Origin of the sequence: Bradyrhizobium tropiciagri (genome assembly GCF_001189845.1) — a bacterium.
Taxonomy (GTDB): domain Bacteria; phylum Pseudomonadota; class Alphaproteobacteria; order Rhizobiales; family Xanthobacteraceae; genus Bradyrhizobium; species Bradyrhizobium tropiciagri.
In genome coordinates, this window is the sequence record NZ_LFLZ01000039.1 from 1 (window position 1) to 54,462 (window position 54,462).

The following is a 54,462-nucleotide window of genomic DNA, read 5'->3' on the forward strand; positions in this document are numbered from 1 at the left end:
GAGCCGCCTCCGCATCAACGGTGATAGACGGACTCGCGGAGACTCCCCCTCACCCGGAACGCATCTGACGATGCGTTCCGGCCTCTCCCCTCACGCGGGGCGAGGCGAAGCAGAGCCCGAATTGGCCGGGAAGCGCGTCCCGCTAGGCGCTAACCGACAGCGACGACGAGGCCTTCGCCGAGATCGCCTGCGACTGGCGCTGGATCAGCTGCTCGATGAAATTGTAGGACGAGGTGGCGTTGTTGCCGGCGGAGGACGACTTCGTGCTGCTGGCTGAGGCCGTGGCCGGCGTCGTCATCGACACCTTGGAGCCGTCGGCATAGGTCGTGGTCGTCGTGGTCGAGCCGTCGCTGTTCGTCACCGAGGTCGAGGTCGCGCCATCAAGCGCCTGCATCAGAGGATCGGAGCTCGATCCGCCCGAGCCGCTGCCGGAGCCGGATCCATCGGTCGCGCCGCTCTCCATGTGGTGGTGATGATGGCCGCCGCCCTTGTGGCCCTGCAGCGCCTGCGACATCTCGCCGAGGCTGACGCTGCGTCGCCGTTCTTATCGAGCTTGGAGAACACGTCGTCGGCCTGCGCGATGTTGGTGCCGCCGGCGCCGAGCGCGTTCTCGAATTCCGTCTTGGTGATCTGGCCGTTGCCGTCGGCGTCGATCAGCGAGAACAGGTCCTTCAGCGCGTCCGACCGGCTGGTCGGCGTTGTGCTGGTTGAAGTCGTGCCGGTTGAAGCCGTGGTCTGGCTCTGCGCGTCGAGCAGCGCGCTCATGGTCTGCGGCGAAATCTGCGGGGTGCTGGTGCCCGATCCGGCGCTGGTGCTGCTGCTGCTCGACTGCGATGTCGTGGTCGAGAGGTCGAACAGCCCGGTGGTCTGATTTCCCTGCGTGGAGCTGCCGGTCTGCGTCGTCGATTTCGACGACATCAGCGAGCTCAAAAGATCGACGGCGGATGACGCAGCGCCAATGGCAAATAACATGGCAATACTCCAACAAGGCCGCGCCCGGCGGCTCAAACGCTTGCCAAGGCGCAGCAAGCGGCGTGCCATGGCAAAAACCCAATGAAACCAGGCCTTGGCGCATCGACACCGGTTCCGCGCACCCGGCAAGACCTGCCGCCGGCGGCAGAATTTTCCGGATTCCAGCCGCCGTCCGCTCGCATTGCCCGCCACGCGTCGGCATGTTAGGCGGGATCACCCGTCGCCCCCTGCTAGTCTTCCGGAACTGCTGACATGACTCAGTCATTCACCCCGCGTCCCCTCGTCATCGCTCCGTCGATCCTGGCGTCGGATTTCTCAAAGCTCGGCGAGGAGGTCCGCGCCGTCGACCAGGCCGGCGCCGACTGGATCCATCTCGACGTGATGGACGGGCACTTTGTGCCGAACATTTCCTACGGCCCCGACGTCATCAAGGCGATGCGGCCGCACACCAAGAAGATCTTCGACGCCCATCTGATGATCTCGCCCTGCCACCCCTATCTGGAGGCCTTCGCCAAGGCGGGCTGCGACCACATTACGGTGCATGCCGAGGCCGGCCCGCATTTGCATCGCTCGCTGCAGGCGATCCGCGCGCTCGGCAAGAAGGCCGGCGTCTCGATCAATCCGGCGACGCCGGCGAGCGCGATCGAATATGTGCTCGACCTGATCGACCTCGTGCTGGTGATGTCGGTCAATCCCGGCTTCGGCGGCCAGGCCTTCATCCGCTCGGCGATCGGCAAGATCTCTGACGTCAGGGCGATGGTCGCGGGCCGGCCGATCGACATCGAGGTCGACGGCGGCGTTGCGCCCGACGTCGCCGGCCAGCTCGCCGCCGCCGGCGCCAACGCCTTCGTCGCGGGCTCCGCGGTGTTCAAGGGCGGCACGCTCGAGGCCTACAAGACCAACATCGCCGCGATCCGCAATGCCGCGGCCGACGCGCGCGGCGAAGCGATCTGATTCTCCGGCGGAACTAGAATACTGAAGGCGGCGCGACCGCGGCATTGGCCGCCTGGTCCGCCGCCTCATCGTCGTCCGCTTGCGGCGCCAGCCGCGACGGCCGCACCACGGTCACCGTGCACGGCGCTTCCCCGGCGACCTGAGCGGACACGCTGCCGAGCAGCGCGCGCCGCATCGAATTCTGCCGCGCGCCGATGATGATGTGGTCGACCAGGTTGACCGCGGCGAATTCCAGAATGGCCGCGGCCGGATCGATCGCCTCCAGGACATGCACGGTCAGCCGCCCCTCCTCGAGCTGGAACGGCCGCGCCCAGTGCTGGAGCGCCACCAAGCGGTCGACATGCTTGTTCTGGCCCTGCTCGTCATGGCTGCGGTCGATCGCCAGGCGATTGAGCTTCAGCACGTTGACGCAGGCGAGCCGCGCCGATGGCGAGGTCGATAGCACCTGCTCGGCGATGACGCGGATGGTCGCGTTCAGCGCCTCGGTCCCCTCTCCGAGATCGAGTGCCACGGCAACGATCGGGCTCGATGCGAGCTGGGCCGCGACATTGGATTTCGGCTGCGGCGACACCGCACCGAGATTGAAGCGGCGGCGCCAGACCGTGCCGAGGGAATCGCGATCGAGCCGCTGCGCTCGCGCCGTCAGCTTGACCTGTTCGGGATGGCCGAGATCGAACGCGAGCTGCGCCGCGGTCGGATAGCGCGCGACCGGATCGATCTCGAGACACCGCAGCACGATCTCCTGCAGCCAGGGCGGATAGTCGGGCTTGAGCTTGCGCGGCGGATACGGGTCGCGCCACAGCCGCCGGCGCATCCCGCGCAGGGTCTCGGTCTCGCCGAACGGGCGCACCCCGGTGGTGAAGAAATAGAGCAGCACGCCGAGCGAAAACAGATCGCTGCGCGGATCGTCGCGCACGCCGTTGAGGCGCTCCGGCGCCATGTAGGGCGCGGTGCCGTAAGGCAGGCGAAACTCCTCCTGCAGCAGGTCGGGCAGATGCTGGTGATGCGAGAGGCCGAAATCGATCAGCACCGCCTCGCCGCGCTCGCGGAACATGATGCTGCTCGGCTTGATGTCGTGATGGATGACGTTCTGCCGGTGCAGGCTGGCGAGTGCGGCGGCGACCTTGCCGCCGATCACCCTCACCTCGTCATACGGCAGCGGCAGATTGTCGAGCCGCTTGTAGAGGGTTTGGCCCGGGATGCGCTCCATCACCACATAAGCCTGGCGCTCGAAATCGCCGGTGCCGAAACAGGCCGGCACGTGCGGCCCCGACAGCCGCGGCAGGATCATCTGCTCCATCTCGAAGCTGACGATCGCGGCCGGATCCTCGCCCTCCGAGGTGAGCGGCACCTTCATCAGCAGCGGTACGTCGATGCCCGGGTGGGTGACGCTCCACAGCGTCGCCATGCCACCGCGGTGCACGCGCTCGCCGATGGTGAAGCCATCGATCTCGGCGCCGGCCTGCATCGTCAGCGCCGCCACCGGCGTCACCTGCCGATCAGCAGGCGGTCGGCAAGCCAGAACGGCAGGCCGCCCGCCTTGATCCGCGCCGCCGCAGTCGCGACGTCGTAGGGCACGCGATGATAGGTGATCTCGCGGCTCACCGTGTCGAACATCGCAAACGATGCCGCGGGATCGCCGTCGCGCGGCTGGCCGACCGAGCCGAGCACCGCAAGCCAGCGCCGCCCGGTCAGCAACTGCACCGCGACGCCCGAGGTCGGGACGAAGCTCGTCATCTTCGCCGCTGATGACATCGAGTAGAGGCCGGGACGATGGATGTGGCCGCAGAAGGTGATCTGCAAATCGGTTGCCATCATGCTGCGCGCAGCATCCGACGTGTCGCGGACATAGCGCCACTTCGTCGGGTCCGATGCCTCGGAATGCACGTAGAGACGGTTGTCCTCCTCGCGCAGGATCGGCAGGCCCGCGAGGAAGGCCTTCTGTTCGGCGCTGAGCCGGCTCCGGGTCCAGTCGATGGCGGCCTGCGCATCGGCGTTCATGCTGTCGCTCGGGGACCCGATCGCATTGTCATGATTGCCGCGCACCGCGATTGCACCCTTCGCGACGAGGTCCATCACCGTGTCGACGGCCCATTCGGGATCGGCGCCATAGCCGACGATATCGCCGAGGCAGATCAGCCGCTCGGCGCCGCGCGTTCGCGCAGCCTCGAGGCAGGCGGCGAAGGCCTGCCGGTTGGCATGAATATCGGCAAAGAGTGCAAGCCGCATCGTGGTCCGCGCTGCTGATCCGTACCCGATATCAAGCACACGCGGCCCCGGGCTCGCAATCGGGCCGAAGGCATCAATCGATCAGGGGATGTTGGAAGAAAGACGGGCCTAGGGCTTGCACACCCGCACGCCCCGCAACAGCAGGGCGATCAGCGCGTCGATCCGCGACGGGCATTCCGGCTTGGCCCATTCCTCGGCATGCGCCGGGTGATGGTAGCGGACGGTCGCATCGAACACGGCGCGCGCGGTCGCCTTGACGTTGTCGATCTCGAACACACCCTGTGCGACACCGTCGGACAGGATTTTCGCGATCAGATCGACCTGCTTGTCCTTGTAGGCTTCCACCACCTCGCGCGCGTCCTGCGCCAGCGCGAGATAGGTCGCGAACATCTCCGGATCGTCGCAGACCTTCTTCTGCTTGATCGAGAAGGCGGTGCGCAGCCATTTCTCCAGCCGTTCCGGCGCCGGGCCCGAGCCGGCTGCGATCTTGCACAGCGGCTCGTTGGCGCGGTCGAGCCAGCGCTTGGCGACCGCGTCGCGCAGCGAGGCCTTGCTGGGGAAGTGACGGTAGACGCTGCCGTGGCTGACATCGAGCGCACGGGCAACGTCGACGACGGTGGCCTTGGAAAGCCCGAAGCGCCTCAAGACATCCTCAGTTGCCTCAAGGATCCGCTCGGGTGTCAAAACCACCGCCTCGTTCATGCGTTTACCGTCTGGTTATCGCTGTCCTGCCCGCGGGTGAACTTGGCGGCCTGGGCTGCCAAATGGCGGGCGACGCGAAGGTTGAGCCACTGTTGAATCTGGGCGGTCAATTGGAAGATTTCTATGGTCATGGAGGTAGTCCTTCGAGGTAATCAAATCAGGTTCGGCTCCGCCGGCCAAAACGCCGGAACAGCCACTGGGCGCCCTCCTCCCTTGGGCTGGTTAGTATATACACCATCTCGCTGACAGATTTCAATATCTGTCAGACAATATTTCGTGAATGATACCCGGACCGCCGGGGAGCCCGCCGGTCGGGTCCAGCTCTGCGGCCCTACACCGTTCCGTGAGCAGCGGGGCGATCCGCCGGGGCGTGCATATGTCTCGATACGGCCAGCCAAAGACCAGCCCATGAAAGGGTGCCAGGAGAGGTTTGCATGGACCGCCCAATCACCTTCAAGGAGATCGCCAAGATCACCGCCGGCGCGGTGGCCTCGCTCGTCATTGTCGGGTGGCTGATGGTTGTCGCGATCGCATTCCTGTCGGTGTGAGATCGCTTCGCAGCGCCGGAATCGAAAGGGGCCGCCTCACGCAGCGGCCCCTTTGCCGGGAAAATGGCTTCGGGATAAAATCTAGCCCCGGTTAGGAGTTACATTACACCGGGCTGACGGTTGGCGGGATTCCGGATCACTACTGTCCACTCCGCTGACCGATTATTGGCGATCCCTATTTTTATGCCATCTCTGGTCAGGACGTGTCGTCCTACTGCTGCTCGTCCTTGGGCGGCATCCGCGGCGGCGGCAGCGGCGTGAACACCGAGCCCTGCGCGCCCGCCGGCGGGACCACGAACGTCCCCGTGGTGGAATCGCCCCCGGTGGTCTCCACGATCGTCTTCGGCGTGATGTACTCCCGGACGAAGTCCATGATGGTGCCGTCGCCGCCGCCGAAATCCGCGGCCCGGCCGCCTTGCGGATGCCCGGCCTTGATCTCGTTGTCGGCGGTGTGGGTCTGCTCGGCCAAGGCGTCGCTGTAGGGAATGCGGAAGGCGCGCGGCACCGCGCTCGGCCGGTTGTCCTCGTCGAGTTCCTCGACCCAGAGATAGATCGAGCCGGGATCGCCCTCCAGCGAATGCGGCTCCACGATCCGCGTCGACAGCAGCTTGAAGTTGGCCGGCAGCTTCTCCGCTGAGGCCCAGCCGAGCAGGCCACGCATGCCGCCGAAGCTGACGAAGTAGAACGCGCTGGTCACGACGATGACGACCGCCTTCAGCGACCAGTGCAGCCGCGCATAGACCAGCACGATCAAAAGCAGCGCACCGACCGCCGCATAGGCGACCGCAAGCGTGAGGATGACGGATTGCAGACTAATCACGACGGAGCACCCTCACGCCGGATCTCGGAACGCCGGTGTTCGGATCGAGGTCGGCGCCGTTGCGCCAGCTGCTGCGGAAGGTCTCGAGCAGCGATTTCGGCCGCCGGTCGACGTTGATCACCTTGCCCTCGGCGTCGAGACGAAACCGGACCGCGGTCTTCTCGTCGCCGGTGTGATCGACGGTCAGCTTGTCGTCGAAGATCACCTGCGCCGTCGGATTGAGCTTCTGCACCTTGACGTTCGCCTGCACCGGCTCGCCGGTCGTCGCCTGGAAATGCGAGACGTTGACGGTGTATTCGCCGGCGACGACGCCACGCAAGGTGACGATCTCCTCGCGGATCGGGGATGCGATCTTCTTGCCGTTGACCACGATGAAGTCGTTGGCGCCGCCGCGATCGTCGCGGTCGAGCGTCAGGAAGCCGGCCTCGCGATGCCGGTACCAGGCGATGTTGCCGGCGGGGTCCTGCACGAACAGGTCGAGATCGTCGGGATGGTTGTCCGGCCAGTCCATCGTGATGATGAACTCCGCCTTGGATTCGATCTTGCCGTCCTTGGAGTCCGGCGACACCGCAAGCAGCGCGAGGAAGAACAGGAACGCGATCACCTGCAGCGCCTTGAACAGCATGACACCAAGGGGATCGAACGGTTCCTCGCGCGGATAGAGCCCGAACTCGTCCATCATGGCGGCGTACCAAGGCGACGTTCCAGCGCCGGCGTGACGTGCGTCTCGGTCAGCACGACCGCATCGGAGAACACCCGCTGGGTCGCGGAATCCAGCATGTAGTACTGGATCCGGACCAGGATCGATCCGATCAACCCGGCCAGCGTCGTGTACATCGCAACCGCCATGCCGTCGCTCATCAGGCCCATCGACGATTTCATCGCGACCTTGTCGGCGGCATCGAGCGAGGCGATCGGCGCCAGCATGATGATGAAGCCGATGATGGTGCCGAGCAGGCCGAGCTTCATCAGCGTGTCGGAGACGAAGGCACCAAAGCCGTTCGAGCCGCGCAGCCGGTCCGCCAGCGTCCGCAGCAGCAGGGTCTGGTCGATGCGGCCTTTGGCTTGCGCCTCGGCCTTCTGCACCAGGCTGCGGATGTGGTCGGTGACAAGCCCGCGGGGCAGGCTGCGCGCATCCGAGACGAGCGCTTTGGCGCCGTCAGGCGCAGCGAGGATCGCGCGGCAGGAACGCGCCACCTCGCCTTCCCGCGCTATTGCCCGCGTCCGCCAGAAGCAATGGATGCAGGTGGCGATGTAGAGAACGACGATAACGCTGGAAATGTACGTGCGGTCGGAACTGACCATCAGGCGGATCAGCCCGTAGCGCCACAGCAGGAACGCCGCGAAAACCGAAAGGCCGGTGAAGATCATCCAGAGCAGCAGGACGCTGCGCTCCGCCGCATCCGTACCGGCCGATGCGGCCGCGGCGCCGACCTTGGCATTCATGCTGCGCTCGCTCCCTTGCTGTTCCATGGGCCTCGCGAAGGCCTCACCTGCCGTTAGAGCAGAGCAGGCGGGCGGCGTCCAAAGACATCTGCCCAGATTTCGTCGGGCAAATTTCCCGACCTGCATGGCAACCCTCGCCCGCACTTGCCCGGAGCGAGGTTGCTGTTACGCTTCTCTCGTCTCGTTTGAGCATGATGCCGCTTTGCGCCTTTCCGGATCATGCTCCGGCCGTGGAGTGATCGCATGCGCCTCGTGCTTCAACTGGTCGCCCGCCTGCTCGTCATCGTCGCGCTGTGCCTTGGCGCCGCCACCGTCTGGGCCACGATCGATGCCTATCGCAGCGTCGATCGCGCGACGTCGGCGTCCGCCGAGCGGGTCTCGCAGGCACTCGAGGCGCTGTACTGGCGCGAATTGCTGCTGCGCAGCAACCGGATGCGCGAACAATTGCTGCCGGCCCCGGACTGGCGCACCATCGAAACCATGGGCCTGATCGCGCCGGGGATCTGCGTCCAGTTCGAGCCGGCCGGCGCCTTCGAGAAGCCGCTCTGCGGCCAGAGCAAGGGGATCGGCAAGGCGCCGCCGCGCTGGTTCGCGACCACCGTACAGGCGCTGCTCGGCGCGCACGCCACCGTCGAGCGGCCGATCAGCGCCCGCACTGCGACCGCGGGAACCGTCCGCGCCATCGCCGATCCGGACGCCGCGATCGCGCTCGCCTGGCAGCACATCCTGGACAACATCCACGTCGCGCTGCTGATGGCGCTCGCCATCGCGCTGCTCGCTTCGCTCGCCATCGCGCATACGCTGGCGCCCGCCCACTCGATCGTGTCGGCGCTGCGGCGCATGGCCGACGGCGAGTACCGTACACCGCTGCCGCGCGTGCGCTCGATGGAGCTTGCGATGATCGGGCGCGCCGTCGGCGATCTCGGCGATCGCCTCGCGCAGGCGGAGGAGGAGCGCACGATGCTGACGCGGCGCCTGCTCGAAATCCGCAGCGACGAACGCCGCGCGCTGGCCCGCGAGCTGCACGACGAGTTCGGCCAGAATCTCACCGCGATCCTGGCCTTCGCCAACACGATCGAGGCAAGCGCCGGCGACAAATACGCCGCCGGGACGGAAATCGCGCAGGATGCACGGATGATCTCGCAGGCGACGCGCCGCATCATCGCCTGCCTGCGCGACACGTTGAACCGGCTGCGCCATCCGCCGGCCGAGGAGCTCGGGCTCGAGGCAAGCCTGGTCGATCTCGTCGACAGCTGGCGGTCGCGCACCGCGCAGCCGATGATCCAGCTCGATTTGCAGGGCGACCTCGCCGACATCAGTGGCACGGTTGCCGTAACCGCCTATCGCGTGGCGCAGGAATGCCTGACCAATGCGCTGCGCCACAGCTCGGCGCGCGAGATCGTGCTGCGGATCGAACGGCGCAGTGGAACCGAGAACGCGCTGCTGGTGCGGGTCGAGGATGACGGCGGCGGCGATGCCGCCAAGGTGGCGCAGTCGGCGGGCTTCGGCCTCACCGGCGTCAGCGAGCGCGTCGCCGCACTTGGCGGTTCGCTGTCGATCGCGCGCGCCAGCCGCGGCCTCTCCGTCGCCGCCACGATCCCGCTCGCCGCCTGAGATGACGACCGCGAAGATGACCGCCGTGAAGACTCGGGGAATCTCGATCCTGCTGGTGGACGACCATCCCGTCGTCCGCCAGGGCTACCGGCGCGTGCTCGAGCATCAGGACGATTTCAGCGTGGTCGCCGAGGCCGACAACGCCGCCAACGCCTACCGCGCCTTCAAGGCGCACGGGCCCGACGTGGTGGTGATGGACATCTCGATGCCGGGCGCCAGCGGGCTGGAGGCGATCCGCAACATCCGCGCCCGCGATGCCGACGCCCGCATCCTGGTCTTCAGCATGCACAGCGAGGCCGCCCAAGTGAAGGCGGCGTTCGGCGCCGGCGCTCCGGCTTCGTCACCAAGGGCAGCGAGCCGGCCGAGCTGATCGCGGCGATCCGCTCGGTGGCCCGCGGCGAGCATGCGATGAGCGACGACGTCGCGCGGGTGCTCGCCCTGGAAAGCCTGGTGCCGACCAAATCGGCGCTCGACCAGCTCGGCGAGCGCGAGATCGAGATCCTCCGGCAGTTCGCGGCCGGCCACACCAAGGAGCAGATCGCCGCCAACCTCAACCTCAGCACCAAGACCGTGCAGAACTACCACTATCTGATCAAGGCCAAGACCGGCCTGCGGACCGACGCCCAGCTGGTCCGCCTCGCCGTCGAATGCGGCCTGGCGAACCTCTAACCACTCCCTCTCCCCGTTCTTACGGGGAGAGGGTTGGGGTGAGGGGCTATCTCCGCGAAGACGCTGACAGCCGAATTTCGCGAAGGCTCCCCCTCACCTGGAACGCATCTGGCGATGCGTTCCGGCCTCTCCCCGCAAGCGGGGCGAGGCGAAGCAAGGCCGGGCTACGGACCGCCGATTTCGGCCGGTTTTCCCCGCCAAATCCCCCGAATGGGTGGCTTCGCCGGGCCTGATTTGCTAAAGCGCGGCGTAAAAACAAATTGGCCGGAGCGCGCCTTGCACGCCCCGCCCCGCTCGATTCGGAGTTCTCGATGATCCCCCGCTATACCCGCCCGGAAATGGCCTCCATTTGGGAGCCGCAGACGCGTTTCAAGATCTGGTTCGAGATCGAGGCCCATGCCGCCGACGCGCTGGCCGAGCTCGGCGTGATCCCCAAGGAAGCCGCCAGGACCATCTGGGCCAAGGGCAAGGACGCCACCTTCGACGTGGCGCGGATCGACGAGATCGAGCGTGAGACCAAGCACGACGTCATTGCCTTCCTGACCCATCTCGCCGAGATCGTCGGCCCCGAGGCGCGCTTCGTGCACCAGGGCATGACCTCCTCCGACGTGCTCGACACCTGCCTCAACGTCCAGCTCAAGCGCGCCGCCGACCTCCTGATCGCCGATCTCGACCGGGTGCTGGCGGCGCTGAAGACCCGCGCCTTCGAGCACAAGATGACGCCGACCATCGGCCGCTCGCACGGCATCCATGCCGAGCCGGTCACCTTCGGCCTCAAGCTCGCCTATGCCCATGCCGAGTTCGCCCGCGCCCGCGCCCGCCTGGTCGCTGCGCGCGACGAGATTTCGACCTGCGCGATTTCGGGCGCGGTCGGCACCTTTGCGCAGATCGATCCGCGCGTCGAAGAGCACGTTGCGAAAGCGATGGGCCTGCGGCCGGAGCCGGTCTCGACCCAGGTGATCCCGCGCGACCGCCACGCGATGTATTTTGCCACGCTCGGCGTGATCGCCGCTTCGGTCGAACGGCTCGCGGTCGAGGTGCGCCATCTGCAGCGCACCGAGGTGCTGGAAGCCGAGGAGTTCTTCTCCGAGGGCCAGAAGGGCTCGTCGGCGATGCCGCACAAGCGCAACCCGGTGCTGTCGGAAAACCTCTCCGGCCTGTCGCGCATGGTGCGCGCCTATGTGACGCCGGCGCTGGAGAACGTCGCGCTGTGGCATGAGCGTGACATCTCTCACTCCTCGGCCGAACGCATGATGGGCCCCGATGCCACCGTCACGCTCGACTTCGCGCTGGTCCGGCTCGCCGGTCTGATCGAGAAGCTTCTGGTCTATCCGCAGAACATGCAGAAGAACCTCGACCGGCTCGGCGGCCTGGTGCATTCGCAGCGGGTGCTGATCGCGCTGACCCAGAAGGGCGCCAGCCGCGAGGACGCCTACAAATTCGTGCAGCGCAACGCGATGCCGGTGTGGCGCGGCGAAGGCGACTTTCAGACGCTGCTGAAGAACGACCCCGACGTGAAGAAGTACATGAGCGATGCCGAGATCGAGGAGAAGTTCGACCTCGGCTATCACCTCAAGCATGTCGACACGATCTTCAAGCGGGTGTTCGGGGAGGCCTGAGGGAGGCCGCCATTCCCGCGTGACATCGCGGCGGGTTACGCTACGCTGACCCGCCCTACGCAATCACAAGAAACGGACGGTCCCCATGCCCATCGTCAATCGCGTTGCCGCCCTCTCGGATGAAATGGCCGCCTGGCGCCATGACTTCCACGAGAACCCCGAACTGCTGTACGAGGTCCACCGCACCGCCGGGATCGTCGCCGACAGACTGCGCGAGTTCGGCTGCGACGAGGTGGTGACGGGGATCGGGCGCACCGGCGTGGTCGGCGTGATCCGCGGCCGCAAGAACGGCTCGGGCAAGACCATCGGGCTGCGCGCCGACATGGACGCGCTGCCGATCGTGGAGGCCGCCGACGTGCCCTACGCCTCGAAGGTCCCCGGCAAGATGCACGCCTGCGGCCATGACGGCCACACCGCGATGCTGCTGGGCGCCGCGAAATACCTCACCGAGACCCGCAACTTCGACGGCACCGCGGTGGTGATCTTCCAGCCCGCCGAAGAAGGCGGTGCCGGCGGCAAGGCGATGGTCGACGACGGGCTGATGACCCGGTGGGGTATCCAGGAGGTCTATGGGCTGCACAACATGCCCGGCCTGCCCGAGGGCTATTTCGCGACCACGCCCGGCCCGATGCTGGCCTCGTCGGACACCTTGAAGATCGTCGTGCGCGGCAAGGGCGGCCACGCCGGCGCCGCGCCGCACGAGGCGGTCGACAGCGTGCTGATCGGCGCCCAGATCATCAATGCGCTGCAGTCGATCGTGTCGCGCAACGTCGATCCGCTGAAATCGGCGGTCATCTCGATCACGATGTTCGAAGCCGGCAGCGCCTTCAACGTGATCCCGGAAACCGTCACGCTCGGCGGCACCGTGCGGACGCTCGATCCCGGCGTGCGCGACCTGGTCGAGCGCCGGATCGGCGAGGTCGCTTCCAACATCGCCAAGGCCTATGGCGGCTCGGCCGAGACGGATTATGGGCGCATGTATCCGGTGACGCTGAACCACGCGCGTCAGGCCGGCATCGCCGCCGAGATCGCCCGCGATGTGGTCGGCGCCGACCGCGTCAACGACAATCTGGTGCCTGTGATGGGCGCCGAGGATTTTGCGTTCATGCTGGAGGCGCGCCCCGGCGCGTTCGTCTTCCTCGGCATGGGCGAGGGCCCGATGTGCCACCACCCCGCCTACAAGTTCAACGACAACATCCTCGGCCACGGCGCATCCTACTGGGTACGCCTGGTCGAGAAGCAGATGCCGGCGGGCTAGCACCGCTTGCGCAGTTGATGAACGACGAATGGCCCGGCCGCGATCCATCGCGGCCGGGCCATTCGCATCACGGGCGCGGCTGCTGTTGCGCGGTGCAGTGAATGCCGCCGCCGCCGGCGGCGATGCCGTCGATGTTGAGCTGGATGATTTCCCGGTCCGCGAACAGCTCCCGCAGGATATCGCGCGCATTGCGGTCCGCAGCCGCGTCGCCGAACTCGGGCGCGATCACGGCGCCGTTGCAGACGTAGAAATTGATGTATCCGGCAGCGAAGTCCTTCGTGCCGTGCTTTGGACGCACCGTCGACGGGCCCTGCAGCACCACGACATCCAACCGCCGGCCCTTCGCATCGACAGCGCCGCGCAGGAGATCGAGGTGCCGCCTCGTCACCGCGTGATCGAACGACGACGGATCCGGTTCGAGGCCGGCCACGACGACGCCGGGACCGGCAAATCGTGCGTAGAAATCGGTATGTCCGTCGGTGATGTCCTTGCCGGCAACGCCGGGCAGCCAGATGATCTTGTCGAGCCCGAGCAGGCGCGACAATTCGGCTTCGCATGCGTCCCTCGACACACCCGGATTGCGATTGGAGTTGAGCACGCAGCTCTCGGTGATGATCGCAGTCCCCTCACCGTCGACTTCAATCCCGCCGCCTTCCAGCACCAGTCCGGCCTTGACGAACGTCGCGTTCGCGGCACGGGCCACGTGCTCTGCGACCCCGGCATCGAGCGCGTGGCGTTGCTTGTTGCCCCAGCCGTTGAAGTTGAAACCGACGGCGCCAAGTTGCCCCGAGCTGTCCCGCACGAACACCGGACCGGTATCGCGCATCCACACGTCGTCGATCGATCGAACGACGAGGCTGACCGAGGGGCCGCACAGCCGCGCGGCTATGTCGTGGTCCTCCTCGCGCACCAGCATGTTGACGCGTTCATAGGCTGCGATCGCCTTGGCGATGTTGGCGAGATTTTCCCTGGCCACGGGAAGCAGCTTGCCGCCCCAGATCGCCGCGCTGGCGCCGAACGCCATCCAGGTCGCGGCATGCGGCGCGCCCTCGTCCGGCATCCGCCAGTTCGCATTGTCTCGCGCAAGGTCGTCCACGAGGTCCCGGCCGCTTTGGCCCTCCCGGCTTCACCGCCAGACTAGCGCCGTCACCGGCGAGACGCCATGTGCGGCGCTAGCGAGCGGGGCCGGCCTCACCCGCCCCGATCATCCGCGCGGCGACGCGGTCGCGCTTGACGAAATGATGGAAGGCGACCGCGGCGAGATGCAGCACGATCAGCGCCAGCAGCACATAGGCGAAGAAGATGTGACGGCCTTCATAGGCGTCCGCCGCCGCCTTGTCCGGCGAGGTGATCTGGGGAACGTGGAACAGACCGAAGAAGCTCGAATAGTCCTGCGCGCGGGATCCGGAATGCGCCCAGCCCAGCATCGCGACCAGGATGGTGACCGCATAGAGCGCCCCGTGGTTGATCCGGGCGGCGATCCTTTGCCAGCTGGGCATGTCGGCCGGCAGCGCCGGCGTCGGATTGACCCCGCGCCAGACCAGCCTGAGCACCGTGAGCAGCAGCACCAGATAGCCGATGTCGGCATGGATCGACCGGTAGAAGAACTTGTCCGCGCGCGCCGGGATGTGGTTCATCCACCAGCCATAGGCCAGCATGCAGATGATGGTAATGCCGAGCCCCCAGTGGAGCGCCCGGGCGAGCGAGCCCCAGCTCACGGTGGTATTGCGGATCATGGTCGAACGGCCCCGTCAGGATTTCGTACGTCGCGGCAATAGCTTGCCGTGATACTTGCAGGGATCGGTCAAGGCCATATGAAATTCCCGCCTTGACTGCCTTTTGTCGGCCCCAAAGGCCGGGCAGGCAAAGACAACTGAATGGTAACCCTGCCTCGGATAGACTTTTCACCGTGTCCACTCCCCCGACCATCCTTGTGTTCGATTCCGGCCTCGGCGGCCTCACCGTGCTGCGCGAGATCGTCCGCGCCCGGCCCGACGCGCACTTTGTCTATGTCGCCGACGATGCGTTCTTCCCCTATGGGCACCACACCGAGGACGAGATCATCGCCCGCGTGGTGCCGCTGGTCGGCGAGCTGATCGGAGCGCACGCGCCCGACCTGGTCGTGATCGCCTGCAACACCGCATCCACCCTGGTCATGTCGCATCTGCGCGACGCCTATCCTTTGCCCTTCGTCGGCACGGTGCCGGCGATCAAGCCGGCCTGCGCCTCGTCGAAGACCCGGCGCGTCTCGGTGCTCGGCACCAGGGGCACCGTGAAGCGCGAATATACCCGCAAGCTGATTTCGGATTTCGCGCAAGGCTGCGAGGTGACGCTGGTCGGCTCCGGCGAGCTCGCCTCGCTGGCGGAGGCCGCCCTCAGCGGCCTGCAGGTGCGCGACGAGGACATCGCGGCCGAGCTCGCGCCCTGCTTCATCGGCGATGGCGCGAGCGACCCGGCCCGCACCGACACCATCGTGCTGGCCTGCACGCATTATCCGCTGCTGCTGGAACGCCTGAGGCGGCTTGCGCCGTGGCCGGTCGACTGGATCGATCCGCGCCGGCGATCGCCCGCCGCGTCGCCGACCTGCTCGGCCCGGTAGGCACCGAGACCGACGAGGCCGGCGCCGAGATGATCTTCACCTCGAAGCGCCCGCACACCCTGACCGCGGCGCTGACGCCGTTCTTCGGCGGCCGCGTCCCGGCCTGATCCTTTCCGCCGTCACGGCGCGCTGCTAGTTTGCCCTCGCCTCATCGAGGGAGCACTGCATTGACCTCAGCACCGCTGACGCCGCTCAATCGCCTGCGCAAGGCGTGGCGCGATAAGCGCCCGACCTTCGGCGCGATCGCGACCATTCCGAGCATCCAGACCGTGCAGATCATGGCTCAGTCGCTGGACTGGATCATCGTCGATCTCGAGCACGGGCCGATCGATCTCGGCTCCGCGCATGCGATGATCGTGGCGACGTCAGGGACGCCATGCGTGCCGATGGTGCGGATCGCGGCCAACGAACCGCACCTTGCCAAGCGCCGATGGACATCGGCGCGCTCGGCATCAATTTTCCGATGATCTGCAACCGCGGCGATGCCGAGAAGGCGGTGCGCAGCGTGCGCTATCCGCCGAACGGCGACCGGCTCTGGGGTCCGTTTCACGCGCCATTCCGCTGGGGCGTCTCGATGAACGACTACATGGCGACCGCCGACGACGACATGATCTGCATGATCACGATCGAGCATGTCGACGCGGTGAACCGCATCGACGAGATCATGGCAACGCCCGGCATCGACCTCGCGGTGATCGGCCCGGGCGATCTCGCCACCTCGATCAACAAGCGCGGGCTCCCCGACGATCCCGAGGTGGTCGCACTGATGCAGCGCGCCGAGGACGGCATCATGAAGAGCGGCGTGCCGATCGGCGGCGTCGCGCGCACCGCCGAGCAGGCCAACGCGATGATCGAGCGCGGCTACCTCGCGCTTGCGCTCGGCTTCGACTGGTCGCTGTTCCAGCGCGGCATCGCGGCTGCGTTTGCCGGGATCAAGCGGGAGACGTGACGCGCGCTCGCACCGGCGAGCAAGTTCCAGTCACGGAGGAACCGCAGCGCAACTCCCCGCGCTGCGATCAGCTGAATGCCGAGCGCTGCAATTTCCTGAACAGCTTGTCAGCCCTCTGTAAGCTCGGCCGCGGATAATTCCACGACGGCCAGCGCTATTGGATGAACGGACTAACCCCAATGTCGAAAGCACACATCACACAGCGCCTGCTTTTCGTCGTGATTCCGCGCTGCTAGGGTTTCGCGGGTTGGGAGGAAATTGCATGTTCAGGAAATTGCTGCTTGGTCTTACCGTAATTGCGTTTGCCGGCGCCGGCGCCGCCATTGTCGATGCTGGCGCTGCCTTGGCGCAGCAGAGCGGCATCAAGCGAACGCCGCTGCAGAAGGTCGATTTTCCGGCGGGCTACAACACGGTCACCGCGATTGCAGAGGTTCCGGCCGGGGGTGCGTCGGGGCGTCACAGCCATCCCGGTGCTGAAACCGGCTATGTGCTCGAAGGCGAGCTGGAGCTTGTGATCGACGGCAAGCCGCCGCTGAAGCTGAAGGCGGGCGATTCCTACCAGATTCCGGAAGGCGCGGTGCACGACGCCAGGACTTCAGGCGACAAGCCGCTCAAGGTGCTCGGCGTCTACGTGGTCAAGGCCGGCGAGCCCTTGGCGAAACCGGCGCCGTGAACCCGAACCGATTGGTCTCCGACCAATCGGTTCATGTTGGCTTCAGGTGCGGCGAGCGACAATTTGAGTTCGCCGGGCCTTTGATGTTTTGCCTGATTGCAGGGATATGAACCGGACAGATGCGCGGTAAGTTTCGTCGGATTTCATTGCCGCGCCGTCTCGTCGCCGATCTGATGCACGCATCATCAGGCGTGCCGTTCGTCTCCTTGACGCGCTCGCTGAACGTTCGTGCGGTGGTCGAGGCCCGCGCACGCACGGCGCAGGCACCGGGCTGGGCCGCCATCTTCGTCAAGGCATTCGCGCTGGTCGCCAAGACCGAGCCGACGCTGCGCACGCTGCACGTCAAATTGCCGTGGCCCTGCCTCTACGAACTGCCGCGCAGCGTCGGCATGGTGGCGATTGCGCGCGTTGAGAAGGGTGAGGAGTGCGTGCTGTTCGAGCGCGTCTGCGCGGCGGACGAGATGGCGCTCAGCGATGTCGATGCGCTGATCCGGCGCGCCAAGACCGCGCCGCTGCACGAGATCCCCTCGTTCCGCAAAACCCTCTGTGTGACGCGCCTGCCGCTTCCACTGCGCCGCCTGGCCTGGGCGATCGGGTTGAATTTCGGCCGGCAGCGCGCCAATTTCTGCGGCAGCTTCGGGGTGACCTCGGTGGCGGCCTACGGCCCCGGCGAGTTGCACGCGCTGAGCCCAGGGCCCTTCCTGCTGAGCTATGGCGTGATCAAGCCGGATCACACCGTCGATGTGGTGCTGCGCTGGGACCATCTGGTCTGCGACGCCGCCCTGATCGCCGAGACCCTGACCCGGCTCGAGCACGTGCTGGGCGGCGAAATCGCCGCGGAATTGGGCGCGATCCGGCCGCACGCGACGCCCGGCCGGTCCGGGCGGCCGGAAACCGGCTTTGAGGCCCGAAACCGGCCGATTTTGACGCCGATTCGGCCCAAAACACCTCCCGTTTTGTTTGACAGGACCGGACTTTCTCCTTAAGACCACCCTTGCTCGCGGGCCGGTTTCGGCCCGCGATGCGTTTCGCGACCCGTGGTTCTCCCCGAGCTTTCGAGGCGAACCTGTCGGTACTGGCCTTTTGGCCGGTACACAGGAGGGCGCGTCTCCTCAAACCCTAGACTCAAAAAATGCCGGTCGCTTGATGCGACGGCTATACAAAGAGGACGCGATGACAAAGCGCAGTGAGGCGAAGTACAAGATCGATCGCCGCATGGGCCAGAATATCTGGGGCCGCCCGAAGAGCCCCGTGAACCGCCGCGAATACGGCCCCGGCCAGCATGGTCAGCGCCGCAAGGGCAAGCTCTCCGACTTCGGCGTGCAGCTCCGCGCCAAGCAGAAGCTGAAGGGCTACTACGCCAACATTTCCGAGCGCCAGTTCCACGGCATCTATGTCGAAGCCAGCCGCCTGAAGGGCGACACCGGCGAGAACCTGATCGGCCTGCTCGAGCGCCGTCTCGACACCGTGGTGTATCGCGCCAAGTTCGTCTCCACGATGTTCGCCGCGCGCCAGTTCATCAACCACGGCCACGTCAAGGTGAACGGCCGCAAGGTCAACATCGGCAGCTACAAGCTGAAGGTCGGCGACGTCATCGAGGTCAAGGAATCCTCCAAGCAGCTCACCCCGGTCCTCGAGGCGAGCCAGCTCCCCGAGCGCGATGTGCCCGACTTCATCGAGGTCGATCACTCCAAGATGACCGCGAAGTACGCGCGCACCCCCGGCCTCTCCGACGTGCCGTTCCCGGTGCAGATGGAGCCGCATCTGATCGTCGAATTCTATTCGCGCTGATCAGTTCAGCATTGCGAGTTCGGAAAGGCCCCGGTTTTGCCCGGGGCCTTTTTGTTTGCTCGCAAGACGACTATCATGTGCAGGACTTGGCAGCGCAGAGGTTCTTGCCCATGACCCGGTTGCTCGAACAGGCGTTCGATACGGTTTCAAATTTACCCGACACGGAGCAGGACGAGCTCGCGCGTATCATGCTGCAACTTGCCGGAGTCGACCAGCCGCCGCTCCAACTCACGCCGGAAGAAGACACCGACCTGGCTGAAGCCGACGCCGAGATCGCACGTGGCGAGTTGGCAACGGACGGGGAAGTTCGCGCGATGTGGAGCAAGCACGGGCTGTGAACGTCCGCTACACGCGACGCGCCCTTGCTCAGATCGATCAAGCGCTCTCCTATATCGAAGCACGATCGCCTCAAGGCGCGGTCCACGTTCGAGACCGTATCCTGACCCTTGTCACGCTACTGCAAGAGCAGCCCCGCGCAGGGTGCACGACGAGCCGTCCAGGTGTCCGGCGGCTTTCAGTCACGCCATACCCCTACTTGATCGACTACCGCGTAACGCCGACCGAGATTATCATTATGCGGTTTCATCACGCGGCCTGGAGGCCTACGCTAGCGGCGAAATCGCCCCCAGCGCCCAGCGATGAGGAAAGCCATGCACTACACCCCCGCCCGCCCCGATCCGAAGGCGCCCGCCGTCCGCATCAATCTGCTGTCGGACACACAGACGAAGCCGACGCCGGCGATGCGCGAGGCGATGGCGAAGGCGGAGGTCGGCGACGAGCAGGTCGGCGACGATCCGACCACCAACGAGCTCTGCACCCGCGTCGCCGATCTGCTCGGCAAGGAAGCCGCCGTGCTCATGCCGTCGGGCACGATGTGCAACGTCGCGGCGACGCTCGCCTATTGCCGCCCCGGCGACGAGATCCTGGCGCATGCCACCGCGCATATCATCGCGCGCGAGGGCGGCGCCCATGCCGCGCTCGGCGGCTTCCAGATCACCCAGCTCCCGGGCGATGACGGCCAGTTCACGCCGGACACCTTCCGCGCCGCGCTGCATCCGCGCACGCGCTACCAGCCGCCGCAGGTGCTGGTCAGCGTCGAGCAGACCGCCAATATCGGCGGCGGCACGATCTGGAAGAAGGCCGCGCTCGACGAGGTCGTGCGCATCGCCAAGGACCATGGGCTGGTGACCCACATGGATGGTGCACGCCTGCTGAACGCGACCGTCGCCTCAGGCATCTCGCCGCGCGACATGACGGCGGGCTGGGATTCGGCCTGGATCGATTTCTCGAAGGGCCTCGGCGCGCCGATCGGCGGCGCCATCGCCGGCACCCGCGCCTTCATCGACGATGTCTGGCGCTGGAAGCAGCGGCTCGGCGGTTCGATGCGGCAGTCCGGCGTCTGTGCCGCCGCCTGCATCTATGCGCTCGATCACCATGTCGACCGCCTCGCCGACGACCACGCCAATGCGCGGGCGCTGGCGCGGGGGCTGTCGCAGATCAACGGCATCGCGGTGCAGACGCCCGAGACCAACCTCGTGTTCTTCAAGCCCGACGGCGCCGGCGTCCCGGGCGACAAGATGGTCGCCGAGCTGCGCAAGCGTGGCGTGACGCTGGCGATGATGGACGGCCGGATCAGGGCCTGCACGCATCTCGACGTGTCAGCGGCCATGATCGAGGAAACGGTCGGACACGTCAGGGACATCGTGCGCGCGGCGTAACTCCCGTAGCCGGATGGAGCTCCACGACATCCGGGCTGCCAAACTACGGCAGCCGCTTTCCGACGTAGTCAGTTCCTTCCTGGTGAAGCATCACTTGCATTGCCGCGTTCTGGTCGTCCGTGTCGAATGACAGCACAGCATCGACAATTTTGAAAAAGAACTCGTGATCGCTGGCGGCAAAGATTTGGCGCCGCTCCTGCCCTGTCGCCTCGCTGAACAGGCGATTGCCCTCCCTTGTGACGCGGATCGAAAATTCCGGCGAGAACCGATAGGTTCCGACCAGACGGTCCAGCGTCTGCGGGCTCACCGCGATGAACTTCCCGACCTTGGCCTGGCGATCCGGCCAGCCGTACTCGGCCGCGATGCTGCGCAGGATCTCGTCGACGAGGATCCGACCGCCCCAGCTGTTGGTCATGACAACGGCGCCGTCGCCGTTCTCGAAAATGACCATGGTGTCGATGAAGCCCTCGTTCACCCCGTTGTGCCAGAATTGCCGGTTGGGCGCCGAGCCGCGAACTAGCCAGCCCAGCCCGCGTCGTCCGATCCCGGGAGGTAGCCCGTCGGCACTGCCAAGAACCGGCGAGAGCATCTCGGCCGTCATCGATTGCGACAGAACCGGATTGCTCCACCCCGCCAACGAATCCAGCACGCCGAGCAAGAGACGGGCGAGATCGGTCGGCGTCGTCCATAATCCAGCGGCGGCCAGTTCGGGATAGACATGCGGGCCGCCAGGCACCGGCGCGCCGTCCGCCCGGTACGGTGTGGCGGCCATCGTCAAACGATCAGCAGGCAATGGCTGCGCGAAGCTGGAATGCGTCATCCCGAAAGGCTTGAGGACGACGTCGTCGAGCAGCACAGGAAACGGCCGCCCCGTCACGTCGACGAGCAGTTGCTGAACGATCGTGTAGCCGCCGCCGGAATAGTGGTCCTGCTTGCCGGGTTCGTGCTCGACCCGGACAGGCGCGCTGTTCGCAGGCCGCGCGCCGTCGAGAATCTGGAGAAGAGAGGGGACCGGCTGGCCGGCCTGATAGCCCGGGTAGAAGGGCACATTGGTCCCGGCCGTATGGCTCAGCAACCGCCGAACTGTCACCCGGGATAGGGAATACGGATAGTCCGGAATCTTCCAGCTCTTGAGCGAAGCGTTGACGTCCGCATCGAGATCGAGCTTGCCGGCCTGGGCCAGCGCCAGAGCGGCAATGGCGGTCACCGGCTTGCTGATCGAGGCCGCCTGGAACAGCGTTTCCGGCACCACGGGCGGACCGCCGATGGCGACCGAGCCAAAGCCGCGCGCCCATTCGATGGCGCCGCCATGAATCACCGCGATGCTGACACCGGGAACGTGCAGCTCGTTCATGCGGTCGGCAAGCGTCATTGGCGCATCGCCGTCGACGACAATCGCCGTCCTCAGGCCGTTCAGGACGTGGTCGATCCGCTGCATGACGTCCGCGTCACCGGGGCGGCGAGGTTCTTCGGCCAGAACAGGCCGGCACGCAGTCATGGCGGCAGCAGTCATGGCGGCAGAAGCGACTGCCACCAGGATGAGCTTGCGGAGAGTGAACGTCATCGCCGGCATGACCACCTCCCCGCGCCACCGCTAGCGCCCCATCGCCTTGTAGATCAGCGTCTTCAGCTCCTGCTGGATCCGGCCGCGCTGCGATGGCGTTTGCACCATGAAGATGCCGAACAGATCGTCGGCGGGATCGATGAAGAAGAACGTGCCGCCGACGCCGTCCCAGCGATACTCGCCCAGCGGCCAGTTGGTGTACTCCGGCACCGAGGTGCGGACCGCGAAGCCGAGGCCGAAGCCGGAGTTCGGACCGGGATAATAGTTCTTGTCGCGCACCACCCCGGTTTCCGGACCGATATGGTCCTTTGCCATCAGCGCGATGGTTTCCGGCTTCAGATAGCGCTTCCCCTCATAGAGGCCGCCGTTCAGCAGCATCTGCGAGAAGCGCGCATAGTCGCCGATAGTGCCGACCATGCCGCCGCCGCCGGATTCCCAGCGCAGCGGCTGGCGCGGGTCGCGGATGTCGGCGACCGGGCTGATGGTGCGATCCTTCGGCATCGGCTCGGCGATCAGCGGCCATTTCGACCGGTCGGCGACATAGAACGCGGTGTCGTTCATCCCGAGCGGGCCGAGCAGCCGCTCCTTCTCGACCTGAAACAGGGATTTCCCCGTGATCACCTCGATGATGCGGCCGAGTACGTCGGTGGAATGACCATAATCCCATTGCGTGCCGGGTTGTTCGGCGAGCGGCAGCGCCGTGAGCCGCGCCACGAATTCGGCATTGTCGGGGTCGTTGTTGAACAGGCCGGCATCGGCGTAGTCCTTGTTCACGATCCCGCCACCATAATAGCCGTAGGGCAATCCAGCGGTGTGGCGCATCAAGTCTTCGATGGTGATGGGACGCCTCAGCGGCTCCAGCGTCATCGCCGTCTTGCCCTCGTCGCCGCGCTTCTCCACGCCGACCTTCATGCCGGCAAAGGCCGGGATGTATTTCGACACGGGGTCGCTGAGCGCGAGCTTGCCTTCCTCAACCAGCATCATGGCGACGACGGTCGTGATCGGCTTCGACATCGAATAGAGGCGGAAGATGGTATCGGCGCTCATCGAGAACTCGGTGGCGACGTCGCGAACCCCGAAATTCTGGTAGTAGACTGGCTTGCCGTGCTGCTGCAGCAGCAGGATCGCGCCGGGAATCTTCCCGGTCGCGACCTCGTTCCTGACATAGTCGGAGACCTTGGCGAGGCCTTCAGCCGAGAAGCCGTGCGCGGCCGGCCCCGCGGAGCCTGCCTTCGCATCGGTTGCGACGAACGCGAGCACGAGTGCCGCGACGACTGCGCGGCAACCACGCATGTAAGAGCACGATCCGATCGGATTGAATCGGATCATGCTCTCATTCCTTCTTTTTGACGCGTTTTCTTCACGCGAACCGGTGCCCACTTCGCTCGAAAACGCTCTAGTTTTCCATTGCTTCATAGACGAGCTGCTTCAACGTCCGCTGGATGCGCTGGCGCTCGGTCGGCGTCTGCTCCAGCAGGACGAAGAAGAAATCTTGCTTGCGGTCGATGATATAGTAGCAGCCGCTGGCGCCGTCCCATTTCAGCTCGCCGAGATCGCCGGGCGGCGGCGGCTTCGCGGTGCCCGGATCGGTGCGCACCGCAATCCCCAGCCCGAAGCCGAAGCCGTCGCCGGGGAAGTAGAAAAAGTCACGCTCGACGCCAGAGCCCGGCCCGACGCGGTCGGTCGTCAGCTCCTTGAACGTCTCGGGCTTCATGATGGTCTTGCCGTCGAGGGTGCCGCCATTGAGCAGCATTTGCGCGAAGCGCGAATAATCCGCCATGGTCGAGACCATGCCGCCAGAGGCGGACTCCCATTTTTTGACCTTGGTCGGATCGTTGACCCGGCCGACCCGGAAATCGCTGTCGTTCGGCATCGGCTCGGCCATCAGCTTCTGCTTCTCGGGATCGGTGACGAAGAAGCCGGTGTCCTTCATCCCGAGCGGGCCGAGCAGCCTCTCCTGCTCGATGGTCGAGAGCTTCTCGCCGGTGGCCACCTCCATCACGCGCGCCAGGATGTCGGTGGAATGACCGTATTGCCAGAGCGCGCCGGGCTGGTTGTGCAGCGGCAGCTTGGCGATCCGCTCGGCGAATTCGGCGAGATCGAAATCTCCGCCGTAGATGTCGGCTGCCTTGTAGGCCTTGCGGACCAGGCTGTCGCCGTAGAAGCCGTAGGTGATACCCGATGTATGCGTCATCAGATCGAGGATCGTGATCGGCCGCTTGGGCGGCACCAGCTCGAGCGTCTTGGTGCCGTCCTCGGCCTTCTTCTCGACGCCGACCTTCACATTGGCAAAGGACGGAATGTACTTCGAGACGGGATCGTCGAGCTTGTATTTCCCCTCCTCCAGCAGCTGCATCGACGCCACGGCGGTGATCGACTTGGACATCGAAGCCAGCCGGAAGATGGTCTTGTCCGTGATCGGCACCTTGCTGACCACGTCCTGCACGCCGAACGCCTCGTGATAGACCGGCTTGCCGTGCTGCTGGATCAGGACGACGGCACCGGGAATCTTTCCGGTTGCGATCTCGTTCTTGAAGAACTCGCTGATCCTGGCGAGCTTGTCGGGGTTGAAATGCGCACCCGCCGGAATCTCATAGGTGCCCTCGGTGTGCGAGAACGCCGGCGCCGCAAGCACCACCGCGACCGCGGCTGCGGCGCACGTCAATCGAAATGAATACATTTGAACTATCCCTCCCCGGATATCACGGGGAAGTGTAGCGGCGGTATCATCAGGCACAAGGGCTACCGAAGGCGTCCAGGACCGCCTGATGGAGTTCGCCGCTTGGGGCCGAGAAGCAGCAGAAGATCACCTGCGTGACGCCTGGTGCGGATGGCAGGGCATCGACGACGGTTTTGACCGCGATCTTCGCGGCCCGGTCCGCCGGGAAGTGATAGACGCCGGTCGAGATGGCGGGAAATGCAACCGAAGCAAGGTTGTTGAGACCGCAAAGCTCGATCCCGCGGCGATAGCAAGACGCCAGATGGGCATCCTCACCCCGATTGCCGCCGTACCAGATCGGTCCAACGGCATGGATCACGTGCTTGGCGGGCAGCCGATATCCCTTGGTGATCTTGGCATCGCCCGTCTCGCAGCCGTTGAGCGTGCGACACTCATCAAGCAGTTCGGGACCGGCGGCGCGATGGATCGCGCCGTCGACACCGCCGCCACCGAGCAGCGATGAGTTGGCCGCGTTGACGATGGCGTCAACGCGCAGGGTCGTGATGTCAGTGACGATGACTTCGAGCCGCGCCTTGCCGGTCTGGCGCGCGGTCAACGTCAGGCAGCCACGTCGACCGGGATGCCCTTGTCGGCAAACAGCTGCTGCAATTCACCGGCCTGGAACATCTCGCGGATGATGTCGCAACCGCCGACGAACTCGCCCTTCACATAGAGCTGCGGAATCGTCGGCCAGTTCGAATAGACCTTGATGCCGTTGCGCAGTTCGGCCGATTCGAGAACGTTGAGGCCTTTGTAGCCGACACCGATGTGGTCGAGGATCTGCACGACCTGACCGGAAAACCCGCACTGCGGGAATTGCGGCGTGCCCTTCATGAACAGCACGACGTCGTTCGACTTCACTTCGTTGTCGATGAATTGCTCGATGCTCATTTTCGCTTCCTTGCGTAGGCGGCACTCTCAAGCCCTTGCGGGCCGGCCCGCCCTTCTAACCCGTGACTGGCTATATATGTAGCTCAAACCATTGTGCATCCAAAGCAAAATGGCGGAAATCTGGCATGCGGCGGGGGCCGGACGGCATCCCCAAAAGCGCCGGGATTATCTGACGGCCCCAATATCATCATGGGGGAGGCTTTTTTCCCGTAACGGAGCCCCTATCTAGGACGAACTGCCCGTCAGGAACCAGATTGCCGAAGCAACGTTCTCCCCTGGAATCGGAGACCCATGTGACGAAACCAGCCTCTGCCGCGGCCACCACGACCGCCGCCACCCCGTCACTTTCCTCCGAATCCGCCCCGCTCGCGCAGCGGCTGGCGGACGCCTATCGCACGGTCCGCGACGAGACCGAGCGACGGGCCGCGCCGCTGTCGGCGGAAGACCAGCTGATCCAGTCGATGCCGGATGCGAGCCCCGCCAAATGGCACCGCGCCCATACCACCTGGTTCTTCGAGCAGTTTCTGCTCGGCGAGCACGTCAAAGGCTACACGCCGTTCCATCCGGACTACGCCTATCTGTTCAATTCCTATTACGTCAGCGCTGGCCCCCGCCATGCCCGCCACCAGCGCGGCCACCTGACCCGCCCGACCGCCGACGAAGTCACCGCCTATCGCCGCCATGTCGACGCCGAGGTGGTGAAGTTCTTCCAGACCGCCACGCCTGAAAAGCTCGAGGCCCTGGTGCCGCTGGTCGAGGTCGGCCTCAATCACGAGCAGCAGCATCAGGAGCTGATGTACACCGACATTCTGCATGCCTTCGCACAGAACCCGATCCCGCCGGCCTACGATCCGGCGTGGCGCTTCCCGGCGTCGCAGCACGGGCCGCAGGAATGGGTGACGCTCAACGAAGGCATCCACACCGTCGGCCACGGCGACGACAGCTTCCATTTCGACAATGAGAAGCCCGCGCATCGCGCTTTGGTCGGCCCGGTCAAGCTCGCGAAGAATCTCGTCAGCAACGCCGACTGGCTCGCCTTCATCAAGGACGGCGGCTATTCCACCGCCACGCTGTGGCTGATGGATGGCTTCGGCACCGTGAGCAACGAGGGCTGGCAGGCGCCCGGCCATTGGCGCGAGGTCGACGGCGAATGGAAGATCATGACGCTGGGCGGTCTGCAACCGATCGACCCAAAGGCCCCGGTCTGCCATGTCAGCTATTACGAGGCCGACGCCTTCGCGCGCTGGGCCGGCAAGCATCTGCCGACCGAGATGGAATGGGAGGTCGCGGCGCGCGCAGGCCTGCTCAGCGACGCCTACGGCATCGTCTGGCAATGGACCCGCAGTGCCTATTCGCCCTACCCGGGCTACCGCGCGATCGAAGGCGCGCTCGGTGAGTACAACGGAAAATTCATGGTGAATCAGCTCGTGCTGCGCGGCTCGTCGCTGGCGACGCCGCAAGGTCACAGCCGTGTCACCTACCGCAACTTCTTCTATCCGCACCATCGCTGGCAATTCACGGGGTTACGCCTCGCCGACTACGCCTGATTGATTCCAGTTGACATCAAGTGCGCGCCGGTAAGCGCGTTCAGGAGAGTATCATGAATGTGCATGCCGCCGCTTTGGCAAAAGCGTATCCGTTCGACGAGGCGACTTCGGCGTTTGCCGGCGACGTGATCGGCGATCTCGCCCGTCACCCGAAACGGCTGTCGCCGAAATATTTCTACGACGCCACCGGCTCGGAGCTGTTCGAGCAGATCACGGTGCTGCCGGAATATTACCCGACGCGCACCGAACTTGGCATCCTGCGCGACCGCGGCGACGAGATCGCCGCGATCATCCCGGACGGCGCGGCGCTGGTCGAATTCGGCGCCGGCGCGACCACCAAGGTGCGGTTGCTGCTCGAGCATTGCGAATTCGCAGCCTATGTGCCGGTCGATATATCGGGCGATTTCCTCAAGGCCCAGGCCGATGGATTGCGGAAGGATTTCCCCGGTCTTGACATCTACCCGGTCGCGGCCGACTTCACCACGCCGTTCGCGCTGCCCGAGGCGGTCGCCGCGATGCCGAAGGTCGGATTCTTTCCGGGCTCGACGCTCGGCAATTTCGAGCCGAGCGAGGCCCTGGCCTTCCTGCGCAGCGCGCGCAAGATCCTCGGCCATGGCGCGCAGATGATTATCGGCGTCGACCTCGAGAAGGACGAGCGCGTGCTGTACGACGCCTATAACGACGCTGCCGGCGTCACCGCGCGCTTCAACATGAACGTGCTGGCGCGCATCAACCGCGAGCTCGGCGGCAATTTCGACCTGTCGGGCTTCACCCACCGCTCGATCTACAACCGCGACCGCCATCGCATCGAGATGCACCTGATCAGCCGCAAGGCGCAGACCGTGCGTATCCTCGGCAACACCTTCGCGTTCCGGCCGGGCGAGAGCATTCACACCGAGAACAGCTACAAATACTCGCTCGAGCGTTTCACCGCACTCGCCCGCAGCGCGGGCTGGACGGTGCGCAACAGCTGGACCGACGCCAACACGATGTTCTCGGTGCACGCGCTGGTCGCGGACTAGCGATATTATTAGATTGACGCGTTTTCTTCACGCGAACCGGTACCCACTTCGCTCGAAAACGCTTTGAACGCGAGGGACGGGGCAACGATCATGGGCCGGCGTGCGCTGCAGATCGCAACAGTGGTGCTCGCCCTAATCCCGATCCTGACCGGCATCATCACCATGCTCGGCGTGAGCGATCCGCTCTACGCCTCGTCGGGCGTGCCGGCGCTACCAGTGCTCGACAGCAATCTGCGCTTCTTCGGCGGGGTCTGGCTCGGGCTCGGCCTCGCATTGCTCTGGCTGGTGCCGCGCATCGAAAGCGAGAGCGTGCTGTTTCGCATGGTCTGGGGCGGCATCTTCCTCGGCGGCATCGGCAGGCTGCTGTCGATCGTGATGGTCGGCGCACCGCCGCTGCCCTTCGTGGGCTTCACCTTGCTCGAAGTGATCGGCGCGCCCTTGTTCGTCTATTGGCAGCACCGGGTGGCGACGGCCGACCGCAGCTAACGGCCTTCGCTATTCTTCCTCTTCCGTCGACCTTAGCGAGATCGACTCCCATGCCGCGACCACGATCATGATCGCGGTGGTGACGATCGAGAGCACCAGCGGCGACATCGCGCCGGCGAAATAGGCGGTGATAGCCAGCGCGACGATGCCGACGCCGTGGGAGAGCTGCAGGAAGCCACGGATCACGTATTTGAACAGGATGGTCCCGACCAGGAACAGCATGGGGCCGCCGACCGAGCTCACGATCGTCTTGAGGTCGGAATGGCCGGACGGGTGCTTCAGCACGAGCTCGTCGGCGACCGCGGTGAGGATGATGCCGCCGACGATCGGCATGTGCAGATAGGTGTAGGCGATCCGCGCCACGCGGCCGGATTCCTCCGCCTTCGAGATCATCTCGGAGCCGGCCTCGGCGCCCTTGTGGAAATAGATCCACCACATCGCGATGCTGCCGATCAGGGCCGAGATGAAGGCGGTGACATTCTCCGGCGTCCAGGTCAGCTCGGCGAAGGTCGCGCCATCGACCACGATGGCCTCGCCGAGCGCGATGATGATGAAGCCGGCGCAACGCTCGGCCATGTGCCCGCCCTCGACCGCCCACGCCTCGATCGAGGACGGACCAAGCCTGGGCGTCCAGAACCGCGCGGCGGGCGCGACATATTCGATGGTCAGCGCCGCGATCCAAAGCCACAGTCGCGTCTCGTGCTCGGCGAAGCCGCCGAGTATCCACAGCGCCGCCGAGCAGGACAACCAGGTCAGGATGCGGATCGCGTTGTGGCGGACCGCGGTCCGGTGCCGCGGCGTCGCCAGCAGCCAGAACGCGGTGCGGCCGACCTGCATCGCGGCATAGGTCCCGGCGAACCACAGCCCGCGCCCCTCGAAAGCGGTCGGGATCGAGGTCGATAGCAGCAGCCCGCCCAGCATCAGGACGAACAGCAGCAGGCGGACCGGCGTCAGCTCGGGATTGAGCCAGTTGGTGACCCAGGCGGTGTAGACCCACACCCACCACACCGCGAGAAACAGCACCGTGACCTGCACCGCGCCCAGCGCGGTGAAGTGGTGCAGCAGCGTGTGCGACAGCTGCGTGACGGCGAAGACGAAGACGAGGTCGAAGAACAGCTCGGCATTGGTGACGCGACTGTGCTGGTCCGGCACGATGACGCGAAACATCCTGCCGCGCGGATTGTCTGCCATCGCTCGAGGCCCCCGCCCGCCAGCCGGGGCCTAGCCTTCCGGCACCCCGGTCTGCAGGGCGAGCGCGTGCAGCACGCCGCCCATCTGGCCTTTCAGCGATTGGTAGACGATCTGGTGCTGCTGGACGCGGGACTTGCCGCGGAATGACTCGGAAACGACAGTGGCCGCGTAGTGGTCGCCGTCGCCTGCCAGGTCGCGGATCGTCACCTCGGCGTCCGGGATAGCTGCCTTGATCATCGATTCGATATCACGGGCGTCCATCGGCATCCCAGTCCACCTCCGTCAGGTCGTTCGAATCAGGGCCGATTCGGCCGGGATAAACCTAGTCCTTGAGGTCTTCTAGGTCATCCCGCCGCACACTATATTCCCATTCCCAGCGATTTAAACCTGCATCAATCGGTCACAAGCCATCACGCCGAAATGACCAGAAGAGGCGCAGAATCATGAAGCTCCCCGGCCCCGACCATCCGATTACGATCACGCCCAACGCCAAGCGCGTCCGCGTCACCGCCGACGGCGTCGTCATCGCCGAGACGACCCATGCGCTGACCCTGAAGGAAGCGAGCTATCCGGCGGTGCAATACGTCCCCCGGCAGGACGCCAACATGGCGCTGCTCGCCCGCACCGAGCGGACCACGCATTGCCCCTACAAGGGGGATGCGAGCTATTTCAGCATCAAGGCCAACGGCAAGACGCTGGACAACGCGATCTGGACCTATGAGGAGCCCTTCCCGGCGATGACCGAGATCGCCGGCCATCTCGCGTTCTATCCCGACAAGGTGAAGATCGAGGAAGTCGCCTAGGCCGTTTGGCCTGCCGCAACGCCGGGCCGCGCCCGGCGCTCCGGCGTGCGTCCACAGCCTGAGAACGTAAATGCCCGGGCGAGGCCCGGGCATGACGGCGGGAGTGTGCGGCCGGATCGCCGCTAGACCCTGAATATCGTAAGTCCGAGGATCAGGAGCACCAGGAAGATCACGACGAACACGTAGAACAGGAAGCGTGCGATATCGGCGGAGGCGGCTGAGATGCCGGTGAAGCCGAGCAAGCCCGCGATGATCGAGACAACAAGGAAGATCAACGCCCATTTCAGCAGTGTCATTGCTTGCTCCTCAAAGCCGCGTGCGCCCGGTGCGCCCGCCAGCCTTCCCGACAACGCCCGCTCAATATTGCAGTTCCAAATCGAAACAGACGCGCTGAGATGACCGACCTCGACACCACGGAATCGAGACAATTCGTACTTGCTGAATCGGGTTCCCAATTGCAACATCCGGGTGCAGACCCGGCTGGGGGCACCATGAAATCGATTGCTCACGCGGCTCCGGCCGTCGACGTCCAGGCAGCACCGAAGCTCCACAAGCGCAATGTCGCCCTCGATCGTGCGCGCACCTTCCTGACCCTGGTCGTGCTGCTGCACCACGCGGTGATCCCCTACACCCATTTCGGGCACACCGACCCGACATCGTGGATCGGCTTCGACTGCGTGGTGCTCGCCACCGACAGCTTCTTCATGGCGATGTTCTTCTTCCTCTCGGGACTGTTCGTGTGGCCCGGGCTCGGCAACAAGCCGTGGCTGATCTTCCTGCGCGACCGGCTGCTGCGGCTCGGCCTGCCCTTCGTGATCTGCGCGTTCACCGTGATTCCGATCGCCTATTACGCGATCGCGCTGCGTGCGACGCCGGAGCTGACCTTCTCCGAATTCTGGTGGAGGACCATGATCTACGGGCCCTGGCCGAGCGGCCCGATCTGGTTCGTCTGGGTCCTGATGACCTTGGACCTGACGGCAAGCGTGCTGTACCGGGTGTCGTCGCGCCTGCTCGAACCGATCAACCGCCTGTCGGTCAAGGGATTTGAACGTCCCTCGAAGTTCTGGCTGTTCCTCGTCGTCGTCAGTGCCGCCTTCTATTTGCCGATGCTGGTCCATTACGGCCAGAACTACTGGTTCGAGCTCGGACCGTTCTCGGTGCAGGCGAGCCGGGTACTGCTGTATGCGTGCTACTTCTTCATTGGCGCGGGGATCGGCTCGGCCAACTTTGAGAGCGGCCTGCTCAGCGCACACGGACGGCTGACGGAGCGGCGCTGGTTCTGGACCGGCATCACACTGATCCCCTACTGCCTGATGTGGGTGATGATCTACATCAAGCGGCAGATCATCGGTAACCCCGACCCGCTGCCGGGCTGGTACCTCGCGATCTACGGCAGCTTCTACGTGCTGTTCAGCGCCTCGATCCTGTTCGCGATCCTGGCCTACTTCCTGCAATCGAAGGCGGCGGGCCCGACGCTGCTCGACCGCATGCAGGGCGATGCCTACGGCATGTTCCTGGTGCACTATCCGATCGTGCTGTGGCTGCAATACTGGCTGTTCGACATGGAATTGCCGGCGATCGCCAAGGCCGCGATCGCGTTCTTCGGCACCGTGGCGCTGAGCTGGGCCGCCACCGCCGTGCTGCGCAAGATTCCGGGCTCGAAATACGTGCTTTGATCACGCTCCTCGCCGCCGCGCTTCGCAGCGCGCAAGTCGCGGGCGATCATGATGTAGAGGTCGGCAGCGCGGACAGCGTACCGATCACCACGTCGCTGCCGATGACGAAACGGCTCGCCGCAGCGTCGGCATGGAGCAGCGCCGCAAGCGGCAGCCTTGACGGCAATTCGCGACCGGCAAGTTGCGCACACCCTGCCATTGGTCACATGCCGCCGGGTGATTCTCAGGTATGCTGGCCGGACTGCTTGACCTAGGGAGTCCCAGAATGAACGACCCTCAAGTTGGATGGATCGCGGCAATCATCGTCGGCGGATTGGCCGGCTGGCTCGCCGAAATGATCATGAAGTCCGGAACCGGCATCTTCATGAACATCATCCTCGGCATCGTCGGCGCCGCGCTGGCGAACTGGCTGTTGGGTCTGATCGGCGTGTCGCTCGGCGGAGGCTGGATCGGCTATCTCGTCGCCGGTTTCATCGGCGCCTGCATCATCATCTTTGCGTGGCGCGCGGTCCGCGGCGCGACCTAGCGCGATCCAAAGGATCGGGCTCGCACAAAAAGAAATAGCGCGATGATGGGTTCATCGCGCCATTGAGATCTTTGCTACGCCCAGTAACGCCTGATCCGGCCGGATCAGCGGCCGCACCGCGCATGTAGTTCGGCAGCCAGTGCTCGAAGGCGCGGGACAGGCTTTCAACGGTCACCGGCGCCTCGCCGGCGACCGCAATGGCATCGCCGCCCGTGGTGCCAATACGTGCGCAGGGCACGCCTGCACCCTTCATCTTGGCCAGCACGAGACCGGCATCCGCCGCGGGCACGGTGACGATGTAGCGGGCCTGATCTTCGCCGTACCAATAGGCATGCGGCACGATCGAGGACGGCGCCGCCAGCAGCTGCGCGCCGATGCCGCTCGCGATCGCCATCTCGGCGAGAGCGATCAGGAGCCCGCCGTCGGAGACGTCGTGCACCGCGGTCGCGGTACCGGCGCGGATCATGCCGCGCACCACGTCGCCGTTGCGCTTCTCGGTGGCGAGATCGACCGGCGGCGGAGCACCCTCCTCGCGGCCGCAGACGTCGCGCAGATAGACCGACTGGCCGAGCCAGCCGTGGGTATCGCCCACCAAAAGGATCGCCTCACCCGCCGCCTTGAACGCCAGGGTCGCGGATTTGGTGAAGTCGTCGAGCACGCCGACGCCGCCGATCGAGGGCGTCGGCAGGATGCCGCGTCCGTTGGTCTCGTTGTAGAGCGAGACGTTGCCGGACACGACCGGAAAGTCCAGCGCGACGCAGGCTTCCGCAATACCCTTCAGGCAGCCGACGAACTGGCCCATGATCTCGGGCCGCTCGGGGTTGCCGAAATTGAGGTTGTCGGTGATCGCGAGCGGCCGGCCGCCGACTGCGGTGATGTTGCGCCAGGCTTCTGCCACCGCCTGCTTGCCGCCCTCGAACGGATCGGCCTCGCAATAGCGCGGCGTGACGTCGACGGTGAGCGCAAGCCCCTTCGGGCCGTCCTCGACGCGGACCACCGCCGCATCGCCGCCGGGGCGTTGCATGGTGTTGCCGAGGATGACGTGGTCGTACTGCTCCCACACCCAGCGCTTCGAGCACAGCTCGGGGGTGCCGATCAGCTTGGTCAGCGCCTCAGTGATGCCGAGCGGCGGCTTGACGTCCTGGCCGCGGATCACCGGCAGCGCGTTCGATGCGACGTGCGGACGGTCATAGACCGGCGCCTCGTCGCCGAGCTCCTTGATCGGCAGATCGGCCATCACGTCGCCGCCATGCTTGACGACGAAGCGCTTGGTCGGCGTGGTGTAGCCGACGATGGCGAAATCGAGCCCCCATTTGCGGAAGATCGCCTCGGCCTCCTGCTCCTTCTCGGGCTTGAGCACCATGAGCATGCGCTCCTGGCTTTCCGAGAGCATCATCTCGTAGGCGCTCATGCCGGTCTCGCGGGTCGGCACCGCGCTGAGGTCGAGCTCGACGCCGAGGTCGCCCTTGGCGCCCATCTCGACCGCCGAGCAGGTCAGGCCGGCCGCGCCCATGTCCTGGATCGCGATCACGCAGTCGGCTTCCATGATCTCGAGGCAGGCTTCCAGCAGCAGCTTCTCGGCGAAGGGGTCGCCGACCTGCACGGTCGGGCGCTTCTCCTCGGAGGCGTCGTCGAATTCGGCCGAGGCCATCGAGGCGCCATGGATGCCGTCGCGGCCGGTCTTGGAGCCGAGATAGACGATCGGCATGTTCACGCCGGAGGCCGCCGCGTAGAAGATCTTGTCGGCATCCGCGAGGCCCACGGCCATCGCGTTGACCAGGATGTTGCCGTCATAGCGGGTGTGGAAACGCACCTGGCCGCCGACCGTCGGCACGCCGAACGAATTGCCATAGCCGCCGACGCCCGCGACCACGCCGGACACCAGGTGCCGAGTCTTCGGGTGCTCCGGCGCGCCGAAGCTCAGCGCGTTCAGGCAGGCGATCGGGCGCGCGCCCATGGTGAAGACGTCGCGCAGGATGCCGCCGACGCCGGTAGTCGCGCCCTGGTAGGGCTCGATATAGCTCGGGTGGTTGTGGCTCTCCATCTTGAAGACCACGGCCTGGCCGTCGCCGATGTCGATCACGCCGGCATTCTCGCCGGGACCCTGGATCACCCAGGGCGCCTTGGTGGGCAGCCCGCGCAGATGGATGCGGGACGACTTGTACGAGCAATGCTCGTTCCACATCGCCGAGAAGATGCCGAGCTCGGTGAAGGTCGGAACCCGCCCGATCAGCTTGAGGATGCGCTCGTACTCGTCCGGCTTCAGCCCGTGGGCGGCGACGAGTTCGGGGGTGATCTGGGGCTCGTTCTTCGGATCATTCTTGGGCGCGGTCATGGGACCCTTAATAGGTAGATCGAACGGGGGCGAAAAGGCCTTTTACGGCCCATTTCCGGCCTGTCCAGAGCTTTGCGGCGGTTGGACGCGGCTTGGGGTTGGTACCCGGGATTTGCACAATGGGGATGGATCGGATTTAAGGACCCGAACCCGATAATTGAAGGCCCAAATTTCGTGAACGAGCTCGCCCCGACCGCACTCAACACCGCATTCAACCGCCGCCCCGACCTGCACGTCGAAACCGAGGGCGAATTCGCCGGCTGGCGAACCTGGACACGGGACAATTTCGAGACCCATACCGGCCCGTTTTACCATCGCATGGACGAGAACGGCCGCATCTCCTGCGCTTTCCGGGTCGCCAAGAAGCACCTCAACGGCTCCGGCAACGTCCATGGCGGCTGCTTCATGACCTTCGCGGATTACTGCCTGTTCGCGCTTGCGGCCTCGGTGCTCCAGGGCCCCGGCGTCACGGTCTCGTTCGCCTCGGAATTCCTCGATGCGGCGCGCGAGGGCGATTTGATCGAATGCACCGGAGAGGTCACCCGCGCCGGTGGCTCGCTGATCTTCGTGCGCGGCATGCTGACATCGGCCGAGCGGCCGCTGTTCACCTTCTCCGGCACCATCAAGCGCGTGAAGCGCAAAGCGCCGGCGGAGCCGACCGCATAAGCGCGCCCCCGCTTCGCGCCAGAATACGCGAGGCCTGTGAATACACGTCGTCATCCAGCCGTTACATCGGCACGGATTGAATCGAAAGCTGAGCGCTAGCACGTTGTGTTCACGCGTGTTCTTCGCGTGAAGCAATGCACACTGCGGTTGTGACGCGACGACGTGCTGTCGTTGCGTCGTCGCGCATGCGTCACATGCCCGTCAGCCAAGCCTCCGTAGATTGCCAAACGGTTTCTGTTTGTGCATTCGCGCAGCGAAGTTGGGGCATTCTCATGAAATTGAAGACGTTCGTTTCCGTTACGACGGCGATGTCGCTTGTCGCATCGCTGGCATGGACCGCAGCTCCGGCGCGCGCCGGACAGGACGGCGATAATGGCGATCGCGGCAGCGATTCTCGTGGTCACGATCAGGATCAGGACCAAGACCATGACGGCAACCATCATGGCCGCAAGCCGCGCGTGGTGATGATCTCGCTCGACGGCGCAAAACCCGATTTCATCCAGAAATTCATCGAGGAAGGCGTGCTGCCGCGCGACGGCGGCCTCGCGCGGCTCAGCCAGCGCGGCGCGGTGGCGCTGCAGAACGTGACGGCGTCACCATCGCTCACCGCGGTCTCGCACATCGCGATCGCGACCGGCTCCACGGCGGTTCACAACGACATCCCCTCGAACACGTTCCAGCCGATCGTCGGGCCGATCTCCAGCAGCATCAGCGGCTTTGCGGCGCCGATCGGCGGATACAATGAGAGCCCGCTCGGGCCGTCGGCAAACCCGACGGCGCAGCCGCTGTGGGTGCAGCTGCGCCAGCAGGGCAAGAAGGTCGTCACCGCGACCTGGCCCGGCGGCGACGGCGCCGACATCTCGATCAACAAGACCGTGGTGCAGCCGGCCCAGCCGACCCGCGTCACCGACTTCACGGTGCCGTTCGGCGCGTTCGGCGGCATCGGCGCCCAGGGCTTCACGCTGTCGCGCAGCGACTTCACGGCCGATCCGGGCATCGTCGCGGCGCTGCAGGCCGCGGGCCATTTCTCGTTCAGCCCGGTGCTGGTGACCTCGGCGCCGATCGAGACGTTCTCGTGCTCCGCCGCGGCGACCGCGACCTGCACCAGCGCCTCGACGCTCGACGTCAAATATTCGATCCGCGTCGCCGCGATCGACACGACAAATGATCGCAAGGTGAACTACGACACGCTGGTGTTCTTCGACGAAAACCGCGGCATCACCGCAGGACCGTTCCACGCGCCGTCGACCGGGCCGGCCTACGTCAAGTTCGGCGGCGAGAACGCGCCGTTCTTCTTCGAGGGCAGCGGCGCGAAGGTCGGTGCCGCCTACTTCGCCTCGGCGCTGTCGCCGGACCTCTCGGTGGTGCGCTTCGCCCGCTACGGCGCCAACTACATCCCGCGCAACACGCCGGTGCTCGCCGATGTCGACGACATCAACAACAACATCGGCTTCTGGCGCCCGCAGGCCGATTTCCGCATTCCGGAGCGCTTGAGCCCCGGCTTCACCAACTTCCCCGACGTCGAGATCGAGACGATGTACGAGGACATGGTGAAGACCTTCGTGCGCTACCAGGCCAATATCGGCGAGCGCGCGATCAAGACCCATCCGGATGCCGACCTCGTGATGGTCTATATCGAGCAGCCCGACGGCTCCGAGCACCAGTTCCTGCTCACCGATCCCCGTCAGGGCACCAACCCCGCAGACCCGAATTCGATCGGCGCCAACCAGGATTCCGCCAAGGTCAAGCGCTACGCCTCCTACATCCGCTTCGCCTACCAGACCGCCGACAAGGCGGTGAAGCAGATCGCCGATGCAGCGGGCCATGACAGCAACGTCGTCGTGGTGTCGGATCACGGCTTCGCGCCGTTCCACACCTCGGTCAATCTCACCAACATCCTGCGCAACGCCGGCATCGACACCAGCAAGGTCGGCGTCCGCACCTCGGGTCCTGCCGCCGACATCTATGTCAACCTGCAGAACCGCGAGCTCGGCGGCACCGTCGATCTCGCGACCTATCGGGCCCTGGTGGCGCAGATCACCGATGCGGTGAAGAACGCGGTCGATCCGAACGCGCGCTTCAACTACTCGCTCAAAGATCAGCGCATCTTCACCGTCGTCGAGACCCGGCCGCTGCAATGCGACGCCGGAACTGGACAGTGCATCAGCAAGACCGTCGGCCAGGACTATGGCGACGTGTTCGCGCTGATGGCCCCCGGCTATAATTTCGACGGCATCCAGAACCCCGGCGTCGCGCGCCAGGGCGACGCGCCGTTCACTTCGGCGACCACAGCGCTGTCGATGCCGAACTTCTACGGCGCCCACGGTCACGATCCCGAGCTTCCGGTGATGAGCGCGACGTTCATCGCCGCGGGGCCGCAGATCCGGAGGGAAACCGTGGTGCGGCACATGCGCAACATCGACGTGGCACCGACCGTCATGCGGATCCTCGGCACCACCCCGCACAACGTCGACGGTGAGGTGCTGAACGAAGTCCTGCGCTAGGACCCTTTCGGCAATTCCGCGCGGTGGACGCCAAGCCGGCGTCCACCGCCTGCCAATCAATCACGCGCGCGGCGCGCCGAACCGCTCGATCACCTCGGCAAGCGGAAGGTGACCGGCGCAGGTACCCGTCCCCGGGCTGCTCTCACCGTTCTCCAGCGCGGTCGCGTAGATCACGGCCGGATCGGCCTCGAGGCGTGCGCGAAGTGCAGCCAGTTTCGGCCAGCGGTTGCGGTCGGCGACGGCGTGGAATTCGAGCCAGCGCGCGACACCGATCAGCAGGCCATCCGCCAATGTCGGACGGTCGCCGAGCAGGAACGGCGCATCGCCGATCAGCTCCTCGAGCCGGTCGTGCCGCTGCACGACATTGCCCTTCCCCCACTGCCGCAGCGCCGACTGCATCGCCGGGTCCGGCGATTGCATCTCCAGCGCCGCCCACAGCGGGCTGAACGCCGCGGTGAAGCCGGTGTTCACGAAGGCCATCAGCTGACGCATCCGGTCGGCCTCGGGCGACAACGGGACGAAGCTGATCCGGCGCTCGGTATCGCGCGCCGCGAGCCAGCTTGCGATCGCCATGTTCTCGGTGAGCACCCTGCCCTGGTCCGTGACGAAGGCCGGCGTCTCGTGCCGCGGATTGATCCGCGCGTAGGAGGGATCGCGCATTTCGCCGAGCATATCGACGCGGCAAAGGCGGTAGGGCTTGCGCAGCCATTCGAGAGCTGCAACGAGCCCCATGGAGCTTCCCAGCGGGAAGCCATAGATGAGGATAGGTTCCATGATGTGGTCTCCGGTGATGTCTGACGATCACGCTGCGCAGCGGAGCCGGACCCTATTCGCCACATCCGTGAAGTAAATTACGCACCTTTTTGTAACCACGAGCCGCCATGAAATCTCTCGTCTCCCGTTGCCCGATCGAGGAAGTGATGCAGATTCTGAGCGGCCGCTGGCCGACGCTGCTGATCTACTACCTGAAGCAGGGCACCAAGCGCTTCAGCGACCTGCGCCGCGACAACCCGACCATCTCGCACAAGATGCTGACCCTGGAGCTTCGCAAGCTGGAAGACGCCGGCATCGTCGAGCGCACCGAGTTCGAAGGCTATCCGCTGCGCGTCGAATACCAGCTGACGCCGGCCGGCCACCGGCTCGTGCCGCTGATCGATGCACTCGGCGACTGGTGGGAAACGACGTCGGATACGAGCGCACATCCCGGCTCCACGGATGCCGAAGCGGCCGTGTCGAATACCGCCTCGCGGGATTAGACGAGACGAAGCACCGTAAACTTGCTCTGGCCTCGGGTAAGCTCCCGAAGTATCAGTTTCCATGCGCGTCAAATGCGCGGGGAGCCAATCAAGGTGCCGAAGAGCACAACGAGAGCATGATCCAGAACGTGCTCAAACAAGGAGCCAAGACGGGCGATGTGCCGGCTCCCGCGATCACGCCCACTCCATCGGCGCCGGGCGCGCGCGGGTGGCGCGACTATGCGCTGCTGCTGGCGCTGGCCTGCTGCTGGAGCTCGACCTACCCGCTGACCAAGATCGGGCTCGGCTCGATCCCGCCGGTCACCTTCATCTCGGCGCGCTCGCTGGTCGCCGCAGCTTTCCTGCTCGTGGTGCTGCGGATCCGCGGCATCCGCATCCCGACCGACATCAAGGCCTGGAAGCTGTTCGCCTTCCAGCAGACCATCAACTCGACCATCCCGTTTTTGGTGATCACCTGGGCGCAGCTCTACGTGCCGGCGTCCAACACCGTGGTGCTGGCCTCGACGACGCCGATCTTCGCCTTCCTCATCACCTGGGCGATCACGCGGCACGAGCCGGCCTCGCTGCTCAAGCTGGTCGGCGCGATCCTTGGCCTCGCCGGCACGGTCGCGATCATCGGCCTCGACGCGCTCTCGGGTTTCGGCAGGGAGATCTTCGCCGAGATCGCGATCCTGCTCGCCACCGTCTCGTTCGCCTGCGCCACGATCTTCGGGCTGCGCCTGTCGGACTACGATCCGATGGTGGTCGCGGCCGGCTCGCTGCTGTTCGGCGGCACCGTGCTGTTGCCGGTCGCGCTGATCGTCGACCATCCCTGGACGCTGCACCCGACGCCGCAGGCGCTGGTCGCGACTGTCGTGATGGGCATCTTCTCCAGCGCGTTCGGCTTGATGCTGTTCTACATGTGCCTGACGCGGCTCGGCACCCTCACGACAAATGCGCAAGGCTATCTGCGGATCCCGATCGGCGTCGCCCTGTCGGTCATCCTGCTCGGAGAATCCGTGCCGTCGAACCTGGCACTGGGGCTCGTGCTGGTCATGCTCGGCGTCGCCGCGATGACGGTGCCGGCCGAAGCGGTCAAGCGCTGGCTGCGACGGCTGTAGCCGATTTCATGGCTACAACCGAAAGCTGCATTTATACACACAGCTCCATCGACGTCATTGCGAGCGAAGCGAAGCAATCCATGCTTCAGCTCGCCGAGAAATGGATTGCTTCGTCGCAATCGCCCCTCGCAATGACGGCGCGGAAGCATTTGCAGCCCTAGGTCGACAATTGTTTCTCGGCGATCGAGAGCCACTCGGCCTGCGCGTCGCGCAGATATTTCGGCGCGCGGCGCATCTGGATCAACAGCTCGTTGAACACCATCCGCGCCTCGGCGGTGCGGCCGACCAGCTGCAACAGCAGGCCATAGCGGACCCGCGCCTCCGCGCCGGGAAAATATTGCGACACCGCCTGATATTCCTCCAGCGCCTCGTCGAGCCGGCCGAGTTCGGCGAGCGAGCGGGCATAAAGCAGATGGCCCTCGGCGGACTCGAAATCCGGCCAGTGTGCGCGCAACGCATCGAGCGTCGCCAGCGCCTCGGCCGGCTGCTTGCGGGCGAACTGGGCCTGCGCCTTGGCTAGCGCGTACGCAGGATCGTCGCCCTGCGGCAGCCGCAGCACGTGGTCGTAGTGGCTCTCCGCCTCCTCGAAGCGGCCGACGGTGTGACACTCCGCGGCCAGTGCCGCGCGGTTGGCGATCGTGTCCGACGTCGCGAGCCGGTCGGACAACTCGCGGTACCGCTTCTCCGGATCGAGCCGGTTGGCGACGCGCTTGCGCGCCTGCGCGGCACCCGGTCCGCCCCACCATTCCGGGATCAGCTCGACGACGATGTAGGCGAGCGCGCCGATCAGCGGCACCATCAGGATGATGAAGGCCCAGGGCTGCAAGCGCCCGGTGCGCGAGGCGTGGTAGATCAGCGTGATGTCGAGCAGCAATACGACCAATGCAACAGGCATCAGGAATCCCAGCGAGCCGGACAGATCATCCAAATCGCCTCCGTCATAACGTGCCCGGCACGCTGCGACAATCCCCGGTTGCCATGCCGGCCGTGCTAGCGTGAAGAGATTGTGAAACGGAGGTGACTATCCCTGGATTGGTCGCGGACGGGACGGTCCAGGTTCATGGTTCCTATTGCGCTTCACAGCGGGCCTTGCGCTCCTCCTCGGCGCGTTTCGCGCGCACCGATCTCTCCTGCATTTCCTCCTTTGAAAGCACCTCCTCGATCACCTTCGTCTCTTGTGCGGGTCCATCGTAGGCATCAGCGAATCCGGCGAGCGGTACGATCAGGCTGATCGGCGAATTGGCCTTGTCGATTACTTGCAGGGCAAGCGTATGCCCTTGCTTGAGCTGATCCACCAGTTCCGGCCCCGCGTCGTAGTCTGCGATGCAACCGCTGGCAAAGCAGCTCGTGTAAGGCCGCTCAATCGCCTGCCCCTGATCGAGGATGATCCGAACGCCGCGTTCGACCTTCACCCGGGTCGGCAGGGTGACGCGCAATGTCTTCCTGGTATCTCCGGTGCGGGCGATGAGCGTGGCTGATACGACCGGTCCGCAGTCGATATTCTCAATCTTCAATCGACCGTCTCGCCCGACAAAGCAGGCATCGCCCAGGCAGAACTTCGCCCAGGGCAAGTAGGTCAAGCCAGCCTGTTCGCCGGCCGCGGCACCGGCAACGAGCCAGGCGAGCGCCATGCCGGCGCAGCATCGCAAGACCGTACGGCGCATGACCGCATCCCCGATCAGACCTGAACGCAGGATTGCCGCGGACTTTGTCCGCAATAGGGAGTTGCAGGCCGGGAAAGCGTTACTTCTTGTCGTCCGCGAGCAGCGTGCGGTATTTCGCGACATCGCGGGTCACGAGTTGCTGCAGCGCCTCGGGTGTGAGCTCATTGTCGTCGGGGGCGACCGTCGACAAATCGACGAAGCGTTTCTTCACCGCTTCGCTTGCGACCGCGGTGCGCGCCGCGGTGTTGAGCTTGGCGATGATCTCGGGCGGCGTGCCCTTCGGCGCGAACAGGCCGTTCCAGCCCTGCGCCTCGAACTCAGGCAGTCCGGCCTCTGCCGAGGTCGGCAGCTCCGGCAGCGAGGTGAGCCGCACGGTCGAGCCGACCACGACCGCCTTCACCAGTCTGTCGTCGATCGCCTGCGAAACCGAGGCCGCGGCGTCACAGACGCCGTCGATCTGGCTGCCGATCGCATCCGTCAGCGCCAGCGCCGCGCCGCGATAGCCGACCAGCTGCACATCGATCCCGGCGGCATGCACGAAGCTCTTGCAGATCAGGTAATTCGACGAGCCGACGCCGGCATGGCCGAGATTGACCTTGCCCGGATTCTTCTTCGCGTAGTCGATGAAGTCCTTGAGATCCCTGGCCGGGAAATCCTTGCGCAGCGCGACGATGCCGAAGGTCTTCGCCACGACGGCGATCGGCGCGAAGGAGCCGGGCGTGAACGACAGTTTTGGATAGATCGTGTAGGTCGCGGCATTGGTGCCGGCGTTGCCGATCGCAATCGTGTAGCCGTCCGGTTCGGCGCGCGCCGCGCGGGTCAGTGCGGTCGAGCCGCCGGCGCCGCCGACATTCTCGATGATGATGCTCTGGCCGAGCGCCGCGCTCATCTGGTCGGCGACCGCGCGGGCGATCACGTCGGAGGTGCCGCCGGCCGTGAACGGCACGATCATCGTGATCGGGCGCTTCGGGAAGTCCTGCTTTGGGAGATCCTGGGCGTTGGCTGCTGACGCGAAAACGAGTGCCGCGGCCGCGGCAAGGCACCACCGCCCCAGCATTTCCGTTACGCCGCCTTCTCGAACTGCTGGACCAGCCCGGCGAACAGGCCGCGGCCATCGGTGCAGCCCATGATCTCTTCGACGTGGTTTTCCGGATGCGGCATCATGCCGAGCACATTGCCGCGCTCGTTGACGATACCGGCGATCGAATGCGCCGCGCCGTTGAAATTGGAGGCCTCATCGACCACGCCCTCAGGCGAGCAGTACCGATAGAGCACCCGCCCGTCGCCCTCGAGCCGCTTCAGCGTCTCCTCGTCCGCCTCGTAATTGCCTTCGCCATGCGCCACCGGCACGCGGATCACCTGGCCGGCATTGTAGCCGCGGGTGAACGGGGTGTCGGAGCGCTCGACCTTCATGTGCACGTCACGGCAGACGAATTTCAGCGCGGCATTGCGCATCAAGACACCGGGCAACAGGCCGGACTCGCAGAGTATCTGGAAACCGTTGCAGACGCCGAGCACGAGCCCGCCTTTGGCGGCGAAGTCGCGCACCGCGTCCATCACCGGCGCGCGCGCCGCGATCGCGCCGCAGCGCAGATAGTCGCCATAGGAGAAGCCGCCGGGCACCACCACGAGGTCGGTACCTTTTGGCAGCGCGGTCTCGGCGTGCCAGACCATCGCGGTCTCGTTGCCGGATGCGAGTTTCAGCGCGCGCGCCATGTCGCGCTCGCGATTGATGCCGGGGAAGACGAGGACGGCTGATTTCATCGGATCACCTGGTTTTGGGCGCCAGCACAAGCTTAACTGCGGCGGCAAATTTTGCGTAATTGTCGTTGCTGGCCTTCTCGTCGCTCGCCGAACTGATCAGGCTGGCCGAGCCTTGCGCGCCAAACATCAAGCCATTGACCTGATACTCGCTCGCGCCGGCGGGCGTCACCGTCAGGCGCCGTGCCTTGTACATGCGCGGCACCGCGGTGCCCTTGTCGCCGTCGACGCCGAGAAGCGTGATGCGCTGTCCGGGTGTGCGCTGCTCCAGCGCCTTGATGACCTGGTTCTGGCTGTCGCGGAACTGGTCGAGCGTCATCTGATTTCCGCCGGTGTAAAACCGGTAGCTCACCTTCGAACCCGCACCGCATTGCGGCTGCTCGCAACGGAACAGGTGCGTGTCAGCGCGGCGCTCGTAATGCCAGCCGCTGATCGCAAACGGCGGCCGCTGCGTGGTCGCGGACGGTGCCGGTGCCGGCGCCGGCGACTGAGCCGCAGCGCCACCGATGCCGGCGACCGTGAGCAAACCGGCCAACAATGATCGGGCGATCGTCCGGTCGCTGCGGGAACAGGCGAGAGCGGCTGTTGTCATCTGGCGCGCCCGGCTAGCTCAGAACCTCGACCCGGTAGTTCTCGATCACGGTGTTCGCCAGCAACTTGTCGGCGGCGGCCTTCAGCGCGGCCTCCGCCTTGGCCTTGTCGGTCGCGGCGAGCTCGATGTCGAACACCTTGCCCTGCCGAACGCTGGCGATGCCGTCGACGCCGAGCGACTTCAGCGCGCCCTCGATCGCCTTGCCCTGCGGATCGAGGATGCCCGACTTCAACGTAACAGTGACGCGTGCCTTCACGATTGCCCCTTAACCTTAGCTCTTCACCAGCACCGGGCCACTGCCGGCCGGCCGCTCGTTTTCGATCAGAATGCCGAGCCGCTTCGCGACCTCGGTGTACGCTTCGAGCAAGCCTCCCAGATCCCGGCGGAAACGGTCCTTGTCGAGCTTCTCGTTCGACTTGATGTCCCACAGCCGGCAGGAGTCCGGCGAGATCTCGTCGGCGACGATGATCCGCATCATCTCGTTCTCGAACAGCCGGCCGCACTCCATCTTGAAGTCGACGAGGCGGATGCCGATGCCGAGGAAAAGACCGGTCAGGAAGTCGTTGACCCGGATGGCCAGCGCCATGATGTCGTCGATTTCCTGGGGCGTCGCCCAGCCGAAGGCGGTGATGTGCTCTTCCGACACCATGGGGTCGTTGAGCTGGTCGTTCTTGTAATAGAACTCGATGATCGAGCGCGGCAGCTGGGTGCCCTCCTCGATCCCGAGCCGCTGCGACAGCGAGCCGGCGGCGACGTTCCGCACCACCACCTCGAGCGGCACGATCTCGACCTCGCGAATCAGCTGCTCGCGCATGTTGAGACGGCGGATGAAGTGGGTCGGCACCCCGATGTCGTTGAGGTGCTGAAACAGGTACTCCGAAATCCGGTTGTTGAGGACGCCCTTGCCCTCGATCACCTGGTGTTTCTTGGCATTGAACGCGGTCGCGTCGTCCTTGAAGTGCTGGATCAGGGTTCCCGGCTCGGGGCCTTCGTAAAGCACCTTGGCCTTGCCTTCATAAATGCGGCGTCGACGGCTCATTGGGATGTACCGTGTTTTGTTGAAATCCATGAATTTGGGTGCTCCGGATGACTTGGGGTTACGACCCACGACGGAGCTGCCGCGGAGGCCTGGAACCTGAGCTATCCAACTGGAAACAGAACAAGAACCACACCTGTTGGCAACCTATCTGATTGGCCCATCCAGCACAATCGATAGTGCCCCCTTGCGGGCACTTATACCGCCCTATCGAAAAGGGCCGATTCCGCCTGTTTTGCCTGCGGCTTAACGGCTCGTTGTCTTGCCGATTCCTCCCATCTATCTAGGCAGGCATCAGGGCTGCCGCAACGAGCTGCGGCCCGCATTCAGCAGGGGATTGGAACTTCGGCTATGAACGAATTCGACAAGCGCGAGGAAGGTTTCGAGAAGAAGTTCGCCCTCGACGAGGAGCTGAAGTTCAAGGCGGAAGCGCGCAGGAACAAGTTGCTTGGCTTGTGGGCCGCCGAGAAGCTCGGCATCACGGGCGACGCTGCCAACGCCTATGCCAAGGAAGTGGTGGCCGCCGACTTCGAGGAAGCCGGCGACAATGACGTCCTGCACAAGGTGCTGAAGGACCTCACCGCCAAGGGCCGGTCCGCCACCGAGCGCGACATCCGCGCCAAGATGGATGAGCTGCTGGCCGTTGCCGTGACCCAGGTGAAAGCAGGAACCTGAAGGCACGAACCTCGCTCACGCCCCGCAACGCTCCAGTACGACCTTCTACGCGCGCCGGACATTGTTCCGGCGCGACGTGTTTGTACCCCTCGCCCTGGTGAACTCAGCACGGATGATGTGGAGCATACGGCGCGACGCAGCGCTGAGGAAGCCGCCGTGCCGCGTCACCGCGACGACCTCGTGGCTTGCGGTGAGATTGCCGACGCGAATGGTCGCGATCGCCCCGGCGCGCAGCTCCTCCGCCGCATTGCTGTGCGATAGCAGCGCGATCCCGAGCCCTGCCTCGACCAGCCGCTTCTGCGCGGTCAGGCTGTCGACCGGCGTCCAGGCGATCTCGCCGAGCCCGTGGGTCAGGAACAGGGCGAACACATGGGAGGCGGTGATCTCGCGCCGTCCCGGCACTTCGGGAAACGCGATCCAGCGCTCGTCCCTGAGGTCGGCGAGCTTGCCGACCCGGCGTCCGGCCAGCGGATGATCCGGCGCGCAGACCACCCCGAGCGGCTCGGCGCACAGCACCTCGCAATCGAGCTCGCCCGAGCGGTCGCGATCGTAGCGCAACCCGATCGTCGCCTCGCCGCGCCGGATCAAATCGCTGACCTCCGCGCTGGTCGCGGTGCGCAGCGTCAGCGTGACATCGGGATGCTGGCGGGCGAAACGCTTCAGCACCTTCGAGAGCCGCTCGCCCGCCAGCGTGCCGGTCACCGCCAGCGCCACCGGACCGGAATTGTCGCGCAGCAGCGCGCGCACCGCGTTCTCGGCATCCTGCGCTGCCGCTACCGCGCGTTCGGCATAGGGCACCATCACCCGTCCGGCATCGCTGAGCCGCGTCTTGCCTCCAATGCGCTCGAACAAGGGCACGCCAAGCTCCTGCTCGAGCAGCGCGATGCGCCTTGAGATCGCCGGCTGCGAGCGATGCAGCGCCTTGGCGGCATTGGAGATCCCGCCGCGGCGATGCACCACCAGGAACGTGTTGAGCGCGTCGCTGTCCATTCTCGCCTTATGCAAAAAGCTGATGATATCGAGAGAAATAACAAATTTGTCTGATGACCGAAACCGCCCTATCGCTGCTGCCAGTCGCTTTTCCAACCGTCAGGAGTTCACATGCGCACCCAGGCAGACAAGGCAGCACGGTTTCGCGAGCTGCATCAGCGGCCCGGCGCCTTCATCATTCCAAATCCGTGGGACGCCGGTACGGCGAAGCTGCTCGCGGCGATGGGCTTCGAGGCGCTCGCGACCACCAGCCTCGGGGTCGCCAACACGCTCGGCCAGGCCGTAATCTCCCTCGATGCCCTCATCGAGAACTGCCGGGTGATATCGGAGGCCATCGACCTGCCCGTCAACGCCGACCTTGAGAATTGCGGCGCCGATGATCCGAAGACCGCGGCAAAGGCGATCGCGCGCGCGGCCGAAGCCGGCGTCGTCGGCGGCTCGATTGAGGATTCGACCGGCGACCGCGAGCATCCAATCTACGACTTCTCGCTCGCAGTCGAGCGGGTGCAGGCCGCGGTCGAGGCCGCCCGCGCGCTGCCCTTCCCATTCACGCTGACAGCGCGCGCGGAGAACTTCCTCTGGGGACGCAAGGACCTCGACGATACCATCAAGCGGCTGCAGGCGTTCGAGGCCGCCGGCGCCGACGTGCTGTATTCACCGGGTCTGTACGACATCGGCACCATCAAGACCGTGGTCTCGGCCGTGAAGCGGCCGTTCAATCTCGTGATGGGTTTCGCCGATCCAACCTTGACGGTCGAGCAGCTGTCGGCCGCCGGCGTCAAGCGCATCAGCGTCGGTGGCGCGATGGAACGCCACGCGCTGGCTGCGTTCCTACGGTGCGCCCGCGAAATGAAGGATAGCGGCGCGTTCACCTTCGTCCGCGACATGGCGCCGGTGAAGGACCTTCGCGAGGCGTTCGCGGCCGCCAAGAGCAAATAGAGGGTAGCGAGGAGCGAATGGAAAACCCGGTTCGCTACTCGCCATTCGCCTTCACCCTTCCTTGAAGCCGTATTCCGGCACGTTGCCGCTGGCGCCGTAATACTTATACGGCAGGAATTTGCCGCTCATGGTGATCTTGACGCGATCGCCCTTCGGATTGGCGACGCGTTCCATCGCCATGTCGAAGTCGATCGCCGACATGATGCCGTCGCCGAACTCCTCCTCGATCAGCGCCTTCCACGCCGGGCCGTTGACCATCACCATCTCGTAGAAGCGGTAGATCAGGGGATCGGTCGGCGGCATCGGCGTGCCGGTGCCGCGCATCGGCACCTCGTTGAGCATCGCGGTTTCGGCCTTCGTCAGCCCGAACAATTCGCCGGCATTGGCCGCCTGCGGTTTTGTCAATTTCATCTGGCCGAGGATCGCACCCACGATCAGGACCTCGGAATAGCCGCCGATCTTTTCGCAGATATGCTTCCAGCTCCAGCCCTTCTCGCGCTTGATGTCGAGCAGCTTTTCGGTGAGGTCTTCGCGTTTCATGAGGCTTCCTCCTTAGGCGTTGGCACGCAGTACCGACGCCGGCATTGATCAGCGTCCGGCCGCATTTTATGCCGCCGGACGCCAACAAACATGCAGTTTCTATGCCGCTTTGCCCGTTACGACGGCAGCAGTCGGCAAGCCTTCGTCGATCGGCAGCGCCGGATCGCGCGACCATTCGTTCCAGGAGCCGAAATACATCCGCACGTCCTTCACGCCGGCGTTCTTCAGCGCCAGGAAGGTGTTCGAGGCGCGCGCCCCCTTGAAGCAGTAGAGATAGACCGGCGTGGTCTGCGAGATGCCGACGGTGGCGCATTCGGCGAGGATCTCGTCCTTCGACTTGAAGCGCGGGCCTTCGCCGGTCGGCTTCATCATCCGGTACCATTCGAGCCACACGGCGCCGGGGATGCGGCCCTTGCGCGGGCAGAAATCCTTGCCGTAGGGCGACGAGCTCTCGCCGATCCACTCGTCGACGTCGCGCACGTCGAGGATAGCAACGCCCGGCTTGCCGACCGCCGCCAGCATCGCCTTGGCGTCGATCATGATCTCGCCGGCCTCCGGCACGATGGCAAATCCGGCCTTCGCCGGCACCGCGACATCGGTGGTGACCGGCAGGTCCGCCGCCTTCCAGGCATCGAAGCCGCCATGCAGCACCTTGATCTTGGGATAGCCCAGCATCGCCAGCAGGTAATAGCCGCGGCAGGACTGGCCGAAGCCGGAATTCATCGACTGCTCGTAGATCACGGCGGTCTCCTTGCCGGAGAGGCCGGCGGCGCCGAAGGCGTCGGCGAACTTGGTCTTCAGCGCGTGCATGCCTTCCGGCGTCGAGGTCGCGAGATAAGTGAAGACGTCATGCACATTGACCGCGCCGGGCAGATGTCCCGCGGCATAGGCGTCCGGATTGCGCGTGTCGATGATGACACACGGCTCTTTCTTGACGAGCTCGGCAAGTTCGCCGGCGGTGATCAGAACGTCCGTCATGGCTCTCTCCTGTTGCGTGGTTGCTAGTCTTGGTGGTCCCGAATGCTTCAGCCGTCCGCCAGCATCTTGCGCAGTTGCTTGGTGGCGGGCGTAACGATGGCGACGAAATAGGCCTCGCGCAGCCTGCGCTGGGCGCGGTGGCTCATCAGGTAGCCGCGCGCGCCGCAATGAAGCATCGCCGCATGCGCGACCGCCACGCTGGCATCGCCGATGCGCAAGCGGAGCGCCACGACGCGGCGCCAGTAGCTGTCGTCGGCGTTGTAGGGATCGCTCGCCAGCACCATCGCCTCCTTCTCGAACTCGGCATAGAGCTCGCGGAATTGCAGCGGCTGCTGCGGCAGATAGCGATTGACGTGACCGAGCGGCGCATGGACCTCGTCCATGATGTTGATGCAGTCCCGCATCAAGCCGAGGCCGATGCCGGCCTGCAGCAGGATGAATCCGGCGCGGATCTTCTTGACGAAGGGGGCGGCCGGCTCGGCGAGGATCAATTCGTCCGGCACGAACACGTCGCGGAACTGGACGCCGTAGGTGCCGGTGCCGTCCATTGCCAGGAACGGCTTGCACGGCGTCAACGTGATCGCGGGATCGGAGCAATCGGCGAGGAACATCACTGTCCCGCCCTCCTCGTCCTCGCGCTCGAAGATCGTGCCGAAGTAATGGCCGGGCCCGAGGTTCGACACCCAAGGCAGCGCGCCGCGAACGATGTAGCCGCCGTCGACCTTGCGACCCCTCAGCTTCAGCCGCTCGATGCCGAAGAAGCTCTTCATCGGGTTGGAGAGCCCGGTGCCGCCCAGCACGCGCCCGCGGGAGAAGCAGTCGCCAAAGCGCGCGGCGAGCTTCAAGTTGGTGGAATTGGCGACGTACCAGACCAGCGTGTTCTGGCACCAGGCCATGAAGGCGGTGGCGCCGCAGACCTCGCCGATCGCGGCCATCGACTGGATGGCCCAGCGCAGGTCGGCGGGGCCCTCCTGCGGCACGTGGCTGCTCCACGCGCCGACCTCGCCGAGCCGCCGCAGGAATTCGCCGGGATAGACCGAACCGGCGTCGATCGCGGATGCGAGCGGCGCCAGTTCCTGACGGGCGAGGCGCTCGACCTCTCCCGCGATGGTCGGTGCGGGATCTCGCGCTGCGACCCGCGATAAAGTCAGTGAAGTCATGGATGATCTCCGCACCTTGAATTGACGGACGACGCTTAAGCGCTGACCTCGAGGTTGACGGGACGGGTGAAGGTGTTGGCGACCGGCGACCACTTCTTCACATGCGCCACCAGCGCGTCGATCTCGCCCTGCGAAACGCCCTCGCATTCCATGTCGACCTTGACGCGGACATCGGTGAAGCCGACCGGCTTCTCGCTGACATCGCCGGTGCCCCACACTGCTGTTATGTTCAGGTCGCCCTCGAGCTCGAGCTCGAGCTTGTTGACGATCCAGCCGCGATGCACGGCGTTGGCGTGCAGGCCGACCGCAAGGCAGGAGCCGAGCGCGGCGAGCGAGGCTTCAGAGGGATTGGGCGCCGTGTCGTCGCCGAGCAGGCCCGGCGGCTCGTCGACGATATAGGGCGCGAGGTTGCGGATGTAGTTGGCGTGACGGAACTTGCCCTCGGCCACCGTCTTGCACTTCAAGGTCTTGATGACCTTCGGATTGGCCTTGCCGTTGGCAATGAGCTGCTCGAGCCCGCCTCTGTCGATCGGCGCGAGGCAGCCGGTCAGTGCGGTTTTCTGGGCGACAGCGGTCATCAGTTTTCTCCCTGGGAGCGATGGAAATGGTCAGGATACCGAACGGTCTGTTTCCTGCACGAAGCGTGCCAGTCCCGCCGCAAACCAAAAGGCGAAATTCCGCAGACGCTTACGCGCGCCTGCCTGCGGATTGATCAGTGCCGTCTTGCTCAATCGCCAAGCAGATGCCGCGGGCTTACGATTATTTTCAGCGCAGGAGAGCGCGCATGAAGATGCGGCTTGATGATTTCGCCGCGCTCCGATTTACTGCCGCGCATGGCCAAATCGCTTGCGAAGAAAAAACCTGCCGCGGCGTTCACCGCCGGCGACGATGAATCGGCGCGCGGGCGCCTGCTCAATGCGGCGACGCATCTGTTCTGCAAGAACGGCATCAACGCCACCGGCATCGATGCGATCATCGACGAGGCCGGCACCGCGAAGACCACGCTCTACAAATTGTTCGGCTCGAAGACCAACCTCGTGCACGCGGTGCTGGAGAGCGAAGGCCGGCAGTGGCGCGAATGGTTCATCGGCGCGATCGAGGCCGGCGGCGGCGATCCGCAGACCAAGCTGTCGCGGATCTTCCCTGCCCTGAAGAGCTGGTTCGCCGAGGAGCGCTTCTACGGCTGCCCCTTCATCAACGCGGTCGCCGAGCACGACAAGGACGCCAAGCAGTTCCGCAATATCGCGCTGAAGCACAAGAAGGTGGTGCTGGCGCATATCGAGAAGCTCGCCGCCGAGATGGGCGCGACCGAGCCGGCCGTGCTGGCGCACCAGCTCGCGCTGTTGATCGACGGTGCGATCGTCGCGGCCATGGTGTCGGGTGACCCAGCTGTCGCAGATACCGCGGGTCTCGCCGCCGGCAACCTGTTCGCTCCGGCCAAAGCGAAGAAAGCGAAGCGCGCGGGCAGCGCGGCGGAGCAGTTGGTCGCGGTCTAGGCCGCCGACCGCTTCTCCACGGTCGCGATACCGCGCAGCAGCCGCCCGAGGAGGTCGGAGCCGGTGATGATGCGCTTCTGACCGCTCCACACCAGGATCAAATCGTGCTCGATCACGTCGTCGCCCGGCGTCTCAGGCACCACCTTCATCAGCCCGATCACATCGCCGAGCCGCGCCTTGGCGTCGCGCACGATGATCGGCCGGTGCCAATAGGCGGTCGGATCGCTCTCGAGCTGGTTGAACAGCGCATCGCGCAGGAAGTGATGGGCGTCGAGCACGAACACCGGCTCGCCGGCGAGGTCGGTCACGATCACCCATTTCATCCCCGATGCATCGATCCGGCGCAGGAACGGATCGTCGGGCACGCGGTCGAATTTCGGCAGCACGCAGCGCTGATTGGCGAGCGGCAGGCTCAGGATGCTGGCGGGATCGATCACCTCGCCCTCGTCGCAGACGGAGACGTCGTCGAGGTCGAGGAAGTTCTGCGCGCCGGTCGCCTCCAGGCGGCTGATGTCGCCGCCATCGACGACGTGGCGGGCGATCATCTGCCTGATGTCCTGCTCACGCAGATAGGTGATGCCTTCCGAACCGAGCCACCAGTCGAGCACGACAGCGGTCGGCTTCGCCAACGGAAACAGCACGACGCGATAGAAATTCAGGAACGGCAGAAACCGCGCGGTCATCGCCAGCGCGTTGCGCGAGAAATAGGCCTGCGGGAATATCTCGCCGAGCAGCGTGATGGCGAACGCCGAAAACACAAACGCGCCGACGCCGGCCAGCACCGAATCCGACAGCAGCGTCAGCAGCACGTTGGTGGTGACATTGCCCCAGATGATGGTGGCCAGGACCTGGTTGGCGCTCCTGCGCAGCTCAAGCACCCGCACCGCATTGCGGTTGCCGCCATCCGCCTCGATCTGCAACCGCAGCAGGCTGAGGCTGAACACCGCAAGATTGAGGCCGGCGAACAGCGCCGACTGCAAAATGCAGGCGGCGATCCCGATCCAGGTCGCGATGATCCCAAGATAGGCCATGGATGTCTCGGCTCGCTGTTGCGATTTTCGGCGCCATCACAGTCGAACGAGGTGACAGCCGAATGACCGGACATTGTTGCGGCGGCGACCGCTGCGGCCGCATGACGCGGCGGCGCGGAGCGGATTTACGACCCGTCAATCACGTTGCGTGATCGGGGCCGGCCTTAGAGACCTGTTAGGGCCGGTCGGGTTTCCTGCCTGCTGAAAGTACGGGGCAAGAACAATGCAGTCCGAAAAAGGACGATATAGCCAGCCGCGCTGGGGCGTGACGCGCTGGCTCGCCGACGCCGGACCCGGCGTGCCTGACGACATCCGCGCGGCGCTGATCGGCGATCTCTACGGCTCGCTGCCGGTATTCGCGGCCGGCGCCGTCAACACGGTCGCAGTCGCGGCCGTGATTGCGATCCGCGAGCCGACCGCATGGTTCATCACCTGGGTCATCCTCGAACTCATCATCTGCCTGTCGCGACTGGCGGTGCTGGTGGCTGCGCATCGCGCGGCGCGAGAGCGGCGGCCGACGCCCACCGACCTGCACCTCGTGCTTGCGGTCGCCTGGAGCGCCAGCGTCGGCTTCGGCATCCTGATCAGCCTTGCCAGCGGCGACTGGGTGGTCGCGATGCTGGCCTCGCTGTCGGCTGCGGCGATGGTCGGCGGCATCTGCTTCCGCAACTTCAGCGCTCCCCGCCTCGCCGGAACCATGATCCTGCTCAGCCTCGGCCCGATCGTGCCGGGCGCGGCGCTTGCCGGCGAGCC

At 65.3% G+C, this 54,462-nt stretch carries 55 protein-coding genes and 6 pseudogenes (1 of these 61 only partly in view); 27 read left to right on the forward strand and 34 right to left on the reverse strand.

Features of this window, described 5'->3' with window-relative positions:
* Nucleotides 1-142: 142 nt before the first annotated feature.
* A pseudogene (locus tag AKN84_RS26830) lies at nt 143-972 on the reverse strand (EF-hand domain-containing protein).
* A 252-nt stretch (nt 973-1,224) separates the two neighbouring features.
* On the opposite strand from AKN84_RS26830, the gene rpe reads away from it, so the two are divergent.
* The gene (gene rpe, locus AKN84_RS26835) at nt 1,225-1,926 is read left to right on the forward strand and encodes a ribulose-phosphate 3-epimerase (protein WP_050423576.1); all 702 of its coding nucleotides are present in this window, start codon (nt 1,225-1,227) and stop codon (nt 1,924-1,926) included.
* 13 nt (nt 1,927-1,939) lie between these two features.
* Here rpe and AKN84_RS26840 read toward each other — a convergent pair whose 3' ends face one another.
* The 7 genes from AKN84_RS26840 to AKN84_RS26865 form a co-directional block, all read right to left on the reverse strand.
* Nucleotides 1,940-3,394 carry a serine/threonine protein kinase gene (locus AKN84_RS26840; protein WP_050423633.1) on the reverse strand — a complete coding sequence of 485 codons (1,455 nt, stop codon included), beginning with the start codon at nt 3,392-3,394 and terminating at the stop codon, nt 1,940-1,942.
* A 20-nt stretch (nt 3,395-3,414) separates the two neighbouring features.
* A complete protein-coding gene (locus AKN84_RS26845) occupies nt 3,415-4,155 on the reverse strand; it encodes a metallophosphoesterase family protein (RefSeq protein ID WP_050423577.1) in 741 nt (246 codons plus the stop codon).
* A gap of 108 nt (nt 4,156-4,263) precedes the next feature.
* On the reverse strand, nt 4,264-4,857 hold the full coding sequence (locus AKN84_RS26850; RefSeq protein ID WP_050423578.1) for a TetR/AcrR family transcriptional regulator: 594 nt from the start codon (nt 4,855-4,857) through the stop codon (nt 4,264-4,266).
* Nucleotides 4,854-4,988: a hypothetical protein gene (locus AKN84_RS50050; RefSeq protein ID WP_016843141.1), complete on the reverse strand. Its 135-nt coding sequence runs from the start codon at nt 4,986-4,988 to the stop codon at nt 4,854-4,856. Before AKN84_RS50050 ends, AKN84_RS26850 begins: the two co-directional genes overlap by 4 nt.
* Nucleotides 4,989-5,616: 628 nt before the next feature.
* Nucleotides 5,617-6,225: a hypothetical protein gene (locus AKN84_RS26855; protein WP_050423579.1), complete on the reverse strand. Its 609-nt coding sequence runs from the start codon at nt 6,223-6,225 to the stop codon at nt 5,617-5,619.
* On the reverse strand, nt 6,218-6,907 hold the full coding sequence (locus AKN84_RS26860) for a DUF2135 domain-containing protein (protein ID WP_021077822.1): 690 nt from the start codon (nt 6,905-6,907) through the stop codon (nt 6,218-6,220). The genes AKN84_RS26855 and AKN84_RS26860 overlap by 8 nt, the downstream gene beginning before the upstream one ends.
* Complete coding sequence (locus AKN84_RS26865) at nt 6,904-7,671, reverse strand: MotA/TolQ/ExbB proton channel family protein (protein WP_050423580.1); 768 nt, start codon at nt 7,669-7,671, stop codon at nt 6,904-6,906. Before AKN84_RS26865 ends, AKN84_RS26860 begins: the two co-directional genes overlap by 4 nt.
* A 243-nt stretch (nt 7,672-7,914) precedes the next feature.
* On the opposite strand from AKN84_RS26865, the gene AKN84_RS26870 reads away from it, so the two are divergent.
* The 4 genes and pseudogenes from AKN84_RS26870 (at nt 7,915) to AKN84_RS26885 (ending at nt 12,831) form a co-directional block, all read left to right on the forward strand.
* On the forward strand, nt 7,915-9,285 hold the full coding sequence (locus AKN84_RS26870) for a sensor histidine kinase (RefSeq protein WP_050423581.1): 1,371 nt from the start codon (nt 7,915-7,917) through the stop codon (nt 9,283-9,285).
* A 16-nt stretch (nt 9,286-9,301) separates the two neighbouring features.
* Nucleotides 9,302-9,954, forward strand: a pseudogene (locus AKN84_RS26875) (response regulator).
* Between the two features lie 311 nt (nt 9,955-10,265).
* A complete protein-coding gene (gene purB / locus AKN84_RS26880) occupies nt 10,266-11,573 on the forward strand; it encodes an adenylosuccinate lyase (RefSeq protein ID WP_050423634.1) in 1,308 nt (435 codons plus the stop codon).
* Nucleotides 11,574-11,658: 85 nt separating this feature from the next.
* The gene (locus AKN84_RS26885) at nt 11,659-12,831 is read left to right on the forward strand and encodes a M20 aminoacylase family protein (RefSeq protein WP_050423582.1); all 1,173 of its coding nucleotides are present in this window, start codon (nt 11,659-11,661) and stop codon (nt 12,829-12,831) included.
* Nucleotides 12,832-12,898: 67 nt separating this feature from the next.
* Here AKN84_RS26885 and AKN84_RS26890 read toward each other — a convergent pair whose 3' ends face one another.
* Both AKN84_RS26890 and AKN84_RS26895 read right to left on the reverse strand, forming a co-directional pair.
* Nucleotides 12,899-13,891: an agmatine deiminase family protein gene (locus tag AKN84_RS26890; protein WP_128971190.1), complete on the reverse strand. Its 993-nt coding sequence runs from the start codon at nt 13,889-13,891 to the stop codon at nt 12,899-12,901.
* Nucleotides 13,892-14,003: 112 nt separating this feature from the next.
* A complete protein-coding gene (locus AKN84_RS26895; RefSeq protein ID WP_050423584.1) occupies nt 14,004-14,567 on the reverse strand; it encodes a cytochrome b in 564 nt (187 codons plus the stop codon).
* Nucleotides 14,568-14,740: 173 nt separating this feature from the next.
* Between AKN84_RS26895 and murI the strand changes: the two are divergent.
* From murI to AKN84_RS26930, 8 genes and pseudogenes are all read left to right on the forward strand, one after another.
* Nucleotides 14,741-15,537 (forward strand): annotated as a pseudogene (murI, locus tag AKN84_RS26900) (glutamate racemase).
* Between the two features lie 60 nt (nt 15,538-15,597).
* A pseudogene (locus AKN84_RS26905) lies at nt 15,598-16,379 on the forward strand (HpcH/HpaI aldolase family protein).
* Between the two features lie 262 nt (nt 16,380-16,641).
* Nucleotides 16,642-17,052 carry a cupin domain-containing protein gene (locus tag AKN84_RS26910; protein ID WP_050423585.1) on the forward strand — a complete coding sequence of 137 codons (411 nt, stop codon included), beginning with the start codon at nt 16,642-16,644 and terminating at the stop codon, nt 17,050-17,052.
* Between the two features lie 119 nt (nt 17,053-17,171).
* Nucleotides 17,172-18,038: a hypothetical protein gene (locus AKN84_RS26915; protein WP_050423586.1), complete on the forward strand. Its 867-nt coding sequence runs from the start codon at nt 17,172-17,174 to the stop codon at nt 18,036-18,038.
* Between the two features lie 187 nt (nt 18,039-18,225).
* On the forward strand, nt 18,226-18,843 hold the full coding sequence (gene rpsD, locus AKN84_RS26920; protein WP_050423587.1) for a 30S ribosomal protein S4: 618 nt from the start codon (nt 18,226-18,228) through the stop codon (nt 18,841-18,843).
* A gap of 110 nt (nt 18,844-18,953) precedes the next feature.
* Nucleotides 18,954-19,181 carry a hypothetical protein gene (locus AKN84_RS26925; protein WP_050423635.1) on the forward strand — a complete coding sequence of 76 codons (228 nt, stop codon included), beginning with the start codon at nt 18,954-18,956 and terminating at the stop codon, nt 19,179-19,181.
* A pseudogene (locus AKN84_RS46060) lies at nt 19,178-19,423 on the forward strand (type II toxin-antitoxin system RelE/ParE family toxin); the annotation flags it as partial. The gene AKN84_RS26925 and the pseudogene AKN84_RS46060, both read left to right, overlap by 4 nt.
* 70 nt (nt 19,424-19,493) lie before the next feature.
* Nucleotides 19,494-20,561 (forward strand): threonine aldolase family protein, encoded by a 1,068-nt coding sequence (locus AKN84_RS26930; protein WP_050423588.1) that lies wholly within the window; start codon nt 19,494-19,496, stop codon nt 20,559-20,561.
* 43 nt (nt 20,562-20,604) lie between these two features.
* Here the strand turns inward: AKN84_RS26930 and AKN84_RS26935 are convergent, their stop codons facing one another.
* The 5 genes from AKN84_RS26935 to grxD form a co-directional block, all read right to left on the reverse strand.
* Nucleotides 20,605-22,134: a serine hydrolase gene (locus tag AKN84_RS26935; RefSeq protein WP_128971191.1), complete on the reverse strand. Its 1,530-nt coding sequence runs from the start codon at nt 22,132-22,134 to the stop codon at nt 20,605-20,607.
* A 21-nt stretch (nt 22,135-22,155) separates the two neighbouring features.
* Nucleotides 22,156-23,418 carry a serine hydrolase domain-containing protein gene (locus tag AKN84_RS26940; protein ID WP_050423636.1) on the reverse strand — a complete coding sequence of 421 codons (1,263 nt, stop codon included), beginning with the start codon at nt 23,416-23,418 and terminating at the stop codon, nt 22,156-22,158.
* Nucleotides 23,419-23,521: 103 nt separating this feature from the next.
* Nucleotides 23,522-24,805 carry a serine hydrolase domain-containing protein gene (locus AKN84_RS26945; RefSeq protein WP_050423590.1) on the reverse strand — a complete coding sequence of 428 codons (1,284 nt, stop codon included), beginning with the start codon at nt 24,803-24,805 and terminating at the stop codon, nt 23,522-23,524.
* Between the two features lie 49 nt (nt 24,806-24,854).
* Nucleotides 24,855-25,406: an O-acetyl-ADP-ribose deacetylase gene (locus tag AKN84_RS26950; RefSeq protein WP_050423591.1), complete on the reverse strand. Its 552-nt coding sequence runs from the start codon at nt 25,404-25,406 to the stop codon at nt 24,855-24,857.
* Nucleotides 25,403-25,735: a Grx4 family monothiol glutaredoxin gene (gene grxD / locus AKN84_RS26955; protein WP_016843475.1), complete on the reverse strand. Its 333-nt coding sequence runs from the start codon at nt 25,733-25,735 to the stop codon at nt 25,403-25,405. Before grxD ends, AKN84_RS26950 begins: the two co-directional genes overlap by 4 nt.
* Before the next feature lie 293 nt (nt 25,736-26,028).
* On the opposite strand from grxD, the gene egtB reads away from it, so the two are divergent.
* From egtB to AKN84_RS26970, 3 genes are all read left to right on the forward strand, one after another.
* Nucleotides 26,029-27,282, forward strand: coding sequence for an ergothioneine biosynthesis protein EgtB (gene egtB / locus AKN84_RS26960; RefSeq protein ID WP_128971195.1), 1,254 nt, complete (start codon nt 26,029-26,031; stop codon nt 27,280-27,282).
* Nucleotides 27,283-27,335: 53 nt separating this feature from the next.
* On the forward strand, nt 27,336-28,304 hold the full coding sequence (gene egtD, locus AKN84_RS26965; RefSeq protein ID WP_050423593.1) for an L-histidine N(alpha)-methyltransferase: 969 nt from the start codon (nt 27,336-27,338) through the stop codon (nt 28,302-28,304).
* 90 nt (nt 28,305-28,394) lie between these two features.
* Nucleotides 28,395-28,790 carry a DUF4345 domain-containing protein gene (locus AKN84_RS26970; protein WP_050423594.1) on the forward strand — a complete coding sequence of 132 codons (396 nt, stop codon included), beginning with the start codon at nt 28,395-28,397 and terminating at the stop codon, nt 28,788-28,790.
* A 9-nt stretch (nt 28,791-28,799) separates the two neighbouring features.
* Here the strand turns inward: AKN84_RS26970 and AKN84_RS26975 are convergent, their stop codons facing one another.
* Together AKN84_RS26975 and AKN84_RS26980 are read right to left on the reverse strand one after the other, a co-directional pair.
* Nucleotides 28,800-29,981, reverse strand: coding sequence for a low temperature requirement protein A (locus AKN84_RS26975; RefSeq protein WP_050423595.1), 1,182 nt, complete (start codon nt 29,979-29,981; stop codon nt 28,800-28,802).
* Between the two features lie 30 nt (nt 29,982-30,011).
* A complete protein-coding gene (locus AKN84_RS26980) occupies nt 30,012-30,248 on the reverse strand; it encodes a BolA family protein (protein ID WP_021077843.1) in 237 nt (78 codons plus the stop codon).
* Nucleotides 30,249-30,424: 176 nt separating this feature from the next.
* On the opposite strand from AKN84_RS26980, the gene AKN84_RS26985 reads away from it, so the two are divergent.
* Nucleotides 30,425-30,784: a DUF427 domain-containing protein gene (locus AKN84_RS26985; protein ID WP_021077844.1), complete on the forward strand. Its 360-nt coding sequence runs from the start codon at nt 30,425-30,427 to the stop codon at nt 30,782-30,784.
* A 122-nt stretch (nt 30,785-30,906) separates the two neighbouring features.
* Here AKN84_RS26985 and AKN84_RS46065 read toward each other — a convergent pair whose 3' ends face one another.
* Entirely contained in the window at nt 30,907-31,080 is a 174-nt protein-coding gene (locus tag AKN84_RS46065; RefSeq protein ID WP_074128140.1) for a DUF1328 domain-containing protein, read from the reverse strand.
* Between the two features lie 195 nt (nt 31,081-31,275).
* On the opposite strand from AKN84_RS46065, the gene AKN84_RS26990 reads away from it, so the two are divergent.
* Nucleotides 31,276-32,460 carry an acyltransferase family protein gene (locus tag AKN84_RS26990; protein ID WP_050423596.1) on the forward strand — a complete coding sequence of 395 codons (1,185 nt, stop codon included), beginning with the start codon at nt 31,276-31,278 and terminating at the stop codon, nt 32,458-32,460.
* A gap of 46 nt (nt 32,461-32,506) precedes the next feature.
* On the opposite strand, the gene AKN84_RS47470 is transcribed toward AKN84_RS26990, so the two are convergent.
* Complete coding sequence (locus tag AKN84_RS47470; RefSeq protein ID WP_157863340.1) at nt 32,507-32,659, reverse strand: hypothetical protein; 153 nt, start codon at nt 32,657-32,659, stop codon at nt 32,507-32,509.
* Nucleotides 32,660-32,725: 66 nt separating this feature from the next.
* On the opposite strand from AKN84_RS47470, the gene AKN84_RS26995 reads away from it, so the two are divergent.
* Nucleotides 32,726-32,986 carry a GlsB/YeaQ/YmgE family stress response membrane protein gene (locus tag AKN84_RS26995; protein WP_050423597.1) on the forward strand — a complete coding sequence of 87 codons (261 nt, stop codon included), beginning with the start codon at nt 32,726-32,728 and terminating at the stop codon, nt 32,984-32,986.
* Between the two features lie 106 nt (nt 32,987-33,092).
* Here AKN84_RS26995 and purL read toward each other — a convergent pair.
* Nucleotides 33,093-35,321, reverse strand: a pseudogene (purL, locus tag AKN84_RS27000) (phosphoribosylformylglycinamidine synthase subunit PurL); the annotation flags it as partial.
* 174 nt (nt 35,322-35,495) lie between these two features.
* Between purL and AKN84_RS27005 the strand changes: the two are divergent.
* Together AKN84_RS27005 and AKN84_RS27010 are read left to right on the forward strand one after the other, a co-directional pair.
* Nucleotides 35,496-35,987 carry a PaaI family thioesterase gene (locus tag AKN84_RS27005; protein ID WP_050423598.1) on the forward strand — a complete coding sequence of 164 codons (492 nt, stop codon included), beginning with the start codon at nt 35,496-35,498 and terminating at the stop codon, nt 35,985-35,987.
* Between the two features lie 272 nt (nt 35,988-36,259).
* Nucleotides 36,260-38,491, forward strand: coding sequence for an alkaline phosphatase family protein (locus AKN84_RS27010; protein WP_050423599.1), 2,232 nt, complete (start codon nt 36,260-36,262; stop codon nt 38,489-38,491).
* A 60-nt stretch (nt 38,492-38,551) separates the two neighbouring features.
* Here the strand turns inward: AKN84_RS27010 and AKN84_RS27015 are convergent, their stop codons facing one another.
* Nucleotides 38,552-39,265: a glutathione S-transferase family protein gene (locus AKN84_RS27015; protein ID WP_050423600.1), complete on the reverse strand. Its 714-nt coding sequence runs from the start codon at nt 39,263-39,265 to the stop codon at nt 38,552-38,554.
* A gap of 107 nt (nt 39,266-39,372) precedes the next feature.
* Between AKN84_RS27015 and AKN84_RS27020 the strand changes: the two genes are divergently transcribed.
* Together AKN84_RS27020 and AKN84_RS27025 are read left to right on the forward strand one after the other, a co-directional pair.
* Complete coding sequence (locus AKN84_RS27020) at nt 39,373-39,747, forward strand: winged helix-turn-helix transcriptional regulator (RefSeq protein ID WP_050423601.1); 375 nt, start codon at nt 39,373-39,375, stop codon at nt 39,745-39,747.
* A gap of 128 nt (nt 39,748-39,875) precedes the next feature.
* Nucleotides 39,876-40,847, forward strand: coding sequence for a DMT family transporter (locus AKN84_RS27025; RefSeq protein WP_128971197.1), 972 nt, complete (start codon nt 39,876-39,878; stop codon nt 40,845-40,847).
* A gap of 157 nt (nt 40,848-41,004) precedes the next feature.
* On the opposite strand, the gene AKN84_RS27030 is transcribed toward AKN84_RS27025, so the two are convergent.
* From AKN84_RS27030 to purC, 7 genes are all read right to left on the reverse strand, one after another.
* On the reverse strand, nt 41,005-41,742 hold the full coding sequence (locus AKN84_RS27030) for a tetratricopeptide repeat protein (RefSeq protein WP_050423637.1): 738 nt from the start codon (nt 41,740-41,742) through the stop codon (nt 41,005-41,007).
* Nucleotides 41,743-41,914: 172 nt separating this feature from the next.
* The gene (locus tag AKN84_RS27035; RefSeq protein ID WP_050423603.1) at nt 41,915-42,511 is read right to left on the reverse strand and encodes an invasion associated locus B family protein; all 597 of its coding nucleotides are present in this window, start codon (nt 42,509-42,511) and stop codon (nt 41,915-41,917) included.
* A gap of 79 nt (nt 42,512-42,590) precedes the next feature.
* Entirely contained in the window at nt 42,591-43,568 is a 978-nt protein-coding gene (locus tag AKN84_RS27040; RefSeq protein WP_050423604.1) for a tripartite tricarboxylate transporter substrate-binding protein, read from the reverse strand.
* A gap of 5 nt (nt 43,569-43,573) precedes the next feature.
* Nucleotides 43,574-44,275 carry a phosphoribosylformylglycinamidine synthase subunit PurQ gene (gene purQ, locus AKN84_RS27045; protein ID WP_050423605.1) on the reverse strand — a complete coding sequence of 234 codons (702 nt, stop codon included), beginning with the start codon at nt 44,273-44,275 and terminating at the stop codon, nt 43,574-43,576.
* 4 nt (nt 44,276-44,279) lie between these two features.
* The gene (locus AKN84_RS27050) at nt 44,280-44,864 is read right to left on the reverse strand and encodes a hypothetical protein (protein ID WP_244485501.1); all 585 of its coding nucleotides are present in this window, start codon (nt 44,862-44,864) and stop codon (nt 44,280-44,282) included.
* Between the two features lie 13 nt (nt 44,865-44,877).
* Nucleotides 44,878-45,120 carry a phosphoribosylformylglycinamidine synthase subunit PurS gene (purS, locus tag AKN84_RS27055; protein ID WP_021077860.1) on the reverse strand — a complete coding sequence of 81 codons (243 nt, stop codon included), beginning with the start codon at nt 45,118-45,120 and terminating at the stop codon, nt 44,878-44,880.
* Nucleotides 45,121-45,135: 15 nt separating this feature from the next.
* Nucleotides 45,136-45,903, reverse strand: a complete 768-nt coding sequence (gene purC, locus AKN84_RS27060) for a phosphoribosylaminoimidazolesuccinocarboxamide synthase (protein WP_016843454.1) — start codon at nt 45,901-45,903, stop codon at nt 45,136-45,138.
* 348 nt (nt 45,904-46,251) lie between these two features.
* Between purC and AKN84_RS27065 the strand changes: the two genes are divergently transcribed.
* The gene (locus AKN84_RS27065; protein ID WP_050423606.1) at nt 46,252-46,575 is read left to right on the forward strand and encodes a DUF1476 domain-containing protein; all 324 of its coding nucleotides are present in this window, start codon (nt 46,252-46,254) and stop codon (nt 46,573-46,575) included.
* Nucleotides 46,576-46,620: 45 nt separating this feature from the next.
* Here AKN84_RS27065 and AKN84_RS27070 read toward each other — a convergent pair whose 3' ends face one another.
* Complete coding sequence (locus AKN84_RS27070; protein ID WP_050423607.1) at nt 46,621-47,565, reverse strand: LysR family transcriptional regulator; 945 nt, start codon at nt 47,563-47,565, stop codon at nt 46,621-46,623.
* 111 nt (nt 47,566-47,676) lie between these two features.
* Here AKN84_RS27070 and AKN84_RS27075 point away from each other — a divergent pair, with 111 nt between their 5' ends.
* Nucleotides 47,677-48,504 carry an isocitrate lyase/PEP mutase family protein gene (locus AKN84_RS27075; protein WP_050423608.1) on the forward strand — a complete coding sequence of 276 codons (828 nt, stop codon included), beginning with the start codon at nt 47,677-47,679 and terminating at the stop codon, nt 48,502-48,504.
* A gap of 51 nt (nt 48,505-48,555) precedes the next feature.
* Here AKN84_RS27075 and cynS read toward each other — a convergent pair whose 3' ends face one another.
* The 4 genes from cynS to AKN84_RS27095 form a co-directional block, all read right to left on the reverse strand.
* Nucleotides 48,556-49,044, reverse strand: a complete 489-nt coding sequence (cynS, locus tag AKN84_RS27080) for a cyanase (RefSeq protein WP_050423609.1) — start codon at nt 49,042-49,044, stop codon at nt 48,556-48,558.
* A 99-nt stretch (nt 49,045-49,143) separates the two neighbouring features.
* Nucleotides 49,144-50,022 carry a sulfurtransferase gene (locus AKN84_RS27085; protein ID WP_050423610.1) on the reverse strand — a complete coding sequence of 293 codons (879 nt, stop codon included), beginning with the start codon at nt 50,020-50,022 and terminating at the stop codon, nt 49,144-49,146.
* A gap of 47 nt (nt 50,023-50,069) precedes the next feature.
* Nucleotides 50,070-51,182, reverse strand: a complete 1,113-nt coding sequence (locus tag AKN84_RS27090) for an acyl-CoA dehydrogenase family protein (protein ID WP_050423611.1) — start codon at nt 51,180-51,182, stop codon at nt 50,070-50,072.
* A gap of 35 nt (nt 51,183-51,217) precedes the next feature.
* Nucleotides 51,218-51,760, reverse strand: a complete 543-nt coding sequence (locus AKN84_RS27095; protein ID WP_050423612.1) for an OsmC family protein — start codon at nt 51,758-51,760, stop codon at nt 51,218-51,220.
* A 255-nt stretch (nt 51,761-52,015) separates the two neighbouring features.
* Between AKN84_RS27095 and AKN84_RS27100 the strand changes: the two genes are divergently transcribed.
* Nucleotides 52,016-52,678 carry a TetR/AcrR family transcriptional regulator gene (locus AKN84_RS27100; RefSeq protein ID WP_050423613.1) on the forward strand — a complete coding sequence of 221 codons (663 nt, stop codon included), beginning with the start codon at nt 52,016-52,018 and terminating at the stop codon, nt 52,676-52,678.
* Here the strand turns inward: AKN84_RS27100 and AKN84_RS27105 are convergent.
* On the reverse strand, nt 52,675-53,709 hold the full coding sequence (locus AKN84_RS27105; protein ID WP_050423614.1) for a DUF21 domain-containing protein: 1,035 nt from the start codon (nt 53,707-53,709) through the stop codon (nt 52,675-52,677). The two genes, AKN84_RS27100 and AKN84_RS27105, sit on opposite strands and share 4 nt — an antisense overlap.
* Before the next feature lie 223 nt (nt 53,710-53,932).
* On the opposite strand from AKN84_RS27105, the gene AKN84_RS27110 reads away from it, so the two are divergent.
* Nucleotides 53,933-54,462, forward strand: the beginning of a protein-coding gene (locus AKN84_RS27110) for a GGDEF domain-containing protein (RefSeq protein WP_050423616.1). Its footprint extends 688 nt past the window's final position; the window shows 530 of its 1,218 coding nt (coding positions 1-530); the start codon lies at nt 53,933-53,935; its stop codon lies beyond the right edge, outside the window.

What these genes read in the sequence shown, in the direction of transcription:
- rpe (WP_050423576.1), top strand. Translation starts at nt 1,225, where the DNA reads ATGACTCAGTCATTCACCCCGCGTCCCCTCGTCATCGCTCCGTCGATC.
- AKN84_RS26840 (WP_050423633.1), bottom strand. Translation starts at nt 3,394, where the DNA reads ATGCAGGCCGGCGCCGAGATCGATGGCTTCACCATCGGCGAGCGCGTG.
- AKN84_RS26845 (WP_050423577.1), bottom strand. Translation starts at nt 4,155, where the DNA reads ATGCGGCTTGCACTCTTTGCCGATATTCATGCCAACCGGCAGGCCTTC.
- AKN84_RS26850 (WP_050423578.1), bottom strand. Translation starts at nt 4,857, where the DNA reads ATGAACGAGGCGGTGGTTTTGACACCCGAGCGGATCCTTGAGGCAACT.
- AKN84_RS50050 (WP_016843141.1), bottom strand. Translation starts at nt 4,988, where the DNA reads ATGACCATAGAAATCTTCCAATTGACCGCCCAGATTCAACAGTGGCTC.
- AKN84_RS26860 (WP_021077822.1), bottom strand. Translation starts at nt 6,907, where the DNA reads ATGATGGACGAGTTCGGGCTCTATCCGCGCGAGGAACCGTTCGATCCC.
- AKN84_RS26865 (WP_050423580.1), bottom strand. Translation starts at nt 7,671, where the DNA reads ATGAATGCCAAGGTCGGCGCCGCGGCCGCATCGGCCGGTACGGATGCG.
- AKN84_RS26870 (WP_050423581.1), top strand. Translation starts at nt 7,915, where the DNA reads ATGCGCCTCGTGCTTCAACTGGTCGCCCGCCTGCTCGTCATCGTCGCG.
- purB (WP_050423634.1), top strand. Translation starts at nt 10,266, where the DNA reads ATGATCCCCCGCTATACCCGCCCGGAAATGGCCTCCATTTGGGAGCCG.
- AKN84_RS26885 (WP_050423582.1), top strand. Translation starts at nt 11,659, where the DNA reads ATGCCCATCGTCAATCGCGTTGCCGCCCTCTCGGATGAAATGGCCGCC.
- AKN84_RS26890 (WP_128971190.1), bottom strand. Translation starts at nt 13,891, where the DNA reads ATGCCGGACGAGGGCGCGCCGCATGCCGCGACCTGGATGGCGTTCGGC.
- AKN84_RS26895 (WP_050423584.1), bottom strand. Translation starts at nt 14,567, where the DNA reads ATGATCCGCAATACCACCGTGAGCTGGGGCTCGCTCGCCCGGGCGCTC.
- AKN84_RS26910 (WP_050423585.1), top strand. Translation starts at nt 16,642, where the DNA reads ATGTTCAGGAAATTGCTGCTTGGTCTTACCGTAATTGCGTTTGCCGGC.
- AKN84_RS26915 (WP_050423586.1), top strand. Translation starts at nt 17,172, where the DNA reads ATGCGCGGTAAGTTTCGTCGGATTTCATTGCCGCGCCGTCTCGTCGCC.
- rpsD (WP_050423587.1), top strand. Translation starts at nt 18,226, where the DNA reads ATGACAAAGCGCAGTGAGGCGAAGTACAAGATCGATCGCCGCATGGGC.
- AKN84_RS26925 (WP_050423635.1), top strand. Translation starts at nt 18,954, where the DNA reads ATGACCCGGTTGCTCGAACAGGCGTTCGATACGGTTTCAAATTTACCC.
- AKN84_RS26930 (WP_050423588.1), top strand. Translation starts at nt 19,494, where the DNA reads ATGCACTACACCCCCGCCCGCCCCGATCCGAAGGCGCCCGCCGTCCGC.
- AKN84_RS26935 (WP_128971191.1), bottom strand. Translation starts at nt 22,134, where the DNA reads ATGCCGGCGATGACGTTCACTCTCCGCAAGCTCATCCTGGTGGCAGTC.
- AKN84_RS26940 (WP_050423636.1), bottom strand. Translation starts at nt 23,418, where the DNA reads ATGCGTGGTTGCCGCGCAGTCGTCGCGGCACTCGTGCTCGCGTTCGTC.
- AKN84_RS26945 (WP_050423590.1), bottom strand. Translation starts at nt 24,805, where the DNA reads ATGTATTCATTTCGATTGACGTGCGCCGCAGCCGCGGTCGCGGTGGTG.
- grxD (WP_016843475.1), bottom strand. Translation starts at nt 25,735, where the DNA reads ATGAGCATCGAGCAATTCATCGACAACGAAGTGAAGTCGAACGACGTC.
- egtD (WP_050423593.1), top strand. Translation starts at nt 27,336, where the DNA reads ATGAATGTGCATGCCGCCGCTTTGGCAAAAGCGTATCCGTTCGACGAG.
- AKN84_RS26970 (WP_050423594.1), top strand. Translation starts at nt 28,395, where the DNA reads ATGGGCCGGCGTGCGCTGCAGATCGCAACAGTGGTGCTCGCCCTAATC.
- AKN84_RS26975 (WP_050423595.1), bottom strand. Translation starts at nt 29,981, where the DNA reads ATGGCAGACAATCCGCGCGGCAGGATGTTTCGCGTCATCGTGCCGGAC.
- AKN84_RS26980 (WP_021077843.1), bottom strand. Translation starts at nt 30,248, where the DNA reads ATGCCGATGGACGCCCGTGATATCGAATCGATGATCAAGGCAGCTATC.
- AKN84_RS26985 (WP_021077844.1), top strand. Translation starts at nt 30,425, where the DNA reads ATGAAGCTCCCCGGCCCCGACCATCCGATTACGATCACGCCCAACGCC.
- AKN84_RS46065 (WP_074128140.1), bottom strand. Translation starts at nt 31,080, where the DNA reads ATGACACTGCTGAAATGGGCGTTGATCTTCCTTGTTGTCTCGATCATC.
- AKN84_RS26990 (WP_050423596.1), top strand. Translation starts at nt 31,276, where the DNA reads ATGAAATCGATTGCTCACGCGGCTCCGGCCGTCGACGTCCAGGCAGCA.
- AKN84_RS47470 (WP_157863340.1), bottom strand. Translation starts at nt 32,659, where the DNA reads ATGGCAGGGTGTGCGCAACTTGCCGGTCGCGAATTGCCGTCAAGGCTG.
- AKN84_RS26995 (WP_050423597.1), top strand. Translation starts at nt 32,726, where the DNA reads ATGAACGACCCTCAAGTTGGATGGATCGCGGCAATCATCGTCGGCGGA.
- AKN84_RS27010 (WP_050423599.1), top strand. Translation starts at nt 36,260, where the DNA reads ATGAAATTGAAGACGTTCGTTTCCGTTACGACGGCGATGTCGCTTGTC.
- AKN84_RS27015 (WP_050423600.1), bottom strand. Translation starts at nt 39,265, where the DNA reads ATGGAACCTATCCTCATCTATGGCTTCCCGCTGGGAAGCTCCATGGGG.
- AKN84_RS27020 (WP_050423601.1), top strand. Translation starts at nt 39,373, where the DNA reads ATGAAATCTCTCGTCTCCCGTTGCCCGATCGAGGAAGTGATGCAGATT.
- AKN84_RS27030 (WP_050423637.1), bottom strand. Translation starts at nt 41,742, where the DNA reads ATGCCTGTTGCATTGGTCGTATTGCTGCTCGACATCACGCTGATCTAC.
- AKN84_RS27035 (WP_050423603.1), bottom strand. Translation starts at nt 42,511, where the DNA reads ATGCGCCGTACGGTCTTGCGATGCTGCGCCGGCATGGCGCTCGCCTGG.
- AKN84_RS27040 (WP_050423604.1), bottom strand. Translation starts at nt 43,568, where the DNA reads ATGCTGGGGCGGTGGTGCCTTGCCGCGGCCGCGGCACTCGTTTTCGCG.
- purQ (WP_050423605.1), bottom strand. Translation starts at nt 44,275, where the DNA reads ATGAAATCAGCCGTCCTCGTCTTCCCCGGCATCAATCGCGAGCGCGAC.
- AKN84_RS27050 (WP_244485501.1), bottom strand. Translation starts at nt 44,864, where the DNA reads ATGACAACAGCCGCTCTCGCCTGTTCCCGCAGCGACCGGACGATCGCC.
- purC (WP_016843454.1), bottom strand. Translation starts at nt 45,903, where the DNA reads ATGAGCCGTCGACGCCGCATTTATGAAGGCAAGGCCAAGGTGCTTTAC.
- AKN84_RS27065 (WP_050423606.1), top strand. Translation starts at nt 46,252, where the DNA reads ATGAACGAATTCGACAAGCGCGAGGAAGGTTTCGAGAAGAAGTTCGCC.
- AKN84_RS27070 (WP_050423607.1), bottom strand. Translation starts at nt 47,565, where the DNA reads ATGGACAGCGACGCGCTCAACACGTTCCTGGTGGTGCATCGCCGCGGC.
- AKN84_RS27075 (WP_050423608.1), top strand. Translation starts at nt 47,677, where the DNA reads ATGCGCACCCAGGCAGACAAGGCAGCACGGTTTCGCGAGCTGCATCAG.
- cynS (WP_050423609.1), bottom strand. Translation starts at nt 49,044, where the DNA reads ATGAAACGCGAAGACCTCACCGAAAAGCTGCTCGACATCAAGCGCGAG.
- AKN84_RS27085 (WP_050423610.1), bottom strand. Translation starts at nt 50,022, where the DNA reads ATGACGGACGTTCTGATCACCGCCGGCGAACTTGCCGAGCTCGTCAAG.
- AKN84_RS27090 (WP_050423611.1), bottom strand. Translation starts at nt 51,182, where the DNA reads ATGACTTCACTGACTTTATCGCGGGTCGCAGCGCGAGATCCCGCACCG.
- AKN84_RS27095 (WP_050423612.1), bottom strand. Translation starts at nt 51,760, where the DNA reads ATGACCGCTGTCGCCCAGAAAACCGCACTGACCGGCTGCCTCGCGCCG.
- AKN84_RS27100 (WP_050423613.1), top strand. Translation starts at nt 52,016, where the DNA reads ATGGCCAAATCGCTTGCGAAGAAAAAACCTGCCGCGGCGTTCACCGCC.
- AKN84_RS27105 (WP_050423614.1), bottom strand. Translation starts at nt 53,709, where the DNA reads ATGGCCTATCTTGGGATCATCGCGACCTGGATCGGGATCGCCGCCTGC.